We start from the raw sequence: 57671 nt of genomic DNA on the forward strand, positions 1-57671 counted from the left end.
CTTACGCCTCGACCCTTCCCTATTTGCATCGCCACTCGAAAAGAAAAAGGCGACCCTAAGGGCCGCCTTCCTCCTTTTCCTATTCCTTCCTGGCCTCATTGCTGAGGCTTTAGATCCAAAATGTAAGGAGCCTCCCTGGTCACGACGAACTCGCCTTTATTCCCGCAGGTCTCGAACGCGACCAGCTTCCTCGTTTCGGAATAGTCCGCGACCTCGAGAACGACGAAACGCGGGCCGCAGGACTTGGCGACCTGAAGCATCAGCTCGCAAGTTTCAGCCGAATCGCTTGCCAAAGAGGGCGCGATGGGGGCAGAGTCCCTGAATCTTTGACATCAAACCAAACAGGAGCGACCTAATAACTGTTGGTACGAAACGTCTGCTGTTCTCAGGCATCGCGACGCCGCTATTTCCATAGCTTCGTAAGAGGGCCGTCCTCTCCAAAAACGGGGTCGGCGCTGGGTAGCGGCACTTGCTTGATATTCTCGTCGGCTTGCGGACGATCGCCCTTTCGGCCACGAAGCACGTCGGCGTCCTGGCCTTTTGGATACCCGCCAACGACATGGAAATCCGGACTCGAACCGAGGTTTTGGTGGCCCACGCCGGCCGGGATAACCACCACGTCCCCAGCTTGCACTTCGACGGTTTTCCCCTCCGTGTGCCCGAGTCGGATTGACGCCCGCCCTGCGTAGATGCCAAGGACTTCGTGCGCCGTGCTGTGGTAGTGGGGAAACTCGTACACTCCGTAGCGCCACGCTGCTCGCCAACCGTTGCGAACGTACATCGCCTCGACTTCCTCAGGATCCCGTGAACCGGCCCCTCGGTAAAGGAGTAGCGGCAAAGTCGGGTTGTTCGGGATAGCGCCTGAGTCGCCAAACAAGTGTGTTTCCGGCTCAATCACGCAACCCATCTTCCACGTTGCCCAATCGACGGCAAGAAGAGAACGAGAAGGGCTTTATCGGGACAGGTATTAGATCTTTCATCTTTGGTAGTCACTGAAGAGCGCAATGCAGACGACCACAACGCTTGAGGGCATCCTGATCAGGCCTACGCAGTGGAAATGGAGAAATGGAGGGGCTGCCTGAAGGCTCGTATCCAGTGGCTTTGCCGGAAGCGATTGGTTTGGCGTCGGGAAGCGGAACAGTGAAAGAGCTGGCGTGATCGAGCGGTATCGGTCACTGATTGAAGCCTTATGCTGCCCCATCACCGTGACGCGATTCAGGCTTTCCTCGCTCGCTACGAGGAAAAGGCTGAGTTCATCGGCATCTTGCTCGCTGGGTCATTGGCTCACGGATACGCCCAGGAACATTCGGATATTGATATCATTCTCATCGCCGACGAAGCCGCGTTCCGCAAACACGCCGTGGACAACAAGCTGGCGTTCAGCATCAAGGACGTTTGCCGGTATCCGCAGGGCTACGTCGACTGCAAGGTTGTTTCTCTCGCTTCCCTAAAGGATATCGCTGAACGGGGCAGCGACGCCGCTCGCTTTGCCTTCAAGGACGCCCGCATCCTTCGCTCGAGCGCCCCGTCGCTCCCCTCGCTGATCGAGGCCGTCTGTCGTTTCCCGATCGAAGCGATCGAGGAACGTCAGCACCGGTTTGCAAGCCAACTGCTCGCGTGGAAATGGTACCTCAGGCAAGCGGAGGAAAAAGGCAGCAGCTACTTGCGCCACCTCGCCTGTCAGAAGGTTGCGCTTTTTAGCTGCCGTCTCATTCTGAACCGAAACCAACGGCTGTTCCCGTATCACAAATGGCTGTTGCAGGAAACGAAACGAGCGGAGGCCCAGCCTCCCGGATTTCAGGATCAGCTCGCCGCATTTCTCGAAAACCCGACTTTCGATCAAGCCCAGGTCATCACTGACCAACTTCTGGCATTTCTCGGAAACACGGAGAGCGAAATCGACTGGCCCAATCAGTTCATGACCGATAGCGAGCTCAATTGGAAAGACGCTCCGCCTCCCATCGATGATCTATGAACCCGAGGTCGTGTCCTTCCTATCGGAGATGCCAACGACAAAAGTATCTACACATCTGATACATAATTGTAATAGCTCTCCTAGAATAATCTTTGCAATGGAGACCTATGCGGGAGCGGGTGTAGCGTCTACGGCGTTCTCGGTTCGATGCAGAGCGTGCCCGGAGGTCCCGCTCCACCGCCATGAAGACTAGAGAGCCAGTCTACAATGAGCAAAGCTCTGACACTTGTCTTTTGACCCGACCACCTGACTATGCTTGCTTGGTCAACGGATCCCGAAACCCTTGTGTGAAAAGAAAAGAGCAAAAGCCAAACCATGGAATCTGACGCCGCTTCGTTTACGAATCCCCAAATAAAAACCGGTGAGCTCCCTCGCTGGGAGGAGGTCATGATGGAACCGCTGGCAAAGGCCGCCCCCTGGGAGCTGTTTTGGCAAACGTGCATTGTTTATCTCGTTTTCGGGCTCGCGACGGTCGTGGCATTATTTACCCTGCCGCTCCCTTTTTTCATTCGGCTAATCGTTCTGCTGGCGGGGCTTTTTTCCTTTATTGCCATTCAGTGGTATCACTTTAGGGAGCACAGGCAGAGGGGCGTGGCCCTGCGCGACAAAGACGTTTTGTTCAAGAAAGGCTTGTGGTGGCGCGAGCGCGCCGCGCTTCCCCTCAACAGAGTCCAGCACATCGAAATCCACCGAGGTGTGATTGAGAGAAAACTCGGTCTAAGCACGTTGAAATTGTACACCGCTGGAGGATCTGGTGTGGACCTGCAGATCAGCGGCCTTGAGAGCGACCGCGCCGATCGCATGAAGCAGTATATCCTGGAGAAGACGAGAAGTGAAGTATTTGAGCAATGAATACGGAACGGATATCAACCCAAGAGGAAAGCGATTGGCTTAGGCTTTCGCCGGTTTCGATCATATTCTTCATTATTAAGTTCACTGTGCTTTTCGTGAAGCGTTGGCTGGTCAATGTCGTGCCAGCGCTGGCTGCGGTCGCTTTCTTCTCCGAAAACAAGCTATTGCTGCTCAGCATCGCCCTGCCCGTCATCGTGTTTCTGGTCACGGTCTATAGCATGGTATACTACTGGCATTTCACGTTCTGCGTTCGTGATGGCAACATTCGGATACACCAGGGGGTATTCGCCAAGCAGTACCTCAATCTTGAGTTCGCTCGCATGCAGAACGTGAACATCGTCAAGCCACTGTACTTTGCTCCCTTCAAGGTGGTGAACTGCGTCATCGAATCCGCAGGATCCAAGGCCACCGAAGTCGAGCTTCCAGGAGTCGACGAGGCATTTGCTCTGGAACTGCAAAGCGAGGTATTCGCATCCGATACCCCGGATGTGGAAAGGGAGCCCGTCAACGCCAAGGATGGCGCAGCCCCCTTTCTGAAGCTCTCAAACTGGGAAATCGCCAAATCCGGGCTGACCAGCTACTTCGCATTGGTCATATTCGCGGCGATCGCCCCGTTTCTCGGGAATATAGGAGAACGCTTATCCGACACGATCATTCCCAAGGTCCTAGGGGCTCTCGAACCCATCGTTGGGAACAAGATCATTGCGGGAGGTCTACTGATCGTCGCAGCCGTATCCCTTTATATAATACTCATCATAACAGCTTCAATGGTTGGCGCCTTGATCCGCTTCTACGGCTACGAGCTTCACAATCAAGACGACAAACTCGTGCGCGTGACGGGATTGTTCGAGAAAAGATCCACCACCTTGAAGAAGTCGAAAATACAGGCGATCACCATCTCGCAGAATGTCGCGGCGCGCCTTCTCGAACGGATACAGCTGCAATACAGCCAAGTGGGAGCGAGACAAACGAAGCAAAGCGACTCGAGCATCCTGATTCCAATCCTCCTTCCCAAAGAGGCGGAAAGGCTGACCTCCCTCGCATTCTCGGATTGTCCTGAACCGAAATTCGAGCCAATCCACCCCAGTTATCTCTACCGAGTGTTTCTCTACTTCTGGGCAATTCCTGCGGTGTGTATCGTATCCATTTTTTCGATTCTGCTGAGTGGATACTTTGTGATTTCCCTGATCGCTCTTGTCCCTGTTTTCGCCGTATTAGTCCTCCGCCGTCGCAGGTACGGCTTTTGGCACAATGACGAGTATGGAGCGATAAGGCAGGGAATGCTTGGGCAAACGGTCACGCTTTTTCCGCTGCATAAGTGCCAGCTAGCGAAGGTCAGCCAAAGCCGTGGGCAAAGAGTCCGCGGACTAGGAAATCTCACGGTTCAACTCGGATCGGGAATCGTATCCATCCCCTACCTTCCCATTCCCGTGATAAACCGATTTGTTGACCAAACCCTTTACAAAGTTGAGAGCAGCTCGAAGGCCTGGATGTAAAACGAGTGACCGGACCTTCGCTATCGAGCCCAGAAATCAGCCGCCAAAAGGCGCCAGGAATCTGGTCCTTAAAATCCTGCCTTATATGGCAGGAGCCCGTGGGGGAGTTTTTGCGCCTCTTGTGGCTAAATCTCAAAGCCCTCCTGGCGAGGGCAAGCGGTCAAACGTCAAATCTCCGAGAACGCCTTCCTTGTTTCGAAAAGGTAAAATAGGGGGGCGGACCCGCGTACGGTTATCGTGGAGAACAGGTACGTACCGAGTCTAAGAATTTGAATACAAAGATCGAGCGCCTTCGAACTGGAAGCTATGCCGTCTTTATATGCGCCAGCTAGTTCGAATCGGGTCCTCGGTTGTAGAACGGTACCAGCTGGTTGAGATGCCCTTCGATGATTTTCGCAATGTGCCCAGCATCCATGCTTCCCTTGTGGAGTTCGAAAACGGCAACGAGCAAGGCCAGCTCGATATCGGATGGCTTTGCGGAAACGCCCTTCATCTCCTTGAGGATCTCCAAGGCCTTGCGCTCTGCGCGTTTGTAATCTTCAAAATTCTTCTCTTGCGGCGTCGACATGACCGAGACAAGAACCGAGCAAGTCCAAGGAGGTCAACTTGTAATGCCCCGCCCTCGATCTGCCCTCCCTGCCTCAATTGGCTCCACGTAATCAACATCCCTGCCGCGAGCAGCGGGTATGCATTTGCGCATTCGAAACAAGCCCTTCTGTAGGGCGGGGCGCTGACCCGCCACCCTGGTTTGTCGCCTCAACGCGGCGACCTGCAGGACGCCGCAAGCGTCGGGGTGTGGGAACCAAAACGAATCAAGGGAATCAGGCGACGAGCGACCAGCCTTCCATGGTCTCCCACCCTACTTCCTCGCTTACCTGCGGTGCCAGGCTCGCACCCTGGCCGATGCCAGTCCTAGAGCCTTAGCATGGCACGAAAGAGGTGTACAACTTTCCAGCGAGATTGATGCTCGGAGTCTTTATGTAGGGCCTTGGAAATCCTCCTGCACTGTGGATGATCGCGTCCGGAGGCCACGATCCACCATCAGGTTTTCCGCCTTCGGCGGGTCGGAGGGAGCCTTTGAGCGCCGTTTCGCTAAGCCCGCTAGAATCCACGCGCCATGCGTCCACTGTGGCGAATTCGCTGCTGCTTCGGCGCGGGCGGAGTCTCGAGGTGAAGGCTGTACCATTCGTCCCCCAAGCCTGCGTTGGAGAAACTCTTTTCGCGATTGTTGGAGAGGTGTTCCCAGTTGCGAGTAAAGGTGTCCACTCCGGTGGCCTTTTTAGCCTTCAACAAGACCCGGCGGGCTTCATCCGGCTCGCCAACCTTGACGTAGATCCACGACATCAAGCCGTACAGCAACGTGCCGCGAGCGCCCCAGAACCACCTAATCTGGCGCTTGAAGACTTTTTTCGCCCCCGCCACATCGCCATTCTGATAACGGCGGGCCATCCTCATGGCCACCGTCATGGGGTCCATCATCAGCGGGCCTCTCAAGAAACCGCAGGTGGCAAGGATCTGATCAGCCTGGTCGAACTCCTTGAGCTGGTAGTGAAACTGCAAGCGCATGGTCGCGATCTGTCGACCCGTGAGCACTGACCACTTCTTGAAGGGTTCGAGTCGCTTGGTGAACGCTAGCCCCTCCTTTAACATGGCCCTCTGATCCGTTTCGAGCTGGCGTTGCAGCTGCTTAGCGTTTCCGCCGGGCTTGGTCTGGAACTGCTGCACCTTGTGCTTCATGCGCCTCTGAGCGACTTGCATGCTCGCCTGCAGCTCGCCCTGGACCTTGGACATCTTTTTCCGAACGAAAAATCCGACCAGAAAAAACGCGCCAAGAAATCCGAGGCTGCTAAGGAAGACCGTCATCCCGGTACTTGCCTGCGAGGCGATCAAGGCGCCGGCTATTGCGGCGGAGACCAGCGCTGAAATGAGAAGTGAAAGCATGTTCTGAGACCTTTTCGTCGAGTGAAGTTAATCCGTACTGCGGCTTTTCCAAAGATGAGAGTGACCAAGAGGTCAACCCGCAATGTCTTTGAAGCGAGCCGCCAACGGTTCACAGCGTACCCGTACATTGCATAGTCGCGAGACCGAGGCATGGCCCGCGCGAGCAGCAAGTTAGCAAGATTCCTTTTTCATCTTTCCTAGGTAAGCATAGGTCAGCGCCCTCCCCCCCAGATCGTCATGGCGAATGTGTCGACCGAACCTGCAACTTGGAAAAAATGGAAGGAAACGGGCCGCAGCATGGAATGAAAAGAAGATCAAAGCTCCCTTTGCCCGCAAGGGGTGGATACAGCGAGTTGCTTTTGAATCCACTGGAACAACTCCAACCTTACCTCATCCCCGCTCCCATCTGTGACAATCTGTGCAGATCCATGGATAAGAAGCCTATACAGGACGCAGAGAGAACTGCTTCTGTTTTGGCAGTTTCAGAACTGGGAAGCGAGCAGTCGAACACGCCTTAACGATTGCGCACCGATCAATCGTTGCCTATAGAACCATCCAGAATGGTAGCCTAGAAAATGCAAATATCATCCCATCGTCACTTTCCCAAGCGCCCCGCTGAAACCCTATCGGTTTCAGAACGACTCATCGAAAAGAAACACGAGGACTATACCAAGGCCTGCATTAGGTACCGCAACCTCTACTACTTCACTCGGCTGTGCGCTGGCTTGAGCGCGGGAATTTTGCCTTTCGTGGTTCACTCCAGCCCCAACATCGCCATTGGTCTTTCCATCGCAGTCGTTGTCGCCACCGTTCTCGATTCCGTTTTCAACCCGAAGGACAAGTGGAAGACCTTTTCGCGCGCCACCGATTTGCTGGCGATCGCCCGGCTCAAGGCTTCGGGAGAATACGACAAGTACGCGAACCAGTTGAGCATTCTCGCAGCGACCGAAAACGCCCATCTCGAGCAACTCGTAAATCTGGACGAAATCATCGAACAGAACAGAGGTCGCGAGCCGCAATCGCGAGACTAGATAACCAACGGGGTCGATGGATACCATGAGCACTGCCCTTGAGGACATCTTGGTAAACGCTTATTCAATCGAGATGGAAGCCTACTTGAAGGCCCATCCGGAAGACTTCCCGGAAGCGATTGAGCTAGCGTTGGGCGACCGTGAACGGTACTCATGGCGAGCGGCCTGGCTGATGGGCAACTGTATGGAGGTGGATGACGAGCGTGTGCGCGGCTCCGTGGACCGCATCGTCGCAGCCATGCCAGGAAAGCCCGACGGGCACTGGCGCGAGTTGATGAAGATCGTATCCAAAATGCGCTTAAACGACGAGCAGGAGGGACGCTTGTTCGAGATGGCGATGCAGCAGTGGCAGGACCCCGAGAAACAATCCTCAGTGCGATGGAAGGCCTTTCAGTTCATCGCGGCGATGGTGGACAAATACCCGGAGCTGGCAGCAGAGGTAAGACTCGTGCTCCGACCGGAATTGATCGACCAGTTGTCTCCGGGGGTCCGCAGATCCGTTTCACGTGAGGCCAGGAGAATGCTGGCGCTGAAGCCTGTGTGAGATGGTCATTTGTGTAGGGACTCATTTGTCAGAAGGTAAATCCCCGCGTCAGCCTTAGCCTAGCTCCAATGGCCCCAGTGGGGACGAATCATATTCCTGACGGTGCTGAGGATGGCAGTGGCTTCCAGGTACTTACTCCATTCCCTGAGCTTACGTGCTATTAGGTAGCTGTATTTGACAGCTTTTCTCTGAAAAGCACTCTCGATGGCGACTCATCTCCTCGAGTACGACGACCCTTCCCAGCAACATCCCATGCGTTTCCCTTTCCCCTTCTTCCTCCTCATTGCCCTTCTCGCCCCTCTTTGCTCGGCAGACCAATTGAGCGAAGCGATAGACATGCCGGAGTTGTCCACCACAACCGGGGGCAACGGCACGATCACCGCCCAATCGGCGACTACTCACGATGGTGTCGACGCGGTCGAGTTGAGCACCATCGCCAATCAGAACGAGTTCTGGTTTCAGACGACCATCGAGGGTCCTGCCACGGTCTCATTCTACTACAAGTTTTCTCCGGACCGCATCAGCAACTGGGCAGGATTCTACATCGACGGAAGCCAGCAGATGCAGGACCACTTTGGATACTATGTAGGAACCCGATATGGGTTCAACTGGACCCGACATGAATACGAAATCCTTTCTGAAGGCAGCCACACGCTAAAATGGTCGGTGAGACACGGCTACTATGTCGATGATGACACCAAGGCGTGGGTTGATGAGCTGGTCGTTAACCGAGCCCCTATCATCATGGAGCAGCCGAGCCCAGTGAACGTCGACGAGGGAGAGCCCATCGAACTGAGCATCGATGTGAACCTTCCGGAAAAAGTCACCTATCAATGGAGGCAAAACGGTGAGCCGATTTCGGGTGAAACCGCCTCGACGCTAACGATCGATTCCGATCAAGTTTCGAGCACCGGGGTCTACGATGTGGCGGTCAGCAACGCCTACGGAGTGACCTACTCTACCCCGGTCGACGTTTTCGTCTTCTCTCAATTCGGAGAAGCGATCGAGCAGCCTGACCTGGAATGGCACACCAGCGGCATCGGCTGGTCTCCTCAATCCGCGACCAGCCACGACAGCGTTGATTCGCTGGAATTGGATTCGCGTGAGACTCCGAAGGAAATCTGGTTTGAAACCTCTATAAACGGTCCTTTTGCGCTATCTTATTGGTGGAAGCTCGAGAAAGAAATCGATGGGGACAAGATCGAACTGGAGGTCAACGGAACTCCTGTCGAACTGTATTCAGGAAACGGAGACTGGACGGAAGCGAATTACGAAACCTCGCAAGTCGGGGCGCACGATGTGAGATGGACCTTCACCCCGGATCCGAGCACCGACAAGGACTACAACACCTTCGGATGGGTCGATGAATTGGATATCGAATACATTCCATCCATCGTCGCACCGCCCCAGGACGTCGCGGTCGATGAAGGCGATCCGGTGACGCTGGAAGTGACCGCTGTGGCGGAAACGGCCATCGCGTATCAATGGTATCACGACGGGCAGCTTATCGCTGGGGAAACGAGCTCGCAACTGAGCATAGCCGAATCGTCGTTGGGCGATGCCGGCAGCTACCACGTCGTGGCCTCGACGGGAAGCCGCTCGGTGGAGTCTGAGACGGCAACCGTCCAAGTCCTGCGCGGTTTTTCGGAAGCGGTTGAACTCTCGGGTATAGATTGGGTCAGAAGCGTGCCGAGCTGGTACGCGCAGACCGATGAAACGCACGATGGCGTCGACGCCCTGGAAACCGTTTTGAACAACGGTTCGGAGAAATCTTCTCTGGCGCTCAAAATTGAGGGGCCTTTCGAGTTCTCGTTTTGGTGGCGCCAAAGCATGGCAAACTCCGCCGAAGAAATACGCTTTTTCGTGGATGGCGAAGTGGTGGCTTCGAAACGCGGCGACTCGAGTTGGTCGCAGGAAACCTACACCGGGCTGGAGAGCCGCAGCTACACGCTCGCCTGGGAATACCAAAAACACTATGCCGGCTCCTCCTCTGCCGCCTACCTAGACGAGTTTCAGCTTTCCCAAGCCCCTATCATCACCGAGCAACCGGAGTCCTGGTATTTCGCTGAAGGCGAGGATGTGACTTTTTCAATACAGGCGGTGAGCCACTCTCCTGTTTCATACCAATGGAGAAAGGATGGAGTCGATATCGAGGGAGAAACCGCTTCGTCCCTAGCCTTTAGCAACGTCCAAGCCGAGGCGTTGGGAGAGTATGACGTCGTCTTAACCGCCACGGAAGGCGAAACCATTTCCGATTCGTTCGAAATCATGGATACGGAATCGTTTGGCAAATCTGTGGACCAGCCGAATCTGGTTTGGAAAACAAATGGCGACGAACAATGGCTGATCGGCTCCAATGCGACGGATGGGAGCAGATCATCGCTTAAGAGCGGCGACATTTCGGGGAACGGCACGACTTGGCTATCCACGGTTGTCGAAGGAGAAAGCGAGCTCAGCTTCAACTGGAAAGCCTCGACAGAAGCATGCTGCGACCGGCTAAAGCTGTATCTCGATGGAGCGCTGATCGGCGAGCTGCGCGGCGAGGAAGATTGGACTTCGTTTTCCTATTCGATTCCCGCGGGACTTCATGAGCTGAAATGGGAATATTCAAAAGACGAGAAAGACGACGCCGGGCAGGATTCCGTCTGGATCGATAGCGTTCAGCTCGCCCCGATCGTGACCGGCTTGACTTCCGACCTCTCGCTCTTCGAAGGACAGGACCTGCATCTGTCAGTATCCGTGGCGGGCGATTTCGATTTGAGCTTCGCCTGGAGTAGAAATGGCGAAGCGATCGAGGGAGCGAACGCGGCGGAGTTCGACAAGACAGGAATCCTGCGAGATGAAGCAGGAGACTACCGCGTGCTCGTTACTTCGGATTTCGGTCACGCTCTGTCGGCCCCTGTTTCAGTGGAGGTGGTCGATTTCGGAGCGGCGATCGGTCAGCCTGATCAAAACTGGGATTTCTCGGCGCCGACTTGGACGATTAGCGAAGACTTCGAGGGGCGAACCGTCGCCCTAGCCGAAAGCCTGAGCGCAAACGAGCAGCGATGGTTCGAGCATAAGATCGAAGGCTCGGCAACCGTCGAGTTCGATTGGTATCTGTCCACCGACGACGGTGACGAACTACAGGTATTCGTCGACGGAATACAGCAGTCCCTTTCAGCTCCCTCGGAGAGCTGGACAAAAGCTCAATTCGAAGTGCCTGGCGACGGGGAGCACAGTCTTCGTTGGGGTTTTGCAGGAAGCGCCGCAGAAACTGGCTCGGCTGACTTCGCTGCAATCGATTCCATCGAAATCGATCAAACGCCAAGCATTCTCTCTCAGCCGCATCAAATCGTGGTAGAGGAGAGCCACACGCTGGAATTCGAAGTGGTCTCAGAAGCGAGGGGCACCCTCTCCTACCAATGGTTTCAGGATGAAGTAGCGATTCCCAGCGCTACGACCGCCACCTTTACCATAGACAATGCGTCCGCTGATCACGCTGGAACTTATCAATTGTCGCTGAGCACCAAGCATGACACCGTGCTGTCCGCTCCGATCGATGTCATCGTGTCCGAGCCCCTCGCCTCAGGACTCGATGTGGAGGATCTGGAAATCATATCAGGGACACCGCAACGCTGGTATACCGACAAGGCATTCGGTTCAGATGGAGAAGATTCCGTTTCAGTGGTCGCGTTGGAGGTAAACGAGACAGCTGAATTTTCCTTCGAGCGCACGGGGCCCTTTTCCCTCTCGTTTGACTATTGGATGGGATCAGTTGAAGGGGAAGATCATGAGCTCCTTGTGCGCATCGATGGAGAAAACGAACTACGATTCTCCGAATCAGACAACTGGAAGAACGTCGAGATCACGTTCCCCTATAGCGGAGCCCATGAGCTAAGCTTTTTGACGACGCGGCAGTCTGAGTCAGCGACAGCTCCCGAAGTCTGGATCGACAACCTTCGGGTCGCGCCACTAAGCGCAGTGGAAACGGACTCAGCTCTTTGGGTGCTCGAATCCGGTGGCAGCGCCGCAGGCTATGAAAACATCGGCAGTATCCAAGATCCGGATTTCGATGGACTCGCCAACCTGCTAGAGTTTTGGCTCCAATCGGCCCCATTCGATTTCGATGATCTGATTCGCTTCGAGATTTCAAACTCGGAAGATGCCACCAGAGCGCGTGTCGGTATCGAGATCGCCGATACGATGCTTGAGCGCTTCGAAATAGAGGTTGAAGCCTCTTCGGAGCTGGGCACCTGGGAGAGAATCCAATCCACCAAAACGTATGAGGAAGGAACGTTGTGGCTCGCTATAGACTCTGAGATCACCGAAGGCAGCCGGTTTTTCCGGCTGCTCGTTCGAGACGTCGCTCCCTAAATCGAACAGCCCGAAGCTTACCTCGGTACCGAAGGACGCTGCCGCTCCTCAGCGAAGCAAGCTGGCCCATGCCAAATTGGCGAAAGGCCGAGGAGAGCGTACCGGAATCGGCGTCTGGTTTGTTAGATGTGATTTCGAATCGAAAGTCGCTATCTCCCGATCACCTTTCAGATAGATTGAATTCCCTGTCTTTCTCTTTCCCGAGGAGATTGCTGAGGCCGTCGAACAGCTTGCTGAGATCGACCGACCCGACCTCTGGAACGTCAGCGTCACGACCTCCATCGTATTCTCCTGACCAGAATCGTTGATCTGCTCGTTCGATGTAGAGCTTCTCCAGCCTTAAGCGCCGCCGCGTTTCCGATTCATTTCGCAGGGAGTCGTTGGCTTCAGTTCGAAGGGCCAAATCGAAACGCTGGTAGAGGTCGAAGTCCAGAGGGCTTACCTCGACCGCCCTGAGAGTGAAAACCTGGAGATCCGGGTCCTCATCTCGGTCTGCTTCCTCAAGCTCCTGATTCTGCCTTTCCGCTTCGAGCTTCGTAAACAAACGATCGAGCTCAGCTTCGCTGTAGACGAGGCTGCCACCGGTATTCAAGCGTTCGCTGTTCGCTGGCAAACTTGTATCAGAATCCACTTCTTTCAGCGGCGAAACGACCTCGTTGGCAGAGACAGAGGGCGAAGCGGCAGCAAAGACCGCTAAGCAAACTACCAGACATGTACCTGGTAGGCATTGGAGCTGGGGATACGGGCAAGGCATTGAAGAACAAGAGGAAGACTCGCTTTAGTATCCCAGCAACGGTTTTTGTTTCATGCTCTGTTCGATGAGGTCGAATCTTTTGCCGAAACCACAGATGCCTAAGATCGATCAAAGGTCGGTGAGTCCGTCGCTCGACTGCTAGTCACTTCCTGCTTTCCGAGGTCAAATAGCGTCAGCCGAGAAAAGACTTCGTCGCAACTCTCCACACGTATCGCCACCGTGTTCCTTCGTAGTGGTTAAAAGAATACGTCTCCGAAATCGACTCTGGTCGCGAATAGATTCGCCCCAGCGCTTTGTGCCGCTCTTTGCGTTCTTTGCTCCCGATGTGGCTGAACTGGAAAATTCTCTGCCCAATTTGCAGTATTTCCGTTATCGGAAAGCGTATACTTGACGAAGCTAATGCTTTCGAAAGAGCGAACGCTTGCTTCGAAGCCCGATACGCCAAAAGCTAATCACTTCGTTAACCTCATGACGACGGCCTCAAGAAAACGAAGGCCTAGTCCCTAGCCAACCACCTATCTTGTATGAAAAACCGATTCCTGTTTCTTCCTCTCAGCCTCGCCCTCGTTCTATCCGTTTTCGCTGAGCATCATGAGCATAGCGGCGCAGGTCACGCAGAAAACTCTAACTCCTTGTTCCAAGCGACATTCCTAGGTGGATACGATTACGCTATCGGCCACCTGATGCAGCTCGCGGAAGCGATTCCGGCAGACACGTACGATTGGGCCCCAGCTGAAGGCGTGCGCACAGTTGAGAAAACGCTGCTACACGTCGCAGCGGCAAACTACATGCTCGCCGCTAAGCTCGGTGCCACCCTTCCAAGCGGCGTCGAACCAATGTCTATCGAAAGCAAAGACCACGACAAGGAATCAGCGATCGAAACTCTCAAGGCATCCATCGACTTAGCAAAGAAAACAATCGCTGAGCTCGAAGAAGAAGACCTCGCAACCAAAGTTGAGTTTTTCGGTATGCAGCAAAACAAGATGTTCATCGTGTTGACGATTGGCGCGCACGCCAACGAGCATCTGGGTCAACTCATAGCCTACGCACGTTCCAACGATATTACTCCTCCTTGGAGTAAATAAGGACGCTTGTTCGACTCCTCATGGTGTCTGCGTCCTCTGGGTTAAACTAACTTGCGCCTCGGGCTGCCGTGCTAGTGGGACGGTGCGAATGTCGCTCACTCCTCGACCATGCTCAGATCTCCGCTCGTTTTCGGGAAGTCGATTTCTGTTTCGGCTCCTGATGGCCAGCGTATCCAGATTTTCGCTTCAGAAGATTTCTCAAAGGGAGCGGAGAGAAAAACGGCCGAGGTCGATTGACTGGCATAGCCGCCACCGGCCTGGACTTCCGAAACCTGCCATACCTCGTCGCCACTGCCTACGACTATTCGTGCGCCAATGGCGTTCGGATTGCCTTTGCTGCCTCGAAGTCGCAACGAAACGAAAATCTGGCCCTCGGGCTTGATCGCGGCGAAAGCTAGCGTCGATTGATTGTTGCGAGTGACGATGGCATCGGGTTGATGATCTCGGTTCAGATCGAGCAACGATAGCGCTTTAGCGTTTCCGGGTACCTTCCAACCACTTTCTGTCAGGGGCACGGGCTCGAAGTCGCCCTTGCCGTCGCCCCGAAGCAGCCAGCCCAACCCGCCGTCGAAACGACCTTGGGCTGGGATGGGAGAATAGTCGTTGTGGGCGACTAAAAGGTCGCAATGACCGTCTCGGTCGAAATCCGCCGCGACCAATCCCTGCGCTGGAGAAATCTGAGCGAGACGCGGCAATGGTACGAAGGCGTAGCCACCGGAGGGCTGACTGAGCAATACGCCACTTCGCAGCTCGCTTGCCTCGTAGAGCGTCGCTGCAGCGAGTGCGTCTTCTCCCAAAATCTCCTCGAGTGTCGCTGCCGCGAAAGCGTCATTCGAGGGAAAGCGCTTGAGCACTTCGGGAATCTTCGAGGCCAGTTCCCCGCGACTGGCGACGGGATATAGTGTTCGCTCGTCGTTGTAAGCCAATACCAATTGAGGCTCTCCTCCTTGAGAGAAGTGGTCGACGAAGAGCTTCATGGGGAACTCACGTGTGGCGGAGTACAACGTATTCAGACCTTGATTACCCAGGGCATAGTCAAGTCTTCCATCGTGATTGAAATCCGCCGAAGCGAGCGAATTCCAGAGACCAGTGCCAGCTGAGTCAAATCCCCACTCCGTGGATACGTCTTCCATCGACTGGCCTTGCAGATTGCGGAAGAAACGAATGCCTCCCCATTCCAAGGCAACCACCAAATCGATCCATCCATCGCCGTCGACGTCGCTAGCCAGGGCCGAAGTGACCAGACCAAGCTCGCCGAGCTCCGGGGCGAAACGATCTGTCTCATCCGCGAGACGACTGTCCCGTTGAAAAAGCAGGGCGCTATAGGCAGGTTCCGGATAGTAGCCAGGGAACAGTCTGCCACCTAGGAAGAGGTCCAGTTTCCCGTCCCGATCGAAGTCCGCTGAGACCGCTGCGCCCACGCTGATCGGGAGTGATGGGAGATAGCCATCCGGAGCCGGGCTGAACGAGCCTTGTCCATCGTTGAGCCACAGTCGCGGTTCGTATTCAGGCTCCTCGGCAGGAAGGGCCGCGCCACCCGCTGTAAAGAGCAGGTCGTTGGCTCCGTCGCCATTGGCGTCGAAAATCAGCGGCGGTCCATCGTTGATAAACGGCGCGTTGCCGAGCGAACCTGTATCCAAATTTTCGTAGTGGCCGTTGGCGCGTCGCAATACCTTCGCTCCATCGCGAGCCGTCGCTCCAATGACGATTTCGTCGATGCCATCTCCGTCGAGGTCGCCAACCGCCAGTCCAGGGCCACGTCGATTGAATCGGCGCGGTAGAAGGGGCTGGGAAACGGTGCCCTCCCTCTCCTCCTCGCGCTGCACGATATCGAGTCCTAAGGAAGTGGATACCTCTTCAAACTGGGTCGTATCCGGTGCTGTCGATTGAAGCTCCTCGATCGGCCCTTCCTCAGGTTCGGCGATGGTATAGCGCTGGCCGGTGGCTAGGTCCTCGAAGGTCTGTATGCGACCACTGGGCCAGACGATTTTGAGGCGGTCGATACTTTCTTCTTCGCCGAATCCGAAATGGGCGATCGGCTCGCTGGTGGAGAGATAACCACGAGCCGAGATGAGCTGTCTGACCTGCGTTCCCGATTTGGTGGTGGCCTCTAGCCGAGCTCCCAATCCGTAGCGGTTCGAAGCAGTCCCGCGCAGGGCAATGGTCACGGTGTTCCCACCCTGACTGTCGTTTCTCAGAATCGTCGGACCTTCCTTGAAATTGGTGAAAACGATATCGAGATCGCCATCGCCATCGAAATCTCCCATGGCCGAGCCAAAACTCACGCCGAACTTGTCGAGGCCCCACTCTTCGCCAACCTCCTCGAAGCGCAGCCCGCCTCGATTGGCGTAAGCGAGGTTCTTGTTTTTCCAGACCGGGGCCGATTTGGCGACTGCCCGGCGGGCGTTTACGCTCGTAGCCGATAGCCGCTTCGTCATGAGGTCGACGTTGTTTTGCTCGTTATCCATCCCATTGGTCACGAACAGGTCCAGCCGCCCGTCATTGTCGAAGTCCTCGAAACGTGGAGACCAAGTCCAATCCGTACCTTTGAGTCCTGCCATGATGGCGGCTTCAAGACTGCGGTCCGATCCAGTATTCAAATACAAGGCGTTATCGAGAATCTGTATGGCTGTATCCAGTTTCTCATTCTTCCCGTCGTGACCGATGGCTCGCGACTCCGCTTGGCCGCGTTGTTCGAGCTCGTGAGTGCTGCCAGCCATATCCGCAACAAAGAAATCGATATCGCCATCGTTATCGACATCCCCCAAGTCCGACCCCATGGAGGAATAGGTAGTGTGCGGCAGCGCTTGGTCGATGACGTTGGTGAAGGTTCCATCACCATTGTTTCGATACAGGAAATCCGGTGGGGAGAAATCGTTGGCGACATAGAGGTCGAGCCAGCCATCACCGTTTTGATCCCACCAAGTCGCGGAATGACATCGGGTTGGCTGAGAACTAATGCCGGCCTCTTGGCTTACATCGCGAAAAACGCCGTTTCCCTCGTTGTGGAACAGATAGTCAGGCCGCCCGTCGCTATGGTGATCATCCATGAGATTGGTCTGGATGTAGACGTCCAACCAACCGTCGCGATCGTAGTCGGCGAAACAGGCCATGCCGGAACCGTCGACCAAAGCCAATCCGCGCTCTTCCGCTTCGTCGCGAAAGGTGCCGTCTCCTTGGTTGATAAAGAGCTGGTTAGCGGCGGCGAGGCGGCAGACGTAGAGATCGAGCAAGCCATCGTTGTTCACATCGACAAAGGCGGCGCCCTGCTTCCACTCCCCGCTCTCGTCCAAGACGCCCGCAGCATCCGTCACGTCTTCGAAACGCCAGTCGCCAAGGTTGCGGAAGAGGCGTCCGGACTCGATTTTGCTTACAATGAAGATATCCGAACGACCATCTTCGTCGTAGTCGCCTACAGCCACTCCCGTGCCTATACTGCCAAGTTGATAGACCCGATAGCGCTCGCCCCACATTCGCGGATCGTCGTATCGATTTGTAGTTGAGATCCCAGTACTCTCATGAGGGAGCTCGGTGAAAAGCGTCTCACCACTTGCGTGGGAACGAGGAGCAAACGGCGCTGCGCTGAGCGATTCCGCTATTTGCCCGCGAACAGGCAAGATGCACAGGATCAGCAGGATCGGGAGACACAATTTGAAATGGCGGAGAGCATTCTTGCTCGCATTTCCTGCGGCGAGGGGCAGTCTCGTGATTTCCATTTTTGAAATAGCCTATGAGTGACCCCTTGCTCACCGACTAGTCAAGTGGATTGCGCGTCGCCCCTTATCACTACCAAATCACCTGAACGCACGCCGCGCCAATGTCTTCTTCTGTCCCAGATCCCGCTCGCCCTAACTCTTCACTCGTCTCCCATCTTTGGTGGATCCTGCTACTTGCCGCTCTGGCCCTGTTGTGGCTGGCTACCGAACGCCGCATCGATCGCGTCAACGCCATCACCGAATCGCCCACTTGGTCGGTCGATGCGCCAGAACGCGACGCCAGCAGCCCCACTGGCTACGCGCTGGGACAGCGTAGGCTCATCACACCGGGCCATCACAGCCCGAGCTTCGCTTGGATCATGGAAGCCCAGAAATCCGTGGAGCAAGGCGCTTGGCGTATCCGCCACATCGACTACGACGCGGCGCCCGATGGACGCGATATCAAGCGGACCGCGCCTTATCGCTGGTGGCTAATCTCAGTTGGTTGGCTATACGGGACCATTCAGGGGGAACCGCTCGGCTACTCCATCGAGCGCGGTACCCTCATCGCCGATCCCATTCTTCTGGCCTTGATGCTCGTGCTCGGGGCCGTCTACAGCGCTCGGTACATCGGCACGTTCGCAGCCATCGGCTTCATTCTAGGAGGCATCTGCCTTTTTCCGCTCTCGGCCAACTTTCAGCCCGGAGCTCCGGATCCGCATTCGCTCGCTTGGCTGCTCGCTCTAGGCAGCGTTTTGCCGTTGCTCAATTCGGCAGAGAAAACCGGAGACCGGAGGCGCGTGCATTTCGTAGCGGCCGGCGTGATCGGCGGGCTCGGGTTTTGGAACAACGCTACCAGCCAAGCCCCTCTTTTGCTCGCCGTTTTTCTTGGGGCGGTCGGCTATGAATTCGTGCGCAGCCGCGGGAATGATCCAGCGCCAGCAGCTTCGTCTCACTGGAGAGCTTGGGCCTTGGCTGGGGCGGCGACCACGCTCGCGGCAAGTCTATTCGAGTTCGCTCCCGACCACCTAAGCTGGTCGCTCGATGCGGTCAATCCCTTGCATGCGGTGATCTGGTGGGGAATGGGCGAAATGGCGCGGGCCGCGGGAACTTGGTTTCGACAGGGAAACCAAAGCTTCAATTGGCGATCGGCGGTTCTGCTCGGCTTAGCTGGAGTAGCGATCGCATGTTGGCCCGTGGTCGGAGTGTTGAGCGAGTCTGGTTCATTGCTCGCCAGCGATTCCTATGCCCGCGAATTGGCCAACCATCACAGCGGCGGCTCTGAGCTGAGCCTTGGCGTTTGGCTCAGCAACGCCGACATCGGGCCGAAGCTGGCTCTGCTGCTGCCCTGCGGGCTCTTGTTTGCCCTAGCAGTACGCTTTTTCTTGGGAAATCGCGCCTCAGAGGGACGCGGCCGCCTCGTATTCATCGCCATCCCAGCGATCGTCGCGCTGGCTCTGGCCTGCCTGCAGCTCCGCTGGTGGAATCTCTTCGACGTGTTGGCGTTGCTCGCTTTGACCATGCTGTTTGCGGAAAGCGACGCCCGCGACTTCGCCACCCGAGCAAAGGCCTTCGGATTGCTCCTGCTCCTCCTGCCTGGACTCTTCGTGGGCTTTCCTGCGGCGATCAAATCCGGAGTAGCGGCCGACATTTCCGAAATGGAAACCCGCGCTTTGATCGCCCGCGACTTTTCGTATTGGCTCAACAAACGGGCAGGCACGGAGCCAAACGTCCTCTTTTCCGCTCCGCTTTTCTCAGGCGCCGCGGCCTACTACGGAGGATTCGATGTGGTCATTTCGAACGATGGAGAGAACAAAGCCGGTTTTTCGACCGCGGTTCGCCTCGCCAGCTCGAGTTCCGCCAGAGAACTTCCCATCCTTATCGAATCGACCGGAATCACCCACATCGCACTGCCGCTTTGGGATTCCATCATGGATCACTTCGCCCGCCTTGGAAGAGGCGTGCCCGGAAACCAGCCACCGCCGCCAGAAGCCTTTTCCGTTTCCCTCAAAAACTACAGTCTTCCCAATTGGATGCGCCCGATGAACTACGCGGTTTCGTCGGAGGAGCAATTTAGAGGGTATGCGCTCAACGCCTACGAAGTGGCGAAGGAAGAAGAGACCGATGTGGCGATGAGCCGACTGGCGGATTTCTTCGTAGAACGCAGGCAACTGGGGGCGATGCGGTCCATACGGGAGGCGCTTCTGAAATTTCCCCGCAGCGTGCACGCGAAGGCGGCGATCGCCAATATCGACTTAAATCTCGGCGATCAGGCTGCGTTCGAGCAATCGCTCCAAGACCTGATTCCAACCCTTTCGCGGCGCTCGGCCCGCGATCTGCCTGCCTACCGGCGTATCAGCCTCGGTTTTCTATTGATTCAAGCCAAGCAGATCGAGTTGGCTCGCGAGCAGATCAGTCGCTGCTTGGAGACGCTCGACGTCGAAACGCTGCGCAGTCTTACCCCGATCGCTACCGCGCGACTCATCGCCCTTAGCAGAGCCCTTGAGATCCCGTTTCCGAATCAGGAATTGGAAGCGACCGCGTTGGAGCTCATCCCGCCAAAGATCCGCGCGAGCCTGTAGGGTGGATTGCCAGTCGACGCTGAAAGTGATTCAACCCAAACAGGTCACCGACCCGACGAGGCATCAGCAAGGCCGCTTGGTTCGCTCCCCTCGACTGCTGATTACCCTCGACTCTGTTCCCCGATGAATCGACTCATCCGTCTTCGCTTCGAATAGCGTGCCTTAGGCTTTCAGGCCTGGCACTTCTCTTTCCGCTCCTACTACAAACCTGATGTCAAAACTCCCAACATGGGGTCCATGTCGAAATGGGAAACAAAGCCGATCCTATTCGTCTGCCTCCCGGTACCCTCGCGATACTGTCGCTCACTAGCCATCGTCTCGACTATAGCGTGTCGACCCCGTGCACGCGAACTCGGTCCGATCACATCGCGAATCATGCAATTGTATCCAGTTCTGAAATACCCCTTGTATTCAGTGACTGATTGTTTTTCCGATTCCTGGAATGTTCCATGATTTGGATACGAATTAGCCGGCAAACCTTCATCGCTCCGACCTGCAGCCTCCTCTAGCCGTTCAGCCTAGATCGGTTTCAAGCGCAGTCGCACGTCGTATCGCGCTAGCTCGGCCATGTCCAGTGCCAGAGCGCGTTCTCTGCGCTATGACGAAAATTCATCATCTTTTTCTTAACCGCCGGTGCGGCCTTTCGGGTAACTCCCCTTGACAATCTACACAAAGAAGGTTTCTGGTTTTATGCAGCCTTCCCTAGATATTCTACATGAAGGACTGTTTCAGCATTCGCTCCCCCTATCTCGTAAAACCGATGGCTAAAGAAAAAGCAGATTTACTTCAGGGCACGCTCGACTTGCTCATTCTCAAAGCGCTTCAGCTCGAATCCATGCACGGGTTCGGCGTGAGCAACCGCATCCGACAGATTTCCGCTGACGTGCTACGCGTTGACCAAGGGTCGCTCTACCCGGCGCTTTATCGTCTGGAGGAGCGCGGTTGGGTTAAAGCGAAATGGGGCGTTTCGGAGAACAACCGCAAGGCTCGCTTCTACAGTTTGACCCGGCTCGGTCGCAAGCAGCTGGAAAGCGAGACCGAGAAATGGGAGCGCCTTTCCTTTGCCGTTGACCAAGTGCTGGCGGCTCAACCGAAAGAGACTTAGCGAAGTCGAACCGGGATTTTCCCCTTTACTCCATATCCACTCACCAACTCTTAACAACTTACTATCCCCATTCCCATGAGCAGAGTATTAGGCTTTCTCACGCGCATCCGCCGAGCGTTTCGACTGGGCGACTTTAGTCAGCAGATGAACGAGGAGATGCAGCATCATATCGAAGCGGAAACCTCGCGTCGCATCGCGGCTGGAGAGGATCCGGTCACAGCGCGAAAAAACGCGAACCTAGCGTTCGGACATGCTGAATCCATCAAAGAGGCGGAACGCCGGCGACGCCTTGGGCAGTCCGTCGAGCTTTTTTGGAGAGATCTGGCATTTGCTGCCCGTAACCTCCGTAAATCACCGGGATTCGCATTTGTCGCCATCTTCACGCTCGCGATTGGCATCGGTGGCAATACCGCCATCTTCAGCGTGCTCAATGGGCTCCTACTCAATCCCCTTCCGTATCCAGATTCTCAAAGAATCGTTCAAGTCAACGAATCACCCGGTCCCAATGCATTCGGAGCTGCCGGTGGCGGATCGTTTCTCCTTTGGGAGCGGCAGAACGAGCACTTCGACAAGATAGCCGGTAGCCACACCATGAGTCACAATTTTTCTGGGCGAGGAGATCCGGAAGTGGTGCGTGGTCTCGAGGTCACTCCCCAATACCTCTCTGTATTCGGTTTGCGCCCACAACTCGGAAGGGACTTCCGTCCCGAGGATGATCAAGCTGGTTCAAACGAACATGTGACCATCATCAGCCATCGATTCTGGCAGCAGCAGTTCGACGGCGACCCAAATGTCATCGGCAAATACGCTGTTTTCGACGACCAGGGCTACGAAATAATCGGCGTATTGGAACCGGAAGCGCTTCTCGATCCGGAAATCGATTTTCTCTCCCCAACCGGAATCCTCAACGATGAAATGAAACAATCCTTCGGGTACCACTATGTGACCTTCGTGGTGGCTCGATTGAAACCTGGGGCGACTAGCGAGGCGGCCGCCGCTCAGCTGACGGCGTTGAAGCTTCAAAACAATGACCTTTATCCACCACGAAAAAAGGAATGGGTCGTATCCGTAGATCTCCTACAGGAACGGTTGTTTGGTGGGGCGAGACAATCTCTCAATCTTCTAATAGGCGCCGTGGGGGCTGTGCTTTTGATCGCTTGCGTCAATGTCGCCAATCTCCTGCTTTCGAAAACCGCTTCGCGCCGCAGCGAACTGGCACTACGCCTCGCCGTGGGAGCGACCAAAGGACGCATCATTCGCCAGCTTCTCACGGAGAGTCTCCTGCTTAGTTGTCTAGGCGGCTTGGTCGGGATTGGCATCGCTGCCATCACGATCGATCCGTTGGTGACTTTCGCCGGGATATCCGACATCCAACGACTAACCATAGGTCTCGACCTCAGAGTCCTTGGCTTCGCCCTCGGTGCAGCGCTGTTGACAGGCTTTCTATTCGGTCTGATCCCTGCTCTGAAAGCTGCCCGACCGGACGTGAACGAACACCTGAAGGACGGGGCCCGAAGCGGCACCTCGGGAGGTCGCCGCAAGCTGCAATCCATTCTGGTGATCTCCGAAACAGCGCTCACCGCAATTCTGCTGGTCGTAGCCGGATTGTTGATACAAAGTTTCGTGAACGCGGCCAACGAGGACGTCGGATTCAATCGCGACGGCCTACTGGTTTTCCGCATCAATCCATCCGGCGACAATGCGAGTTCCATAGAAAAACGCGTGCGATACGCCGACCGACTCCTCGCTGAATTCAGGGCTATTCCCGGAGCTACCGAAGTCGCTCTGATAACCAACATGCCCATGAACGGTCGCACGTTTTATGGAGACAGTTTGCAACGCGCTGACAAGATCGAGGAGGACAATAACATCACGGCTGGATTCGACGCCATTTCTCCGGGATTTTTCAACACCTTGGATATCCCAATTCTGGCAGGACGCGACCTGAGCGAGGCGGACAATCGAGAGGATGCCCACAAGGTGATGCTGATCAATCAATCGATGGTCGAGCGCTTCTTCCCTGATGGTGAGGATCCGCTTGGAAAGCATATGATCTTCAAGGGCGACCCATACGAGGTGGTAGGAGTGGTAGGAGATATCAATCGGTTTGGCGTCGATACCCAATCGCCCAGGCAGGTCTACATTCCCCTCGCTCAATTTCCGTGGAGCACGCACTTCGCAATCCGCACCGATCTACCTCCTCTATCGCTCATTCCCCAGGTCCGCAAAGCGGTGCAAAACGTGCAGCCGGGACAACCGATCTTCGAAGTGGACACCATGGAAAATCTGGCCAACCAGACCCTGAGTTTCCGCACCATGATGCTGAGCCTGTTGAGCATCTTCGCGGGAGCCTCGCTGGTGCTAGCCTGCGTCGGCATCTACGGCGTCATGGCGTATAGCGTAACTCAACGCACACGGGAGATGGGAATTCGACTCGCTTTGGGAGCCAAGACCCAAGGCGTGACCAACATGGTCGTCAAGGACGGTCTACTGGTCATCGGAATAGGTCTTGTCGTGGGAATCTTAGGCGCGGTATTTGCCGGACGACTCCTTCAAAATCAGCTCTACGAAGTCGATTCGTTCGATCCCTTCACCTACATCGGCGTGGCGATCGTACTGCTAGCGGTAGGCGCAGCAGCTTGCTTCCTGCCCGCTCGTCGCGCTTCGAGAGTCGACCCCATGACCTCTCTGCGGTGCGAGTAGCTCCGCCGATTCGCAGTCCTCATGATCAGATCTAACGCATCAGCTCGGCGGTTTACGGGTTTGGCAGAGACAGCTTCAGCTCAAATTCGAAGCCTGTCGCCAATTCGAAATAAACGAACGGAGTCCTTGTCATTGTAGTATGGGTACAAAAAACGCGGTCACCTCATTGGGTGGCCGCGTGGTTTCTGAAAGAGATTTGAGCTCTACTACTCTTCCGGTTTCACCCGCGGTTTTGTAGCGGCAGCGCCCTGCGTTGTCATTCTTTCTTGGGCAATAGTCGTGGCGTTTGCCGGTGGTGACTTTTTCGGATCAGCGGCGGCGGTTTCGATGAGTTTTGAAATGCCTTCGGCGGAGCTGGGGTCAATACCAAGCTCCTTCATGAGGTTGTCGATGACGGGCAGTTGCATGCGGTAGTTGAGCATGGCATCCGTAAGCTGGTTGGGCAGCGAGCTGCTGCTCGTCGCCCCGTTGCTGCCATTGGAACCGTTCGATCCATTACCACCTGTTCCGAATCCAGTGGCTTGCAGGATCTTGATGCTGTCGATGCTCTTCATCGGCTCGGTGTAGGCCTTCACGATCTCTGGGGCGATCTTGGCGATGAGCGAACGTAGCTCGAATTCCACGATCTTGCTGTCGAGAATGTTCTTGGCTGCGTTGATGGCTTGCAAGCCGTGCGCCTCCACTTCGAGACGCTTGTTGTCCGCCTCGGCCACGATTTTGATCTTTTCCGCTTGGGCTTTGGCTTCGGTGAGAACGGCCTCCGCCTTGTCCGCTGCGGCTTTCTTGTCGGCATCCGCGGCGATGGTGATTCCCAAAGCGCTTTTCTCCGCTTCTTCCTGAGCTTTGATCAGCTCGATCTGCTTCTTGCGCTCCGCAATGGTGGTTTCCTTGACCGTGAGCACGTTTTCCTCCTCGCGCACGAAGCCTGAGCGAGCCTTCGCCGCTTCGGCTTCCGCTTTCGATTTCTCTTCGGACTTCTTGGCGACGATGATGGACGCTTCCTGATTCTTGATCTCCACGGAGCGTTTGGACTCGATGTCACGTTCATCGATGGCTCGTTTGGATTCGATTTCCGCTTCGCGAACCGCTCTCTCGGATTCGATACGGGCCTGCTCCGCCTCCCGCTTGCGCTCGGCCTCTTCGGTCTTGATCTTGGCGCCTTGCTGGGCTCGGGCCATATCGATGTCCCGCTGCTGGTCGAGGCGGGCGAATTCCTCAGCTCGCTTGATTTCCAGACTACGCTTTTCCGCTTCGAGGTTCTGGGTCTCGATTTTGATGCGCGTCTCCTGCTCGATGCGGTTTCGCTCCTCTCGCTTGGACTCGGTGATGTCGGTCAGCTTGGCGAGACCCTGGGCGTCGAAGGCGTTGGTTTCCTTGAAATATTCCTTTCCGGTCTGGTCGAGCGCGGTGAGGGAAACCGTTTCCAGCTCCAAACCATTTTTGAGTAAGTCCTCGCTGAGGGCGTTTTGAACGGTCTGGATAAAGTCGGCCCGCTGTTCATGCAAGTCCTGCATGGAGAGTCCGGCCGCCACAGCGCGCAGGGCATCGACGAACTTGCCTTGCAGCAGCTCCTTGAGCAGGTCTGGGTTCATGGTGCGTTCGCCCAAGGTCTGAGCTGCTTTGGCGATGGTCTCCGACTCCGGCTTCACGCGCAGGTAGAACTCCGCGGTCACATCGACGCGCATGCGATCCAAAGTGATCAGGCCCTCCTCATTCTTGCGGTCTACCTGCAAGCGCAAGGTGCGCATGTTGACAGGGATGATTTCATGGAAGACCGGCCATTTGAGGCAGCCGCCGTCGAGGATGACTTTCTCGCCGCCGAGCCCGGTCCGAACGAAGGCGACCTCCTTGGTGGCGCGTTTATAGAAGCGCGATAGGATGAAGAGAAAGGTGAGGAGAAGGCAGAATCCTAAGACCGCCGGGAACAATATTTCCGATTGCATAACAGGTTTTTGGGTTAAAGGAGAAAGTCGTCCGGCTGGATCACCGTGAAGAGACCTTCAGAACGTTTGCTGACGATGAGGGCTTGGTCGCCCTGGGAAAACGAAGTCCCCTCCTCGTCCGCAACAACTCGAACATAATAGGTCTTTTTGTCCGGCCCTTGGAGCTTGGCCTCCGCCGGGATTTCGTGCGTGGCGGTGCCAATGGTGATGGTCGACATGCGGCCCACGAAGGTGTCAGAGGAAATTGAATACGTTTCATCCTTGGGCAGAACCTTCGCCATCAAGGCATTGCCAACTCGCAAGCAAGGAATCGTCGCCAGAAACGCCACCGGCGAGGCGACAAACCATGGCAGCAGCGGCAATCCCAGCTTGTCCAGGACCAATTGTCCATAGATGCCGATAAGCGAAAAGCAGAATAGGAAGATGATGAAGGTGAAGATGAACGGCACCTTGCCGAGCTTCAGCATGGACATGATAGCATCCATAAACCCCACTGGATGGACATCCGGCACGTCGAGATCAATCGGGGCGTCCGGCAGGAGGCCATCGAGAAAACTGAACGGTTCCATGCCAACGATGAAGCTGATCGCCTGCACCAGAAAAATCAGCAGAAAGAAGCCGAGAGCGAAGGCGAACAGCGCGTTCTCCGGAGCCAGAATATGGTCGATCATCAGAGGAGTTGTTTAGGAACGGACCGCTGGATAAACGAGAGGCGGAACGCAGAATAAAGAACGACCAACGGACGGCTACGTCAATAGTTTTCACGATGTTGAAACCGTAGTTTTTCGTAGACCTATTCCTCCCGATTGCAGCTCGTCGTCAGAGGGCTGCTGCAAACGGATGCGTCGGGTCAAGGCCCCGGCCTGCAAAGATTCCGCCGTCGCAACAGTTGCAGCTCCTTGCCCTGTTTGTAGGCCGTCTCGCTGAGACAGCAAGGTCGCTGCCTCTCAACTACCTACTTCACGTAATCGAGCAACCAGTCGGAGACGCCGCCGGAGCTCGGCTTGTCGAGCAGTTCGCGCAGTTCGGCCGCCCAGTTGCGGGTCTGCTTGATGCGATCCACATTTTCAATACAGTCGAGCACTTCTTTGGCCAGAGTCTTTCGATTGGCGGCCCCTTGGATGAACTCGGGATAGAGCGGCTTGTCCAGCAGAAGGTTAGCGATGCCGATGTATTTGATTTTCACTAACATGCGTCCCATAACGTAAGTGATGGGATGCGTCTTGTACGCGACGGCGCCCGGAATATTGGCTAAGGCGCAGTTGAGCGACATGGTCCCGGAGCTGGTCAGCACCGCTCGCGCCCCGACGTTGCTGGTGTTTGGCACGAGTTGAATCTGATTGGCGATCTTGGGAAATTTGGCGAGTATCGCTTCCAACTGCCCCTTCAATTCGTCCGACGCATAAATGCAAACCGCTTCCAGTTTGCTGCGGTGTTTGAGGCATTCCTGGAAGCTGGCGAACAGCAATGGAGCGATCCGGCCAATGGCCGCTTTACGGCTCCCGGGAAGCAGCAAGATGGGACCGCTAGGATCGTAACTCACTGGCAGGTCGTAGTCGGTGGAAAGAAATGGATGACCCACGAAACGCGTTTCCAGCTGGGTGCCCTCGAAGACGTCGACTTCGAAGGGGAAAATCACCGCTAGCGAGTCGAGAATCTTGGCCATCTTGAACTTGCGCTTCTCCTTCCACGCCCAGACCTGTGGGCTGATGTAGTAGAGCAGTCGAATCTCTCCCCCCGCTCGAGCGGAAAGCCCCTCCTCCGCAAGTCTCTGGGCGATGCGCAGATTCATGCCTGGATAGTCGACGAAGCAGACCGCTTTGGGCTTGTATTCACGAATCCAGCGCAGGATTTCGTCGAAGAGCGATTTCAATTCCCCGTAGTGCTTCAGCACTTCGAAGAATCCAACAACTGAATACTGTGTCAGGTCGAAAAGCAGCTGAGCTCCGACCGATTCGGTGTGGCGTCCTCCGACAGTGCAGACCTTTAGGTCAGGACGTTTCGCCAGAGCGCCTCGGACCATGCGAGCAGCATGCTCGTCGCCGGAATGCTCGCCGGAAATGACCAAAACATCGACCGAACCATCGCGTGGAGCGGGAAAGGAAAACTGCAGCTGCGGTTGCGACATGAGATAGCAGTGGAAAAGCGAAAGAAAGCGAGGGCCTACATCGCCGCGCGTTCGCGAATCTGCTTGGTGATGGTAATGGCCAGCTCCAGCGCGGTACGCCCTAGTTCGCCACCCACTTTAGGCTGCTTGCGTTGTTTGACGCTTTCCACGAAGCTCGCCAGCTCCAGCTTGAGCGGCTCTCCCTTCTCGATCGGCACCTCTTCCTTCTTCATTTCGCCGCCGTTGATCTTCACCACATGGCCAGCTTGGTTCATGAAATCGAGCGAGAGGTAGCCGGAGGGCTGAAAGACGCGAATCTCGCGCAGTTTCTTGCTGCTGACGCGGCTTGTATTCAAATTCGCAACACAACCGTTTTCGAACTCGATGCGAGCGTTCGCGATATCCTCGGTCGGCGACAAGGCGCTCACACCGACGCTCTGAACAAGCTTCACTGGAGACTTCACGAGTTGAAGCACGATGCCGATGTCGTGGATCATGAGGTCCAGCGTTACGCCGACTTCGGTGCCGCGCGGTTGAAAAGGAGCCAAACGGTCCGCGGTGATAAACTTTGGATTCGATACGGAATCCTCCAAAAAGCTCATCACTGGATTGAAGTGTTCGATGTGACCGACCTGCACCAACAGATCCGCTGCCTTGGCCTTTTCCAGTATGTCCGCCGCTTCCTCAAGCGACTGGCAAATCGGCTTCTCGATGAGCAAGTGGCATCCGCCTGCGAGCAAGGGCAAGGCCACAGCGTGATGCTTGTCGGTGGGAACGACAACACTCACTGCCTCGCACGCTTCGGCCAAGGCTTCCACCGTGTCGAAAACGGGACAGTTGAACTTTTCTGAGATTTCCTTCGCGCGCTCTGTATTCGTTTCGAAAATACCGGCGAGTTCGACGGTTTTCAACTCGCTATAGATGCGAGCATGGTGTTGGCCCAGGTAGCCGACGCCGGCTACTCCGCATTTCAGTTTTCCATCATTCATCGAATACGCCTTTCGTTAAGGTAAGCTGTCGATTCGCGCGGGCGGCATGCTCCGCGTTGTGAGTCACCAGCAGCAAGCTCGCGCCCGTTTCGTTGCAAAGCGTCTGAAGCAGCGCCATCACGGAATCGCCCGTTCGCTCGTCGAGATTCCCCGTCGGTTCATCCGCCAAGACGAGTTTCGGCTGCGTAATCAAAGAGCGAGCGATCGCCACTCGCTGGCGTTCGCCTCCAGAGAGCGTGCTAGGCATTTGAGAGAATCGATCGGCCAGTCCGACGCGCTGCAGCATGCTCTTGCCTCGCTCCACCTCGCTCGGTCCCACCGAGCCTTTTGCGATGCGAAGGCTCATGAGCACGTTCTGCAAAGCATCGATCTCTGGCACCAAGTAGTATGACTGGAAAACGATGCCCAAAAACGCGCAGCGCTTCCGTGCGAGCTCGTTTCGCCCGAGGCGATCGATTTCCTTGCCATTCCATGAAATCGTTCCTGTATCCGCTTGTTCGATACCGGCGAGAATATTCAGCAGCGTGGTTTTGCCGCAACCGCTCTCCCCTTGGATGCTGACGAACTCGCCGGGGCACAAGCTTAGGTCAACGCCCTTGAGCACCTCAAGTGTCGACGTGCCAGCGGGATAGGTTTTGCGAATGGAGCTCGCATTCAGGATAGCGGACTCATTCATTGCGCAGGGCCTCCACGGGTTTTAAGCGACCGGCTTTGATCGCTGGGATCAAACCCGCCAGGGTGGCGATCACCACTGCGAAAACGGCGATTACGATCATATCGCTAGCTTCGATGTGAACCGGGAGGCGGGAAAAGAAATAGAACTCCAGCGTCTGCTCGCGTCCTCCGATCAGCCAGAACAGGCCATTGGTGATGGAGTCGCGCAGGCTGAGGATGATAAAGCCGATGACGAAACCCAGCGCCGTGCCAACGACCCCCACCGCGAATCCCTGCAGACAGAAGCAAGCGGCGAGCTGCTGGCTGGTCGCCCCCATGGCCGCGAAAAGCCCGATCTCGCGCGTCTTGCGCACCACGGAAGTGAGCAAAGAGGTGGCAATGGAGAAGGAGCCCACAATCACGATGAAAAGCAGCAGGAAGAACATCATGCGCTTTTCGAACTCGATGATCTGCAGGAAATCTGCGTTGGACTCTATCCAAGTGGAAACGCGAAACGGCGGTTCGAAGAGGGCTTGCAACTCTCCGGCTGCCTGATCGGGATCGGCGCCGTCCTTGAGCTTCACTTTTATCGCGTGCACACCCTCGCCCATACCGTAGAGGTCCTGCATGGTTCTCAGCGTGGTGATGATGAGGTTTTCATCGATCTTGTTGAAACCCGTTTCGAAAACGCCCGCGATGCGCATCATGCGCGGCAGCAGGATCTCGTCCTGCTTCAGCTTTTGCAGCATGAGCGGAGTGTAGATCTCGACCTCTTCCCCCACTCTCAGACCTAGCGTGCCCGCAACGCCAGAGCTGATGAGAATCGAGTCATCGTCGAGATCCTCCATCGAGCCGCGATAGAGGTAGCTGTCGATGGGCACTACGTTTCGTTCCTGCTCCAGTTCGATGCCCTGCACCGCGGGAAATAGAGGACGATCTCGGCTTTGCAGCATCACCATGCCAAAAGCGGACGGTGAGGCGGCTTCTACTTGTGGTTGCTGGCTTAGTAGCTCGATCTTCTCTTCGTAATCCTCGAAAATGCGCCCGTTGAGCACTTTCAGGTCGCCGGAAGTCTCGGAGATGATGCGTCGCAACTCGTGTCCGAATCCGTTGAATACGCTGATCACGATCACCAGCAGCATGGTTCCCAGAGCTACCCCCGTCACCGACATGATGGTGAAAAACGGCCACCGCTTCCCCTTTGGAAACAAGTGGCGGATAGCGATATAGAGATACCAGGGCATTCGGGTGCTAGAAATAGCAAGCTATGGATATAGGCAAGCTAGATAAGAAAACAGGCGGAATGAAGGGCGGTTCCCGATTGGGAATCCACCCTTATGGAAATGTGGTTCCACAGTCGCCTCGATGCGGCGACCTACAGGGAGTAGATGTAGGTCGGGGCGCCGACCCGACTTTCTTCGTATCCACTCCCCGCCTACGAGCGCAGTTGCGGATAGAGGATGACGTCGCGAATGTTTTCCGCTTCGGTGAGCAGGATGACCAGACGGTCGATACCCATGCCCATGCCACCTGCGGGCGGCATACCGTACTCGAGCGTTTCCAGAAAGTCCTCGTCGATGTTCTGCGTTTCCTCGCCTGCCTGCTTGGAGAACATTTCGCGCTGCACGCCGGGATCGTTTTGCTCCGAATACGCCGGGGCGATTTCCATGCCGCCGATGCAAAGCTCGAACACATCGATGGTGGAGTCGTCGTCGCGCGTTATCTTGGCCAGCGGGCAAAGCTCCTTGGGCAGGTGGGTGACGAAGGTAGGCTGAATGAGGAACGGCTCGATGAGCTTTCCAAAGACTTCGTTGGTCACTTCGTAGTCTTCCCAATCCGCTTGGCAGTCGAGTCCCAGCTCCTTGGTGCGGGCCAGCTTTTCCTCCTTGGTTTTGGAGAACCAGTCCGGGTCTTCCAGCTTGTCGCAGATGAGGTCCTTGTACTTGGCCTCACGCCACTCTCCCATGAAGTCGATCACCTCGCCGTCCGGCATTTTGATTTCTTCCGCCTTGAGCACGTCTTTGACCAGATAGCGGATGAGTCCCTGCACCAGCTCCATCATGCCCCGATAGTCGGAGTAGGCCTGGTAGGCCTCGAGCATCGTGAACTCAGGATTGTGGCGACGGGAAATGCCTTCGTTGCGGAAGTTGCGACCGATTTCGAAAACGCGATCGAATCCCCCGACCAGCAAGCGCTTCAGATAAAGCTCCAACGAGATGCGCATGAAGAAGTCGCGATCCAGCGTGTTGTGGTGAGTCACGAAGGGCTTGGCCGCAGCTCCACCAGCGATGTTTTGGAACACTGGCGTTTCCACTTCGAGAAACTTGCGCTCTTCGAGGTAGCGACGGATCCCGCTCACGATGCGGCTGCGATTGAAGAAGCGAGCCCGCGACTCCTTGTTCATGATCAGGTCCAAGTGGCGCTGACGGTACTTCTGCTCCGGATCGGTGAGGCCGTGGAACTTTTCCGGCAACGGGCGCAGCGACTTGGAAACCAGGGCGTAGCGGGTGGCGCGAATGCTGATTTCACCAGTCTTGGTCTGAAAGAGCTGACCTTCCACGCCGATGATGTCGCCCAGATCGAGCTTCTTGAAATCCGCATACTCGTCGGCGCCGATGCCATCGAGGCGCACGTAGACCTGGATAATGCCTTCCTGGTCCTGGATCTTCACGAACTGAGCTTTGCCCATTTTGCGGATGACAACCAGACGACCGGCCACGCTGACGGTCGGCTGAGCTTCCGGCTCGGCCCCATCGACGAAGGCCGCTACTGCTTCCGCCGAGAAATGGCTGGGTTGGAATTCCGTGCGGAACGGATCGACGCCTTTTTCTCGCAGGTCAGCAAGCTTCTGGCGGCGCACAGCCAATTGGTCGTGAGAAATATCGGACAGTTTTGAGCTCATAATCAGAAGGGGCAGAGAATTAGGCGACTCGCCCGAGAAAGATCAAAGCCTTTCTCCGCGCGCGAGCAATTAGGAGGGGTAATTTCCCCGATTTGAGAAATTGAGGGTTGAGTTTTGGCAGAGCCGCTTACTCTCCTCAGGGCTTATGACTATGCGAAAGCCGGATTGGCTCAGAGCGAAACTTCCCAGTGGAAAAGACTACGGCAGCGTGCGCTCCCTCGTAGATGGGGCGAATTTGCACACCGTTTGCCAAAGCGCCCAATGCCCCAACATGGGCGAATGCTGGTCGCGCGGCACCGCGACCCTGATGATTCTGGGCAACATCTGCACCCGCTCCTGCAACTTCTGCGCGATCCAGACCGGTCGCCCCACCGAGCTCGACATCGGCGAGCCAGCTCGCGTGGCCGAAGCGGTGGCCACCATGAAGCTCAAGCACTGCGTCATCACCTCCGTCACCCGTGACGAGCTCAAGGACGGAGGGGCCAGCGTCTGGGCCGCCACCATCCGCGCCATCCGCCACCGGTCCCCCAACACCGCGGTGGAAGTGCTGACTCCAGACTTCCGCGGCAAGACCGACCAGCTGGACATCGTGCTCGATGCGGAGCCGGACATTTTCAATCACAACATCGAGACCGTCGAGCGCCTGCAGAAGCCAGTGCGCGTACAGGCCAAATACGACCGCTCCTTCAAGGTGCTGCGCCACGCGGCCTCGCGCGGCTTCACTACCAAGTCCGGCATGATGCTCGGTCTGGGCGAAGAGAAGGAAGAGATCGCTCGATCCCTGCGGGACCTGCGTGACGCCGACGTGAAAATCGTCACCCTCGGACAATACCTCCAACCCACCTCCAAACACCTGCCGGTCGCTCGTTGGGTCACTCCGGAGGAGTTCAACGAGTGGCGTGAGTACGGCGAATCCATCGGCTTTACCAAGGTCGAGTCCGGACCATTGGTTCGTTCCTCCTATCACGCCGACGAGCAGTCCGCCCACTTCACCGGTCACAAGAGCCTCAAAGCAGAGGCCAGCTGATAGACTCTCGAGTCGAGCCGACCGGGCTCTTTTCTCCATCGATCGTCCCCACTCATCCTGTTCCTTATGCTCCAAAGCATCACTGAAAAACTCGCCGCCCTCGGACTAAACCTTCCGGCCGCGGCCGAGGCCAAAGGCAACTACCTCCCCTACACCATCAGCGGAAACCTGCTCTCCCTCTCCGGAACCTTGCCGATCAAGCAGGGAGCGTTGATCGCCGGACGCATTGGCGGCGACCTAAGCGTCGAGCAAGGCTACGAAGCAGCGCGTTGGTGCTTTCTCAACGCCCTCGCTCACATCCGCGTGGCTACCGACGATTTCAGGCGCTTCGGCCGCGTCTTGCACATCGATGGATTCGTCAATGGCGTGGACGGCTTCGCGGACGCTCCCAAGGTTGTCAACGGGGCGTCCGACTTGTCGGTGGAGCTCTTCGGCGATGCCGGAAAACACTCCCGCGTGGCCCTCTCCTCCAACGGGCTTCCCCTCAATGCAGCGGTCGAGACCCGCGTCCTGGTGGAACTTGACGCCTAGTCGCCGCTCTCAACCTCTGAGCGCTCGACCCTCGATCGACTGGAGGTTTCCACCCTCAACCGCCCGTCCCCTGGCGGCTATTAGAAATGAATACTTCTAAACTACGTATAACTTTTAATCGCTAATATTGACAAAGCCGCGCAATTCCTACAATTGAAGGAATTAAGGCGGCGCTAAAGACTTGCAGTCCCCCCTGAGCATCGCCTTTTTCTTCAGCTTTCTTCAACCCCCACATAACCCAAAATCGTTTGAGTCTCTCCAAGACAACCTCCCCAAGAGCCCCAAGAGCCATACGTCACAACGCTGCGAGCTCCTGCAGTTCACCATCGACAGACCAGACGATCCGCTGCGAACGGGTGGCTAGCCGCCTTCCGATCTCCAGATTCCCCTGCTCCTCCCACGCTCGTTGTTAGCCCGCGCCATCGCGGCTTCCGAGCGCCCCACCTCCCCAGAACCCACCGTTGCCCTATACCCCTTCCCCTTTCCCAATTTTACGAAATTCGCTATCGAAACCTTACGAGAAAAGCAGAACGTACAATGACTAAGAACAAAGTAGTAATGTTAATCGCCGCAGGAATCGCTCTTGCTGGCCCTGCTGCGCTTAGCGCTGCCCCAGAACTCGCTGAAACGCGCTCAGCCCTAAAGGAATGGGTGGAAATCAAGAAACTGATTTCCGAAGAGAGCAGCAAGTGGGTTGTAGAAAAGGAGACCCTCAACGAGTCCATAGACCTCCTGCAGAAAGAGATCGACAAGCTGCAAGCCGCGATCGAACGACAGGAAGAGGAGCAGACCGACGCGGAACGCGTTCGCGCCGAGCTCACCAGGGAGGAAGAGGCTCTCAAACAAGCGTCCGCCATCGTTAAGAACAACATTGGCGACCTCGAAGCTCAGGCCTTGGAACTGGTCAAGTACCTGCCGAAGGCTCTCCAGTCCAAGCTGACCATCATCACTCAGCGCATCCCCAAGAACAAGCGCGAGATCGATGCCAGCACGCTTTCCAATCGTGTCATGAGCATCATCGGTATCCTGACCGAAATCGAGAAGTTCAACAGCCAGATCACCGTCGAAAACGAGATCCAGGACATCAACGGAGAAAAGGTTCGCGTCGACACCATCTACATCGGTCTCGCGGTCGCATACTACGTCGACGGCACCCAGACCGAAGCTGGCTACATGCTGCCCGCTAAGGATGGATGGACCAAGGTCCCCAACAACGCCCTTGCTCCGAAGATCGCCAACGCGGTGGCCATGCAGAAGAAGGAAATGACGGTCAACTTCGTCAATCTGCCGATCGAAATCACCGACATCCAGTAAGGCGCGCCTGAAACACTTCGAAAGGATTTACTTCAATGAAAGCTTTTAAGATTACATCATTCGTAGCCGCTGCCGTGATCGTGGCAGGCTCCGCCTTTGCTCAAAAGACCTTCGATCAGGTGACTGCCGAAGCGAAAGCCGACCTAAAGGCGGCCGAGCGCGAACTCGCAGATCTCCGCAACCAGATCGCGAACGAAAAGGTGCCTATCTCCCGCCGTCTGACTCAGCTCGAGACCGAAGTTCAGGCCGCTCGCAAGGAATACGACGAAACGGTACTGGTCACTGAAAACAAGGACCTCAGCCTCGAATCCCTGCGCAACGCGGTCAAGGCTCACAACGACCAGAACGTCTACCTCAAGAACTCCATGGCCGCGTACGTGAAGCAGTTCTCCACTCGCATTCACGCTTCCGAGCTGCAGGAGTACAAGGAACTGGCGGACACTGCGGAGCTGCTCGCGGAAAACGACAACGCGACGGATTCCGAAAAGCTCTCCGCCCAGTTGGAAGTGCTCAAGGCCTCCCTCGGCCGCGTGAAGAAGATCATGGGCGGCACCATGATCCAAGGCGAAGCGCTCGGCAAAAACGGCGTGCAGGTTAACGGCACCTTCGTTTTGGCAGGACCATTCGCTTACTTCGGCGACGGAGGAGAAAACGTCGGCTTCGCCATCGGCGACCTCACCAACATCGGTTATCCCCTGGTCGAAAACCGCGGCGTGCCCGAGCCCGTGATGGCGGCCATCAGAGGCCTCACCGAAAACGGCAAGGGAGACATTCCCGTCGACCCGACCGAAGGCGACGCCCTGAAGATCGTTCAGGTCCAGGAATCCTTGGTCGAGCACATCATCAAGGGAGGTATCACCATGGTTCCTCTTCTCGGCATGGCCTTCTTCGCTCTGCTCATCTCCATTCTCAAGCTCTTCGAAATCAAGTCCGTCAAGAGCCCCAAGCCAGGCACGCTGCAGCGCATTCTCGACAGCCTCAACTCCGGCAACAAGCAGCAGGCGCTCGAAGCCGCCAACTCCGTTGACGGTCCCTTCGGCGATCTTCTCGTAGCCGGCGTCGAACACGCCGACCAGGAGAAGGAACTGCTCGAGGAAGTTCTCTACGAACGCCTCCTCGCAGCGCAGCCGAAGCTCGAACGCTTCATCGCCTTCATCGCCCTCACCGCCGCGGCCGCTCCACTACTCGGACTGCTCGGTACGGTTACGGGTATGATCACCACCTTCAAGGCCATCACCGTGTTCGGTACTGGCGATCCCGCGACGCTCTCCGATGGTATCTCCGTGGCTCTGATCACCACCGAGTACGGTCTGATCGTGGCGATCCCATGTCTGCTCTCCCAAGCGCTGCTCTCTCGCATCGCGAAGGGCAAGCTTGGCGAAATGGAACAGGCCGCAGTCGCATTCGTGAATGGACTGAGAAACAAGTAGGAAGATCCTTTGATCTACGGGAACGAAACAGGGGAACCGAAATGAGCGACTTTGCAAGACCGACGTCACCGATTCGATCTCCCCGCGCTCCCCTTCCAGGGCCCACCGGCCGCTGGAGCCAAGCGATCAATTCAAAAGGAAGATAAACGACCATGATGAAAAACAAGAAAGCTCTTTCAGCAGGCGAAGCCGTCGGAGATATCAACATCTCCCCGCTGATCGATATGGTGTTCATTCTTCTGATCTTCTTCATTGTAACTACTGTTTTCGTTAAGGAGCCGGGCGTGGAAATCACCCGTCCAGCCGCTGTGAACACTGTCAATCTGCCAAAGAACGTTATCCTCATCGCCGTTACGGACCAGGATAACATCTTCTACGGCGGTCGAGACTACGGGCTTGGAGGCATCCGCTCCCAGGTTCGTCGAGTGCTCGCGGGCAACGAAGATTACCCAGTTATCATTCAAGCTGATCAGAACGCTCGTTCTGGGACGGTCATTCGTCTCATCGATGAGTGCAAGCTGGCCCAGGCCAGACGCATTCACCTTTCAACCGTGAAGAACTAATAAGAAGATGAGAAACAGAGGAAATCTAAGATCCAGCGATGATACCACGGACATCAACATCTCCCCGTTGATCGACATGGTGTTCATCCTCCTGATCTTCTTCATCGTCACCACGGTCTTCGTCGAAGAAGCCGGCCTGCAGGCCAATACGCCTGACCCGACCAGCAACCCGAATCAGGACAACGAGAAGGAACGCGTGAGCTTCCTCGTCCGGGCCAACGGTCAGGTGATCTACGACGATAAGGACGTCGGCGTTAGCGCCGTAGCGGGCATTGTCGCCCCCGAGATGAGAATGGAAGAATATCCAATCACCGTAAACGTCGAGCCGGACGTCCCCATGCACTTGGTGGTCGCAGTCGTCGACGCGTGCGAAAGCGGTGGCGCTCCACAAGTCACCATGAAAGCCGTTGCCACGAAATAGCTACACATAACCGAAAACTTTTAGAAATTTAGTCACAATGATTAGCAGCAAATCCTTAAAACTGGCCGCAACCGGCCTAATCTGCTTTGCCGGATGCCTGACCGCATCGGCGCAGTATAAAACGGATCAGGAATTTTGGAATCAGCCACACATTGCTAAGTCCTTCGCCAATTCCTACGAAATCAAGACCCAGACCGAACCTGACCTCACCGAAGAGGAACAGATCGCGGTCAAGCAGGTGCTGGACATGCTCAAGGCCGATCCGCAAGGCAGCAAGGACGCAGCCCTGGCAGCCATCCTGAAGGTCATCACCCCCGACTCCAGCGCCGCCCTCGATTTCATCGCCGGCAACTTCTACGCTGAGAAAGGCGATCTCAAGACCGCCATCAAATACTACGACCAGGCCGCCAAGAAGTTTCCCAGCTTCCTTCGCGCAATCCGCAACGCCGCCATCATGCGCGTCCAGCAAGGACAGTATTCCGCGGCGTTGAAGGGCTTGACCAGAGCGATCGAGCTTGGAGCCAAGGACACCACCACCATGGGTCTGCTTGGTCTATGCTATGTCAATACCGAGCAATACTTCTCCGCAGAGACGGCCTATCGCGAAGCCATCGTGCTCGACCCGACGGTCAAGGACTGGCAGCTTGGTCTCGCCAAGTCCCTGCTGCAGCAGGCCAAGTACAAGGAGTCCATCGCGGTCCTCAACCAGATGCTGGTGAACGATCCCGAAAGCGACATCCTTTGGTCCAGCGTCGCGAATGCCTACCTCGGTATCGACGATCCAGAAACCGCTGTCGCAGTGCAGGAAATCGTGGATCGACTCGGCAAGGCGACCCCTGATTCCCTCGTCTTCATGGGCAACATCTACATGTCTCGCGGCCTGAACGATTTGGCGCTCACCTACTTCAAGCGCTCGATCGCCATGGATTCAAACCAGGATCCTCAGGTTCACGTGAACATCGCCGAAGTGATGACCGCCCGTGGCGCCTACGATCAGGCTACCCAAGTCATTTCTGACATTCGCTCGTCCTTCGAGCCAAAGCTGACTCCGGAAAACAAGCTTTCTCTGCTCCGTCTCGAAGCGCAGATCGCTCTTGCGACCCAGCAAGGCGAAAAGGTCATCCCGATCTTGGAAGAGCTCATCGAACGCGATCCGCTGGACGGCCAAGCTCTCCTGCTCCTCGCGGACTACTACTCCAACAAGCAGGACATCGATGGATACGCTCGCGCCGATCTCTACTACGAACGCGCCACCAAGGTACGCGAGTGGGAAGTCCGCGCTCTGATCTCCTGGGCGCGCTCCTTCGTGGCTCGCGAGAAGTTCGGCAAAGCGATTCCTTTGCTGGAAAGAGCTCAAGTCCTCCAGTCTCAGGAGCACATCGGGCGCTATCTCGAGCAGGTTCGCAAGGTTCACCTGGCCCAGCTCGGCAGCAAGTAGCCCTCGATCACCCAATTTGTTCTAAGTCATATTTCAAAGGCGGAAGCTTCTCAGCTTCCGCCTTTTTGTGTCTGCATCAGAGCTGATCGCGAAGGCTAAACGCTTTCGTGCCGATTTGAGGACACGACTCCCCTTGCTTCCACAAGCTCTGAACCGGGGATGCGCGGACGCACCCGGCGCGTTTTCCTCCTCCTCTGCAATCACGCTGAGGCGCTGACTTCGCTCTAGCGGGATCGCTTGGATTTCGATTTTCCGCCCCGATAGCTTTTCCTGCCCGAGCCGGAGCCGCCTGACTTGAACTCTCCGCTTTTGAGAGCGTCGATCTGGTCCCGCAGCAGCGCTGCCTTCTCGAATTCAAGCTTCGCCGCGGCGTCATCCATCTCACGGGTCAACTCGTCGATCACAGCCTGTACGTCATCGTCTTCGGACACCATAGGCATGGGCGATTCCTCATCTTCCATCAGCTCGTGCAAACTTGCCTGATCACCCCGTATCACGCTTCTGGGCACGATGCCATGCGACTCGTTGTATTCGATCTGCTTTGCGCGGCGATAGTCGGTGATCTCCAAGGTCCTACGAATCGAATCCGTAATGACATCAGCATAGAAAAGAACGCGTCCTTTTTCGTGGCGAGCCGCCCGGCCCGCGGTCTGCACCAGACTGGTCTCGCTGCGCAAAAAGCCTTCCTTATCCGCATCCAAAATCGCCACCAACGCCACCTCGGGCAGGTCCAAGCCCTCTCGGAGCAGATTGATGCCGACCAGAACGTCGAAGCGCCCCGCACGCAGTCGACGTAGGATTTCCACTCGCTCCAGAGCATCAATATCGGAATGCAGGTATTCCACGCTGATGTCCTTCTCTCTCAAGTAGGACGTGATGTCCTCGCTGAGACGTTTGGTCAACGTCGTGACCAGCACGCGTTCCCCCGCGGAAATGGCTTTCTTGATTTCCGAAATCAAGTCCTCCACTTGTCCCTTGGTGGGACGTATCGAGATTACCGGGTCAAGCAATCCGGTTGGTCGTATCACTTGTTCGGCCACCAAAGCGCTCTTTTCCTGCTCGAACTTCGCCGGCGTCGCCGTGACGAAAACGGTTTGGTTCGTCACTTGGGCGAACTCTTCGAAGTTCATTGGACGGTTCTCCAACGCTGACGGGAGGCGAAACCCGTGCTCGACCAAGGTGGATTTACGCGAACGGTCGCCAGCGTACATGGCCCCGATCTGGGGCATGGTCACATGACTCTCGTCGACGAACAGCAAAAGGTCCTTGGGGAAGAAGTCGATCAAGCAGAACGGACGCTCTCCGGGCTTTCGACCCGACAGATGCATGGAATAGTTTTCGATGCCATTGCAGAATCCGACTTCTTGCAGCATCTCCAGGTCGTAGTTGGTCCGCATGCTGATTCGCTGAGCTTCCAGCAGCTTGCCTTGCGACTCGAACGCCTTCACCCTATCCTTCAGCTCCGCTTTGATGAAGCCGACCGCCCGCTCCATTTTTTCCCGCGTAGTGACGAATTGATTCGCTGGATACAAATCGAATTGCTGCAAGGACTGAAGGGCATTGCCGCTGACCGGATCGAACTCGGAGAGTCGCTCGATCTCATCGCCCCAAAACTCCACTCTGAGCCCTTTTTCCAGATAGGCCGGCATGATGTCCACCACATCGCCGCGCACGCGAAAGCGACCGCGTTCCAGGCTGATGTCGTTTCGTTCGTAGAGGATCTCCACCAATCCATTGAGCAACGCGTCGCGACCGTACTGCTCGCCGACTCTCAGGGGAATCATCAGCTCCTGAAAGTCCTCCGGCGAACCAAGTCCATAGATGCACGAGACACTGGCTACTACGATCACATCCCTTCTGCTGATCAAGCTGCTCGTAGTTGAAATCCTTAGACGATCGATCTCGTCATTGATGGAGGAGTCCTTCTCGATGTAGGTATCGGTCGAAGGCACGTACGCCTCGGGCTGGTAGTAGTCGTAGTAGCTGACGAAATACTCTACCGCGTTTTCCGGAAAGAAGCGCTTGAATTCCGAATACAGCTGGGCTGCCAAAGTCTTGTTGTGCGAGATGACGAGGGCCGGACGGTCGAGACGAGCGATGATATTGGCCATGGAAAAGGTTTTGCCCGAACCTGTGACTCCGAGAAGCGTCTGATAGCGATTTCCCTGCTCGATCGATCGCACGATCGACTCGATCGCCTCCGGCTGGTCGCCCATCGGTTCGTAGTCAGCGTTGAGCTTGAATAGTCCCATTGCAAATCCCTCGCCAGCGAAAGCCTAAGACCTCGCCACTTCTTCCTGAGTATCCGAATTGTAAATCGATTCGTCCAGCTGCCCCTCTCCCTTCGCGACGATGCAGGTCACGGCGGCGTCGCCCGTCACGTTGACCGCTGTACGAATCATGTCGAGGATGCGATCTATGCCAATGATCAAGCTGATCTTCTCGATCGGAAGCCCTACTTGATTCAAGACCATGGTGAGCATGACCAGGCCCACGCCCGGCACGCCCGCGGTCCCAATGGACGCCAACGTGGCCGTCACGATCACCATCAGCAGTTGGCCGATCGTCAGATCCACTCCGGAAATCTGCGCTATGAAAATCGTGGCCACCCCTTGCATGATCGCGGTGCCGTCCATGTTGATGGTGGCGCCGAGAGGAATGGTGAAGGATGCTGTCGAGTTGTTTACGCCCAGCTTCTTCTCCGCCGTTTCCAGAGTGACCGGTAGCGTGGCGTTGCTGCTCGCGGTGCTGAAGGCGAAAATCTGGACCTTGTAGAAGTTCTTGAGAAACCGAATCGGACTGAGCCCGCTGAGAAGCTTGAGCAAGCTTGGATAGACGATGACCGCGTGCAGCACGAGGGCGAGAATGACCAAGAAGAAATACCGGCCTAGCTGCCAAATGGCGTCCACCCCTTCGACCGCGAACACCACCGTGATCTTCGCGAAAACGCCATACGGAGCGATCAGCATCAGGATCATCACCAGTTTGAGCACGATCTCGTTGAGATCAGTGAAGATCGACAAGATCCGCTGTCCTGGCTTTCCGGATACGACGATGGCCAAGCCGAAAAGGATGGAGAAAACGATCACCTGAAGCATGCTTCCTTCCGCCATGGCTTGAACTGGATTGGTGGGAAACATGTTTGTAATGACTTCCCAAATACTCGGCGCTTCAGTGATCGATATCGAATCGGTCGTTTCCGCTACCGCGACACCTTGGCCGGGCTTGAAGATAAACGCCAATCCCATGGCCAGGCTAATGGCGATGCAGGTGGTCAGCAGGTAGAGCCCCATGGTCTTGATCCCGATCTTGCCCAGCTTTCTCACGTCGTCCATGGCGGCCGTTCCGCATACGAGCGAGACGAACACGAGGGGCACGACCAGCAGCTTTAGCGAGCGCACGAAGATATTTCCGACCAGATCGAAGACTCCTTCGATAAAAAGAGAGGAAATCCACTCGTTCTTTTGCAGGCCGCTGAAATTCAGGGCGAGGCCGAGGATCAGACCAAGGCCCATTCCGATTAGGATATTGCGAGTGAGCTTAGCGTTGGAAATCTTCATTGCAGGCGTAGAAGGGATCTTGGGTGCGAAGCCTGATCAGGCAAACAAATCGTGTACCACTTGCAGGTTCAGTTCTTCGAAGCTGCTTGCAGCAAGGCTCACGCCATGCTCGCGCAGGCTTTCGATCGGGTTGGTCGTCGCTAAGCCGACCACTTTCATCCCGGCTCGCTGCCCTGCTTCGATGCCCGAAAAGGAGTCCTCGAAAACCACGCAACGACTCGGTTCGACACCAATCTTGGCAGCCGCCTTGAGAAATACCTCCGGATCGGGCTTTCCGTTCCCCACGTCGTCGGCAGAGACCACATCGTCGAAGCGCCCTTCCAATCCGATCAATGACGTCACCGCGTCGATGTTCCTGCGTGGCGTCGAGGATCCAACGCAGGCCCGAAATCCCGCCGCCTTCAGCTCCTTGAGAAAAGACGCCACGCCCGGCAGCGGACTCAGACCTGTCTCGGCTACGATTTCGCGGTAGAACTCTTCCTTTCGCAGGCTGAGTCGCTCGATTTCCTGAGGGTCATCGGTCCACTTCAGCAGATTGGGAATGATGAAGCTGTTCTTCTTGCCGAATCCGTCCTTGAAGTGCCCAGGATAGAGGGCGAGCTCTTCCACCTCAGCCAGCCGGTCCCAGCTCAATTCATGCTGTCGAGACGAATCTACGACTACGCCATCCCAATCGAAGATGAACCCAAATTCAGTTCCCATATCCTTAGCACCGCGCTTCACGATGGATTTGGCCAGACCAAAGGAGGCGTATTCACACGCCAAGCACCTTCAGCAGCGATCCCCAAAGACCGGACCAGAAGCGGCCGGCTTTCGTTTCGGTTTCTTTGGAGATCTCTTCGCAGACGAACATTCCCCTCCCGCGAAAGACGTCGTCAAACAGCGGATTGAATCCCCGGAAATAGCTCCAGAAGGTCTCCGCCCGAACCGCTCCATAGGTCAGATCCGGAGTGAAGCCCAGCGTGGAAATCTGGTTGGTTCGTCGCCCTTTGCCCTCCGGTGTATCCAGGACCTCGAAGCGCACACCGCGGACGCCTTTGACCAGCAAGGCGCAGGGACCTTTGAAAATGAAGTAGCGAAACTGAAGCGTCAGCCAAGATTGAGGGTGAAACAAACGCCACCTGCGATCGATGGACACCGGCTCGCCATGGTAGGAAACCACTGCTACGATGCTGCTGGGACGCAACACCAAGCGGCCTCCTTCGGGCAGCTCCACGCTGGCCAGCTCGAAGTCCGATTCGCTCTGCGACGAGACGGTGAGCTGCCCGCTCGTTTCTCCGGAAGAGAACTCCACGAGCTCTACCAAGCCTGCGGCGAGGCAGGTGGCCGGTATCGACCAGTTCAATACGAAACGCGTTTTCTTAGGCAGTCCTTCGTCCGAAGCTTGCAGAAACGACTCGCGCACCCACGCCTTTTGGCCGGGCTGCAGCGCGATCTGCGTCGACACTCTGCTTTCCGAGATTCGAGGCGTAGGGCTTGCTTGCGTTTGCAGGCGAATAGGACCGCCGAGAGAAAGCAGCGGAGCCCAAAGATAAAAGGCGAAAAGCTTCCAAGCCACCGGCAAAGCGATGGCGCTGGCAACGCCTACGATCAGGTAAGGTTTCAGCGAAGACCACGATTCCTGCAGCGTATTCACAAAACCTGACTCGGCCCCTTCCAAGCTGGCTATCTCTCGCTCGAGCTCCTTGGCCCTTTCGGTCAGGCTGACGCGGCGGATTCTGAGGCCGGACTGTTCCTCCACGAGCTTCGCCTGCTCTTCCAACAGGCGCTGCCGTTCCGCTTTTTCCTGAGCCAGCCGACGCTCGTTCTCCGTGCGTTCCTTGCTGTTTTGAGTGAAAAGTCTGGTGATGCGTTCCAGTATTCCGTCCAGGTACTCGATCGCCCGGTTCGCCGCCTCGAGTTTCCGGCGGTTATCCTCGATGTCCTGGCCGAGAGCGATCAATCGCTGGTGAGCCGATTCGAGCTCGCCATAGACTTCCGTGGCATGCTGACGCAGTGTCACGAGTTCTCCGATACGCTGACCTTCCGCTTCGTAGCTGCGCGTCGCGAAGATCCATAAGGCGAAAGCTCCGACCGCGATGGCGATAGCGATTCCAAATACCAGACCTTTTCCGACGAGCCACTTGGCAATCTTGAGGAGAAAAAGGGGCATGGCAGTCGTTCGAACTCGGACGCGTACCCTAGGAGAGCTCGAGTTGCTTAGACACGAAATCCAAGAGGGTCTGCAGCGACTCCTCCACGCTCTGGGCCTCCGTATCGATCACGAGGTCGGAGTCCTCAGGCTCCTCGAAACCGGAGTCCTTGCCAGTGAAATCGGGCACCAAGCCCTGTTCCACCTTGGCGTACAGGCCCTTCACATCGCGCTGCTTGCAGGTTTCGAAGGAGGCTCGGACGTAGATCTCAATCAGGTTCTCCTTGCCGATGACATCCCGGGCCAATGCCCGCAAATTTGCGGTCGGGGTGATGAAGGAGTTTATCGCGATCAGTCCGGCATCCTGGAAAAGCTTCGAAACCTCGGCGATGCGTCGGATGTTCTCCTGACGATCGTCGTCGCTGAAGCCCAGACCCTTGTTGAGCCCGGTACGGATATTGTCGCCGTCGAGCACGTAGACGTGTTTCCCCGCCGAGTACAGCGCCTTCTCCAAGGCGATCGCCAAGGTGCTCTTGCCTGAGCCGGATAGACCGCAAAGCCAAACCACTTTTCCCCGCTGCCCCAGCGAACGCTCACGGTCCTCTTTTTTCAGCAGACGATCGGATATTGGATGAATATTCTCACTCATAAGCTTGCCTCGACTATTTCATTCTCACGCCCCTTCGCAAGTAAAGACTCCCCGTGGAAAACGCTCATCGCCCCTCGGATCGATTGGTTTCCAGCATTTCCCTAAGCTGCAAAAGGCGCTGTCGCACCACGGGCTTCATGGCGGAAAGCTCGTCATCCGGCAAAGAGTCGTAGTGATCGCTCAAATACCGATAGGCCTCCGCGATCTGCCCGTCCTTGACCAATAGCTCAGCGTACACGCGACAGACGAAATAGGGCACGCCTTCGGTGTCGACCGCCTCGGCGAAACTCATGATCGCCGCATCGAGATCGTCGAGCTTCCTCCAGTATATCGTCCCCTTCTCCACCCAGTACTGCGGTGTTTGCGCGATGTGTCTCGGAGCCTTTTCCAGAAATGCGAGCGCCTTGCGAGCGTAGCGGCGTCGGATCGCTATGCCCTGCTCGGTCTCGAACAGGCTCTCCGCAAAGTCGTCGCCCACTTCCCAGACCGGCATGTCATTGGCTAGAATGCGCGCCCCATCGATCCAAAAGAACTCCGAGTGCGGGTTCAAAGCCACCGCCAACTCGAGCTTTCGCAACACGTCTTCCGTCCTTCTGTATTGCCAATCCGAGTACATGCTAACCCATACCATATTGGCCGCGATGACGCTGTATCCGCCAAGAGCGGCGATTGAGACCCCTTCGCCGAGTCCCGCAGACAGCGTGGAAAGATCCCTCGCCCTGGTCTCTTGCAGTCGATGGTCTTCGACCACCGGAGCCGTGGCCCAGCCCAGAAAGAGCGAGCCGACTGCCCAAACCAGAGTTAGCTTAACCTTATAATTCACGATTCTTGAGGGCCGCAACGGCGAGAACGCTATAGAAAACTGAATACAGGAGGCCATAGCCTGCAAGCTGGAGGATCTGTCCCGCGCTCGCCGCGTTTCCTTCGATAAGCTGCGACCCAAGCTCGAAGGCGCGTAGATCCGGTACCAGGTAGGCCGCGAGTTTCAGAATGATGGAACCCACGGCGCTGCCTCGGGCGGCTTGCTCGATGAAAACGTCGTGGAGCTGCCCCAGGATCCAGAAGAAGCCGCCCATGAAAACTGCGAACAGTTGCGAACTGGCGTAGCTGGCGAAAAACGCCGTGACGCTTGCCAGCACCATCAAGCGAATGCACTGGAGCCCGGCAAACAGGGCGATGTCGCCTGCCCCGACAGCTTCACCCACCGCGTAGGCTTGCGCTGCCGTTTCGCCGATCTGCGCGGCCCGAATCCATACCGCCAAAACGGTGGACAGGGCGAGAATGCCAACGAAGCAGCAGATGGTGGCCCAGGCCCCCAGCAGTTTGCCGCATAGAAACTCGCCTCTACTCACCGGCTTGGCCAAAAGCGGCATTAGCGTGCGCTGCTCGATCTCGCCGTACACCAGCTGGGCTGTCACCACCACGGTCATGATGGAACCGAGCAAGGTCATGCTGCCAAAGCCGAAGTCCGCGATGAATTCCAGCTCCGATGCGCCAAGGTTGAACTCCTGGAAGAAAAGACCGGCTCCGAGGGAAGCGACACCGGCGAAGGCAAGAAGCAGAAACAGCCTCATGCGAATCGCCTCGCGAAAGGTGTTAGCGAAAATCGCGGAAACTCGGATTGCTCGCGACCCGTTCACGCCTCGCTCTCCCTCTCCTCGTCGTTCTCCACAAGATCCCGGAACAAGGCGTCGAGACTGATTCCCTGAGGGGTGACCTTTCCTCCCGCGGCCGTGGCCCTTCTCTCCAGTTCCTTGCTGGTCTCCGCATCGATTCCCTCGATGCGAAGGCTGGTCCGATCGCCCGTGGCCAGCAGCTCGTCCAGGGAGCCCTCCGCAAGCAAACGCCCCTTGTTCATGATGCCGACTCGATCGCACACGTCTTGGACCTGGGCCAGAAGGTGCGAGCAGAGCAGGATCGATTTCCCTTCCGCTTTGAGACGTCGAATGAAGTCGCCAACCTCCGCGGCGCCGACCGGATCGACCCCCGCAGTGGGTTCGTCCAGGATCAGAATCTCAGGGTCGCCAATGAGCGACTGGGCGAATCCCAGCCGCTGCAGCATCCCTTTGGAGTAGGCCCCGACCTTGCGTGACGCGGCGTCGGAAAGGCCAAAATCCCGCAAAAGCTCGCGGCATCGCGACTCCCTCCGGCACCGCGGCACTCCGAGCAGTTTCGCATAAAAAAGCATCAGCTCCAATCCGCTAAGAAAACGATAGTAGTACGGGGCGTCCGGCAAGTATCCGACCTTTGATCGCGTCAAGCGATCGGAAGGAGCGTTGCCCAGAATCCGGCAGCTGCCGCTGGTAGGCTGCGAGAGCCCTAGCAGAATCTTGATCGTCGTGCTCTTTCCGGAGCCGTTCGGTCCGAGGAGGCCGAAGACCGAATTTCTTTCGATGGTCAGGTCGAGATGGTCAACCGCCCTCAAGTACCGACCCTTTTCCGATAGCGAAAAGTCCTTGGTGAGGCCCTTGATTTCAATGACGGCAGACACTCAGCGAATAGTTTTAGGCGATGCGAAAATCCCTGAACTGACGCTCGCGGCGCCCCACGTTCAACTCCGTTTTCCTCACGTAGGCGTCCAGCTCGTCCTCCACGTTGGCTACCAGCTGTCGGCACTCGTCCTCCTCGCCTTCCACCTGCAGCTCCACGCGTCCGTCCGCTAGATTCCGCACGAAACCAGTGACCTCGTACCCCTTCGCAAGTTGCGTCGTCGAGTAGCGAAACCCTACCCCTTGCACATGGCCCGAAAAATGGGCCACCAGGAAGAACGTTGAATCGATATCGCTCATAAGCCCCTAAGCTACAGGAATAAGCGAATGTTACCAGCGTAAACGCTCCATCTCGGGGTATTCCCTTTTGCTTGGTTAAGGGTCTCTACTTGCGCCCAATTCTATGCGAATAATTACTGTCACAATTCGGTTGCATTGGCGGTTGGGGGGTCGTAACTTCCGCCGTCTTTGTTAAAAAGCCTGTTAAGAAGATATGGGAAATTACGAGCACGACAGTGACCCGAACTCCGACTGGGATGACAGCTGCGAATCCGACTGGACCGAGTTCAACTGGGAGCACTATCTCCAGCGCGAGGACAAGGAAATCGCGAAGTACCAATCTCTCTACAACAAACTGATCCGCAGCCCGAACCGGCTCGACGAAGTGGCCCTCTACATGGGCTGGCAGCAACGGGCCCCCGAGATCGAGGATGAGGAAACGGTTGATCAGGAGGATGTCGCCTATGAGGCGGACCAGCAGCCGTACACCATCCACAAGCACCCGCTTTTCGTATCGAGCAAGGCCCTGCATGGATGGCTGCTCGAGCAGTGGAGCAGGCACATCGCCCTCGCTGGCGAACAGTTGCCCGCCCAGCACGCGCTTTCCCTACAAACCGCCCTTATGGAGTCAGATCAATACGGTCTCTTGGCTGTCACAGCCCTAGATCTGAATGACTTCGCCCTCGCCATCGCTTACTTCAAGCGAGGCATGGTATCCATCAACAAGGCCTTCGCCTTGTTAGCCAAATTCGAAAGTCTCGAGATCGAGCCGCTGAACCGCTACGTCAGCAACGCGCGCATCCGTCTCTTCGACATTCGTGAAATTTGGCTGAGAGTCTCTTCCGATTGTCGAACGACGATCGCAAGAGGTTCGGACGAAGATTGAGCGCGCCCCCACCTCGCTCTGCTTCGATCCTCGTCGTCTCTTGATCCTCCTTAGCGCCAACAATGACTCTTCGAAAACTTAAGACTGCTCGCAGAGAGCCGTCGGCATTTTCTCCCGAGCGGAGTAAGATTCGCTCGCTGCTGAGAAAGGCCTCGCGTGGAAACGCGCTTTCTTTCGTCCTCGCTACCGCCTCGTATTCGAACCTAGTTTCCGAATACCTGTACGTCGCCGGCATCACCAGCCACTCGCGGCGCATGTTCGAGGTGCAACGCGTCCTCTCCGACTGCTGGAGGTATCTCCCCTACACTCGGCGCGTCTCCGACTTCGAGCGCTTCCTTCAAGTTCGCCTGGAGCGCTACCCGCTCGAGCGCGAATGCTCCTTCGCCGGAGAACACCTGCCGCTGAACGAGCTCACCCACGAGGAACGCTTCCTTCTCGTGGCGCGCATTTTTGGCGGATGGAGCCACAAGTCGCTACGCCTCGCCTTGCGCCTGTCGAAACGCGAACTCTCCGAGGCCCTGATGAGCCTCAAGTGCAAGCTGGTCGGATTCCGCCTGGACACGCTCAAGGCCTCCGAGCTGGCTCAAGTCCTGCGCGTGAGCGAGTTGCTGGAAGGCGAGCTCACCGACAAGCAGGCACGCCATACGGAAAAGGAGCTCCGCGAATGCTACCACGCCCACCAATTCAAAGCGGATTGGCTCTCCTACCGCTGCGAGTTGGCCGATCTACGCCTTTCGATGTGCATGACCGAGGCCGATCAGAACGAGCTGAGCGAACGCATCTCGCAGCTTATCCGCCAGCAGCCAATGGAAAAACCTGGATTCACCGACAGCGTGATAAACCAGTTTTCCTTCGTGCGCGTCCCCACTCCCTAGTTGTCTTATCAACACCTTCAAACGATGAAAGCGCGTCCCTATGCGGACGCGCTTTTTCGCTTGTGTAAACAGTCCTTGGCTCGCCTCAGCGATCGGTGGAGCGAAATCGACTAGCTGCTCAACCGCCTTAGCGGAAGAGCAAGGTCGGCAAGCGACAGTCGCGCAGGATCTCCGTTGTGGTGCTTCCGATGATCAGGTGTCGGATCCGAGAGTGTCCGTAGGCTCCCATGATCAGCATATCGATCCCGCTTTCCTGAGCATAGCGAGCGAGGGCCTGCGGCACGATTCCGTGCAGCATCTGGCAAACCACTTCGATTCCAGCCGACTTCAGCTCGGCCTCGGCCTTCTTGAGGTCAGCAAGCGTGTCGGACTCGTCGTCGTTTCTCGCCACGCTCGCCAGATGCAGCTCAACATTAGCGAAGAGTCGCGTATCCTTCAGGTAAGCGATCGCCGCATGGCAGCTCTCCACATTCTGATAGGCGAACAACACCTTTTCCACCTTCTGGAAACTTCGTGAACTCACTAGGCAAGGACGCTCCGCGGCCCGCACCACTCGCTCCATGGTGGAGCCAAGATGCTCGGCCGCGAAATTCGCGTTTTCGCCCCGCTTCCCCACCACGATCAATTCCGAGTCCTGCTCCAGCTCGCTGAGCGAATCCACGAGGAAGCCCGTCTTATGGCTCGTCGAGATTTCGCCCTCGAAGCCGCTCTTGCGGATGGAGCCGACGCCCTGTTCGAGGATGATTTTCGCCTTGCGATCCTCCAGTGACTGAAGCTCCCCCATGATGGACTGGTACGGCTGCAGCCCGAGGCTGCCGCTCAAGTCGGCGATGAAGGGAACTTCGAACTGGCGAAGATCCGTAACGTAGACCACTTCGATCGCGGCCCCCAATTCGCTCGCCGCCCAGCCTGCGTATTCGCAGCAGCTTTGCGAGTACTGGGAACCATCGATGCAGACGAGGACCTTGTTCATATCGCCTTCCTACAAAACGGTGTTGTTGGGCACGACCGTGTTCTTGCTCACGATCACGATCCCGTCGCGCACGAACACGCCGTTTTTCTCGTACATGTCGGGCTTGCCTTCCGGGTTCAGTTTCACGTTGTCGCCGATGCGAGCTCCCTTGTCGATGATGGCGTTCTTGATCTCGCAATTGAGGCCGACGCCGACATCCGGAACGCCGTTTTCGCGATTGCGGCGACGTTCCTCCGAGCTTTCGAACTCGTCCGCCCCCATCATGATCACATTTTCCAATCGGGTGCCTTCGCGCAGCACGGAGCGAATGCCGATCACGCAACGCTTAAGGTAGGAATCGGTGATGATGCAGCCGTCGCCAACGATCACGTGATTGATGGAGCAGCGGTTGATCTTGCTAGCAGGCAGGTATCGAGCTCTCGAGTAGACCGGTCTGCCGCGGGAGAAGAAGTTGAACAGCGGCATCGGATCCGCTAGCTGGAGATTCGCATCGAAAAACGCTCGTACCGTTCCGATGTCTTCCCAGTACCCTTCGAAAATATGGGCCGCCAGCTTGCCTTTGCCTAGCAGCGACGGGATGACTTCCTTGCCGAAATCCGTCATCGAATTGTTGAGGGCATCGATCATGGTCTCGCGGTTGAAGACGTAGATGCCCATGGAAGCGAGGCAGCACTTCTTGCTTTGCGTCGACTTCAGATTCGCCCCTAGGCTATCCGGAATCTCCAGACTCTTGATAACCGCAGGATCCTTCGGCTTTTCGACGAATTCTATGATGTTGAGCTTCTCGTCCACGCGCATCAGCCCCAGGCCTTCCACCGAATCGGAGGGGAACGGGATCGCGGCCACCGTCACATCGGAGCCGCTCTGGATATGCTCCTCGAGGATCTTCTGGTAATCCATGCGGTACAGCTGGTCGCCTGAGAGAATCACCACATAGTCGTAGTCGCTGCCCGTGAAGTGGTGGATGTTCTGCCTCACCGCATCCGCCGTGCCCTGATACCAACTGTCGCCTTTCTCCGTCTGCTCAGCGGAGAGGATGTCCACCGTGCCGCCCCCGAACGGGTCGAATCGGTAGGTCTCCTGTATGTGTCGGTGCAAGGATGCCGTGTTGAACTGCGTCAGCAGATAGATGTTGTTGATGCCGGAATTCAGGCAATTGCTGATGGGAATATCGACCAGTCGATATTTTCCTGCAAGCGGCACTGCTGGCTTGCAACGTTCTTTAGTCAATGGGTAGAGCCGAGTTCCTCGTCCACCACCCATAATTACGGCAATAGCTTTTTTCTGCATCTGAGATCCTTAGCAAGTTCGGTATCAGTAACTTCCGACTGGTAACCTAATCGACTTGCGGCAATCCACAACTCCAAAACCGAATTGCTAAGGTGAAAATACCGCGACGCCTGTCTCCGCCCGAGGCCAGCGGTCCATATCCAAATTGGCGTTTCCGAGACGGAACGCCTCAGATTTCGTTCAAAGCGTTGATGCGATCGTAGACCAGTTTCGCGGCGGTCTTGACCGCGCTGCGGGTGGACTTCACCTGCAGCCACTCCAACTGAGTGGAAAGGATCGCCTTCACGTTGGGCCTGAGGTCCTCCGAGCTGCCCTTGGTCTGCATGGGCGGCAATCCCGCCAGCTCCCGAATCCGATGTATGTTGGTGAGCTGGAAAAGCATGAAATCCCGAATGCTGACCTTGCTCTCGGAATCCACTGGGCATCCCGCGTCAATCGAAAGCTGCACCCAACCGCGGGAACACTTCAGGCGCGTGGCGATTTCATCGATAGTCAGAGGTGATTCATCGGCCTTCTGCATGGGTACCAAATGTCCCACAGGGCGCCTAAAGTGTAAAGACTTTGTAAACAAGAATGCAGCCTAAGGCGATCCCTGATGGCGCAAAACGAAAACGCCGCCTCCTGGGGGGGGAGGCGGCGAAAGAGAATTCGTAATTCGAAAGACGCTTGGCGAGTCTAGCGAATCATGCCCGCGGCGACGGTCTCGTTGGTGAAGGCGTCGACGAGGATGAAGGAGCCCGTCACGCGATTCGCCTTGTAGCTGTCGTAGCAAAGCGGAGACGCGGTACGCAGCGTGATGCGGCCGATGTCGTTGAGCGTGAATTGCGTGTCGTCCTCGATCTTGCGCAGGGTGTTGATGTCGACCTTGTACTTCACGTCGCGAATCAGGGCCTTGGCCTCCTTGGCGCAGTGACGGATGAGGAACTTGCCGCGCGGGTTCATCGGTTTCTCCGAAAACCAGCAGATCATGGCATCGATGTCCTGATCCACCTTCGGCGGGTTGTTCGGCTTGGCAATCATGTCGCCCCGGCTGATGTCGATCTCGCGGTCCAAGGTGATCGTCACGCTCAAGGGCGAAAACGCCTCCTCGAGCTCGCCGTCAGCGGTGTGCACCCCTTTGATCTTGGCTTCGAAGCCGGAGGGATAGACCACCACGTCGTCGCCGGGCTTGAACACGCCTCCTGCCACACGTCCCGCGTAACCTCGGAAATCGTGATACTCGTCGCTGTGCGGACGGACGACCCACTGCACTGGCAGGCGCGAATCGACGTGGTTGGCGTCTGGACCGACGTAGACCGTTTCCAAATGGTACAACAAGGTCGGTCCCTTGTACCAAGGCATGTTGGCAGAGGTATCGACCACGTTGTCGCCCTTCAAGGCGCTAATCGGAATGAAGGAGACTTCCACGATGTTTCCAAGGCGGGAGGCGAACTGCTTGAAGTCCTCCCGGATCTTGTTGAAGACCTTCTCGTCCCAGTCCACCAAGTCCATCTTGTTGACCGCGATCACCACGTGCTGGATGCGCAACAGGTTGGCGATAAAGGAGTGGCGGCAGGTCTGCTCGATCACGCCCTTGCGGGCATCCACCAGGATGATGGCGAGGTTCGCCGTGGAGGCGCCGGTCACCATGTTGCGGGTGTACTGAATGTGGCCCGGAGTATCCGCGATGATAAACTTGCGGCGTGGCGTCGCGAAGTAGCGATAGGCCACGTCGATGGTTATTCCCTGCTCTCGCTCCGCCCGAAGGCCATCGGTCAGAAGGGCGAGATTCACGTTCTCGTCGCCGCGTTGCTTGCTGGTGCGTTCGATCGACTCAAGCTGGTCCTCGAAGATCGCCTTCGAGTCGTACATGAGTCGACCGATCAAAGTCGATTTTCCGTCATCGACGGATCCGGCGGTGGTGAACCGGAGCAAATCCATATCGAGATATCCGTTGGAGTCGGAGCTGTTTTCTGCGCTCATAGTCGTGCTGTGTCAGTTTGCTGTTTCGCTCGTATTCTTGCTTCGATGGGCACGGATCAGAAATACCCCGCCTTCTTGCGGTCCTCCATGGCGCTCTCGCTGCGCTTGTCGTCGGCTCGGTTGCCACGCTCGGTTTGGCGGGCGGCGGCGACTTCCTCGATGATCTTGTCCATGGTGTCCGCGTCGGACTCCACCGCCCCGGTGATCGTGGCGTCGCCCATGGTGCGGAAACGGATGCGGCGCGTCTCGACCTTTTCGCCGTCGCGCGGCTGCACGAACTGAGATACCGCCAAAATCGTGCCGTTGCGGATCACGATCTCGCGATCGTGAGCGTAGTAGAGACTGGGCAGCTCGATGTTCTCATGCTTCATGTACTGCCAGACGTCCATTTCGGTCCAGTTGCTCAAAGGGAAGATCCGGAAATGCTCCCCCGGGCTCATGCGGCCGTTGAAGATGTTCCAGAGCTCCGGACGCTGGTTTTTCGGGTCCCATTGGCCGAACTCGTCTCGGTGCGAAAAGAAGCGCTCCTTGGCCCGAGCCTTCTCTTCATCGCGACGAGCGCCGCCCAGCGCTGCGTCGTACTGCCCCTCTTCAAGGCAGTCCAGCAGCGTTTGGATCTGCAGCATGTTGCGGCTGGCGTTCGGCCCCTTCTCCTCGATCACCCGACCTTCCTTCAAGGCCTTCTCCACCGAAGCCACCACCAGATTGGCCCCCAGCTCCTTCACCAGGTCGTCCCGGTACTGGATGGTCTCCGGAAAGTTGTGTCCCGTATCCACGTGCAGCAGAGGGAACGGGATCTTGGCAGGCCAAAAAGCCTTCTTCGCCAAGTGGGTCATTACGATCGAGTCCTTGCCTCCCGAAAACAGAAGGACAGGTCGCTCGAATTGAGCCGCAGTCTCGCGAAGGATGTAGATCGCTTCGCTCTCGAGCTGCTTGAGATGAGTGACGGTATAGTCGTGCATGATTTCTTGCCTAGAGTTCGATTCCAGTTGGTTCTCTACAGATTAAATCTTTAGTCAAGTACCTAGTTTATATAAGTTTTAGACTTGAGGGCACGTTGAGTCGCTTCCGCCGCACGGATGAATCGGCGGGCAGCCTCCTCCAGATCCGCTTTCTGCAGCACCCCGAAGCTGAGTCGTATCTTGTTGCTTCTCTTGCGGTTAGCATCGCATAAGTCACCTGGCACATACATCACGCCAGCTTGGGTGGCATGCGCGTGAAACACCGAATCGAAATCAGTTTCTATGCCACTCGGAGCGTTCACCCAAATATAGAGCCCTCCCCTAGGCTCCTCCCAGGCCCAACCATGAGGCCCGAGCCCCTGAAGCAAGGTTTGGTGCAAACAGAGCATTTTTTCGTGGTACGATTGGCGCAGCGTTTCGAGGCGTTGATCAAACAAGCCCTTCTCGAACACCCTGCACAGGATCGCCTGCGCATAATTGACCGTTCCGAAGTCCTGCTGCCCTTTCACGGCCAGCATGCGATTGAGCCAGTCGCGATGGGTGCAGATGGCGTAGCCCACCTTCAAGCCGGAGGCGAAGGGCTTGGTCAGCGTCGAGGTGTAGAGCAACGGCACTTGCTCCGCATTGGCTTTTTGAATACAGCTTTCAGCCTCGAAGGGTTGCTTGTAGTAAAGCTCTCGATACGCGGCGTCCTCGAAGATGGCGATGGAGCCGCCATGCTCCGCCAGCAACGAAACGATCGCGTCCTTGCAGTCGGAGCTCACGCTATGTCCGCTCGGATTCGCGAAATAGCTGACCAGGTAGACCGCCTTCACTCGGGCCAGCTCTCCCTTATCGGCGAAGCCCGCGAGCTGCTGGCGCAGTCCCTCGACATCTACATCTCCATCCGAGCCCATGGGCATAGGAACCGCCTCGACCCCTAGTCCACGCAGCATTTCCAAAAACACGAAGTAGGTCGGCTGCTCGACCAGCACCACGTCTCCAGGATCGCAAAGCGTCTGCACGGCGAGGTAGAGAGATTGCTGCGAACCGTTCGTGACGAGGCAATTCTCGGCCGAATAGGCGCCTGGCATACGCCCATCCTGACGTTCCAAGCGCGACACGATCTGCTGTCGAAGCTCCAGGCGGCCTTGATTGGCTCCGTATTGCAGCACGGATCGATTTCCCTCCTCGCCGAGTTCGACCGCGACCTTGGTCACTTCTTCCAGCGGCAAGGTGTCGTTGTCGGTGAATCCGGCAGCTAGGCTGAGGAGTTCCGGTCGCTCAATCGCCATGGTCATCAATCGAGCGATATCCGACTCGACCTGACGGGAACCTAATTGGGAAAATGCAAGAGACATTTCGAGGAGGGAATGCCAGCCGAGCGGCTGGTTGCGAAAACAAAAAAAAGACAGCGGCGACTTTCTCGCCACTGTCTTTCAAACTCAATGAAAGAATTGCTTGCGCCGATCCTAGGCCATCGAAGTCGCCCCATCCACTGCGGGAGGAGGCGTATCCTTGGCGGAGTTCTTGGAAGCCTTCTTTTCCTTTTCCGCAGCTTTCGCCTCAGCAGCGATTGCTTCGTCGAGCTCGGTCTTGGAGGAGATCACCTCCGATCGGATCTCTCCATGCTCTAGGATTTCGTCCACGTGCTTGCCTTCGATCGTCTCGTACTTGAGCAGCGCTTCGGCCAGCACCTCTAGCTCCTTGCGCTTCTCCTCGATCAGCTTCTTGGCCCGTTCGAACTCCTTGTGAATGATGTGGCTCACTTCCTCGTCAATGCGCTCAGCCGTCTTCTCGCTGAAGTGCTGGGTGCGGTTGATCTCGCGACCGAGGAAGATCTGGTCCTGGTTTTCGCCGAAGGCGATTGGTCCCAGGTCGCTCATGCCATAGTGGCAAACCATGTCTCGGGCGATCTTGGTCGACTGGGAAATGTCCGCCTGGGCTCCAGTGCTGTAGTCCCCGGTCACGATTTCCTCGGCGATGCGACCGGCGAGTCCGACCGCGATCATGTCGTGCATCTGGTTGCGTGACTTTCCGAGAACGTCCTTGGTCGGGGCGAACATGGCCATGCCCAGGGCCCGCCCGCGCGGCAGGATGGTCACCTTGTGCAAGCGCACGTCCTTGTCCTTCAGAATGGCCCGCACCAGGGCGTGGCCCGCTTCATGGTACGCGGTGGAGCGCAAATCCTCTTCGTC

The 57671-nt window shown here is 56.5% G+C and carries 47 protein-coding genes (1 of these 47 running past the window's edge); 19 read left to right on the top strand and 28 right to left on the bottom strand.

Annotated features, from left to right (window positions below):
• Positions 1-403: 403 nt before the first annotated feature.
• A complete protein-coding gene (locus QEH54_RS20350) occupies positions 404-781 on the bottom strand; it encodes a cupin domain-containing protein (RefSeq protein WP_309020557.1) in 378 nt (125 codons plus the stop codon).
• 408 nt (positions 782-1189) lie between these two features.
• Between QEH54_RS20350 and QEH54_RS20355 the strand changes: the two genes are divergently transcribed.
• The 3 genes from QEH54_RS20355 to QEH54_RS20365 all read left to right on the top strand — a co-directional run bounded on the left by QEH54_RS20355 (position 1190) and on the right by QEH54_RS20365 (position 4323).
• A complete protein-coding gene (locus QEH54_RS20355; protein WP_309020558.1) occupies positions 1190-1975 on the top strand; it encodes a nucleotidyltransferase domain-containing protein in 786 nt (261 codons plus the stop codon).
• 315 nt (positions 1976-2290) lie between these two features.
• Entirely contained in the window at positions 2291-2827 is a 537-nt protein-coding gene (locus QEH54_RS20360; protein WP_309020559.1) for a PH domain-containing protein, read from the top strand.
• Entirely contained in the window at positions 2824-4323 is a 1500-nt protein-coding gene (locus QEH54_RS20365; RefSeq protein WP_309020560.1) for a PH domain-containing protein, read from the top strand. Before QEH54_RS20360 ends, QEH54_RS20365 begins: the two co-directional genes overlap by 4 nt.
• Positions 4324-4651: 328 nt before the next feature.
• On the opposite strand, the gene QEH54_RS20370 is transcribed toward QEH54_RS20365, so the two are convergent.
• Both QEH54_RS20370 and QEH54_RS20375 read right to left on the bottom strand, forming a co-directional pair.
• Complete coding sequence (locus QEH54_RS20370; protein ID WP_309020561.1) at positions 4652-4891, bottom strand: hypothetical protein; 240 nt, start codon at positions 4889-4891, stop codon at positions 4652-4654.
• Positions 4892-5424: 533 nt separating this feature from the next.
• A complete protein-coding gene (locus tag QEH54_RS20375) occupies positions 5425-6264 on the bottom strand; it encodes a hypothetical protein (RefSeq protein ID WP_309020562.1) in 840 nt (279 codons plus the stop codon).
• Between the two features lie 575 nt (positions 6265-6839).
• Here QEH54_RS20375 and QEH54_RS20380 point away from each other — a divergent pair.
• From QEH54_RS20380 to QEH54_RS20390, 3 genes are all read left to right on the top strand, one after another.
• Positions 6840-7295 (top strand): DUF4231 domain-containing protein, encoded by a 456-nt coding sequence (locus QEH54_RS20380; protein WP_309020563.1) that lies wholly within the window; start codon positions 6840-6842, stop codon positions 7293-7295.
• A 25-nt stretch (positions 7296-7320) separates the two neighbouring features.
• Entirely contained in the window at positions 7321-7839 is a 519-nt protein-coding gene (locus QEH54_RS20385; RefSeq protein ID WP_309020564.1) for a hypothetical protein, read from the top strand.
• A gap of 204 nt (positions 7840-8043) precedes the next feature.
• Positions 8044-12195: an immunoglobulin domain-containing protein gene (locus QEH54_RS20390; RefSeq protein WP_309020565.1), complete on the top strand. Its 4152-nt coding sequence runs from the start codon at positions 8044-8046 to the stop codon at positions 12193-12195.
• A gap of 160 nt (positions 12196-12355) precedes the next feature.
• On the opposite strand, the gene QEH54_RS20395 is transcribed toward QEH54_RS20390, so the two are convergent.
• The gene (locus QEH54_RS20395; protein ID WP_309020566.1) at positions 12356-12826 is read right to left on the bottom strand and encodes a hypothetical protein; all 471 of its coding nucleotides are present in this window, start codon (positions 12824-12826) and stop codon (positions 12356-12358) included.
• Between the two features lie 647 nt (positions 12827-13473).
• On the opposite strand from QEH54_RS20395, the gene QEH54_RS20400 reads away from it, so the two are divergent.
• Positions 13474-14034 carry a DinB family protein gene (locus QEH54_RS20400; protein WP_309020567.1) on the top strand — a complete coding sequence of 187 codons (561 nt, stop codon included), beginning with the start codon at positions 13474-13476 and terminating at the stop codon, positions 14032-14034.
• Between the two features lie 95 nt (positions 14035-14129).
• Here QEH54_RS20400 and QEH54_RS20405 read toward each other — a convergent pair whose 3' ends face one another.
• On the bottom strand, positions 14130-17750 hold the full coding sequence (locus QEH54_RS20405; RefSeq protein ID WP_309020568.1) for an FG-GAP-like repeat-containing protein: 3621 nt from the start codon (positions 17748-17750) through the stop codon (positions 14130-14132).
• Positions 17751-17851: 101 nt separating this feature from the next.
• Between QEH54_RS20405 and QEH54_RS20410 the strand changes: the two genes are divergently transcribed.
• The 3 genes from QEH54_RS20410 (at position 17852) to QEH54_RS20420 (ending at position 24119) form a co-directional block, all read left to right on the top strand.
• The gene (locus QEH54_RS20410; protein WP_309020569.1) at positions 17852-20311 is read left to right on the top strand and encodes a hypothetical protein; all 2460 of its coding nucleotides are present in this window, start codon (positions 17852-17854) and stop codon (positions 20309-20311) included.
• A gap of 760 nt (positions 20312-21071) precedes the next feature.
• On the top strand, positions 21072-21416 hold the full coding sequence (locus tag QEH54_RS20415) for a PadR family transcriptional regulator (protein ID WP_309020570.1): 345 nt from the start codon (positions 21072-21074) through the stop codon (positions 21414-21416).
• A gap of 75 nt (positions 21417-21491) precedes the next feature.
• Positions 21492-24119 (top strand): ABC transporter permease, encoded by a 2628-nt coding sequence (locus QEH54_RS20420; protein ID WP_309020571.1) that lies wholly within the window; start codon positions 21492-21494, stop codon positions 24117-24119.
• Positions 24120-24325: 206 nt separating this feature from the next.
• Here the strand turns inward: QEH54_RS20420 and QEH54_RS20425 are convergent, their stop codons facing one another.
• The 7 genes from QEH54_RS20425 to lysS all read right to left on the bottom strand — a co-directional run bounded on the left by QEH54_RS20425 (position 24326) and on the right by lysS (position 32714).
• Positions 24326-26062, bottom strand: a complete 1737-nt coding sequence (locus QEH54_RS20425) for a flotillin domain-containing protein (protein WP_309020572.1) — start codon at positions 26060-26062, stop codon at positions 24326-24328.
• Positions 26063-26076: 14 nt separating this feature from the next.
• Positions 26077-26733, bottom strand: a complete 657-nt coding sequence (locus QEH54_RS20430) for an OB-fold-containig protein (protein ID WP_309020573.1) — start codon at positions 26731-26733, stop codon at positions 26077-26079.
• A 284-nt stretch (positions 26734-27017) separates the two neighbouring features.
• On the bottom strand, positions 27018-28190 hold the full coding sequence (gene lpxB / locus QEH54_RS20435) for a lipid-A-disaccharide synthase (protein WP_309020574.1): 1173 nt from the start codon (positions 28188-28190) through the stop codon (positions 27018-27020).
• A gap of 35 nt (positions 28191-28225) precedes the next feature.
• Entirely contained in the window at positions 28226-29158 is a 933-nt protein-coding gene (locus QEH54_RS20440; protein WP_309020575.1) for a Gfo/Idh/MocA family oxidoreductase, read from the bottom strand.
• The gene (locus tag QEH54_RS20445) at positions 29151-29834 is read right to left on the bottom strand and encodes an ABC transporter ATP-binding protein (protein ID WP_309020576.1); all 684 of its coding nucleotides are present in this window, start codon (positions 29832-29834) and stop codon (positions 29151-29153) included. Before QEH54_RS20445 ends, QEH54_RS20440 begins: the two co-directional genes overlap by 8 nt.
• On the bottom strand, positions 29827-31056 hold the full coding sequence (locus QEH54_RS20450; RefSeq protein ID WP_309020577.1) for an ABC transporter permease: 1230 nt from the start codon (positions 31054-31056) through the stop codon (positions 29827-29829). The genes QEH54_RS20445 and QEH54_RS20450 overlap by 8 nt, the downstream gene beginning before the upstream one ends.
• Before the next feature lie 191 nt (positions 31057-31247).
• Positions 31248-32714, bottom strand: a complete 1467-nt coding sequence (gene lysS / locus QEH54_RS20455) for a lysine--tRNA ligase (protein ID WP_309020578.1) — start codon at positions 32712-32714, stop codon at positions 31248-31250.
• 151 nt (positions 32715-32865) lie between these two features.
• Here lysS and lipA point away from each other — a divergent pair, with 151 nt between their 5' ends.
• The 7 genes from lipA to QEH54_RS20490 all read left to right on the top strand — a co-directional run bounded on the left by lipA (position 32866) and on the right by QEH54_RS20490 (position 39438).
• Entirely contained in the window at positions 32866-33741 is an 876-nt protein-coding gene (gene lipA / locus QEH54_RS20460) for a lipoyl synthase (protein WP_345785681.1), read from the top strand.
• 66 nt (positions 33742-33807) lie between these two features.
• Positions 33808-34272 (top strand): RidA family protein, encoded by a 465-nt coding sequence (locus QEH54_RS20465; protein WP_309020580.1) that lies wholly within the window; start codon positions 33808-33810, stop codon positions 34270-34272.
• Between the two features lie 558 nt (positions 34273-34830).
• The gene (locus QEH54_RS20470; protein WP_309020581.1) at positions 34831-35586 is read left to right on the top strand and encodes a DUF3450 family protein; all 756 of its coding nucleotides are present in this window, start codon (positions 34831-34833) and stop codon (positions 35584-35586) included.
• A 35-nt stretch (positions 35587-35621) separates the two neighbouring features.
• Positions 35622-37016, top strand: a complete 1395-nt coding sequence (locus QEH54_RS20475) for a MotA/TolQ/ExbB proton channel family protein (protein WP_309020582.1) — start codon at positions 35622-35624, stop codon at positions 37014-37016.
• 152 nt (positions 37017-37168) lie between these two features.
• On the top strand, positions 37169-37579 hold the full coding sequence (locus QEH54_RS20480; RefSeq protein WP_309020583.1) for a biopolymer transporter ExbD: 411 nt from the start codon (positions 37169-37171) through the stop codon (positions 37577-37579).
• A gap of 7 nt (positions 37580-37586) precedes the next feature.
• Positions 37587-38000: a biopolymer transporter ExbD gene (locus QEH54_RS20485; RefSeq protein WP_309020584.1), complete on the top strand. Its 414-nt coding sequence runs from the start codon at positions 37587-37589 to the stop codon at positions 37998-38000.
• A gap of 37 nt (positions 38001-38037) precedes the next feature.
• Entirely contained in the window at positions 38038-39438 is a 1401-nt protein-coding gene (locus tag QEH54_RS20490; RefSeq protein WP_309020585.1) for a tetratricopeptide repeat protein, read from the top strand.
• A 224-nt stretch (positions 39439-39662) separates the two neighbouring features.
• Here QEH54_RS20490 and uvrB read toward each other — a convergent pair whose 3' ends face one another.
• From uvrB to QEH54_RS20535, 9 genes are all read right to left on the bottom strand, one after another.
• Positions 39663-41690 carry an excinuclease ABC subunit UvrB gene (gene uvrB / locus QEH54_RS20495; RefSeq protein WP_309020586.1) on the bottom strand — a complete coding sequence of 676 codons (2028 nt, stop codon included), beginning with the start codon at positions 41688-41690 and terminating at the stop codon, positions 39663-39665.
• 24 nt (positions 41691-41714) lie between these two features.
• Positions 41715-42998 carry a dicarboxylate/amino acid:cation symporter gene (locus QEH54_RS20500; RefSeq protein WP_309020587.1) on the bottom strand — a complete coding sequence of 428 codons (1284 nt, stop codon included), beginning with the start codon at positions 42996-42998 and terminating at the stop codon, positions 41715-41717.
• A 36-nt stretch (positions 42999-43034) separates the two neighbouring features.
• A complete protein-coding gene (locus tag QEH54_RS20505; protein ID WP_309020588.1) occupies positions 43035-43700 on the bottom strand; it encodes an HAD family phosphatase in 666 nt (221 codons plus the stop codon).
• Between the two features lie 52 nt (positions 43701-43752).
• Complete coding sequence (locus QEH54_RS20510) at positions 43753-45150, bottom strand: hypothetical protein (RefSeq protein ID WP_309020589.1); 1398 nt, start codon at positions 45148-45150, stop codon at positions 43753-43755.
• Between the two features lie 28 nt (positions 45151-45178).
• Positions 45179-45778, bottom strand: a complete 600-nt coding sequence (gene cysC / locus QEH54_RS20515) for an adenylyl-sulfate kinase (protein WP_309020590.1) — start codon at positions 45776-45778, stop codon at positions 45179-45181.
• A gap of 64 nt (positions 45779-45842) precedes the next feature.
• A complete protein-coding gene (locus tag QEH54_RS20520) occupies positions 45843-46601 on the bottom strand; it encodes a hypothetical protein (protein ID WP_309020591.1) in 759 nt (252 codons plus the stop codon).
• Positions 46591-47352, bottom strand: a complete 762-nt coding sequence (locus QEH54_RS20525; RefSeq protein WP_309020592.1) for an ABC transporter permease — start codon at positions 47350-47352, stop codon at positions 46591-46593. Before QEH54_RS20525 ends, QEH54_RS20520 begins: the two co-directional genes overlap by 11 nt.
• A gap of 62 nt (positions 47353-47414) precedes the next feature.
• Complete coding sequence (locus QEH54_RS20530) at positions 47415-48269, bottom strand: ABC transporter ATP-binding protein (protein ID WP_309020593.1); 855 nt, start codon at positions 48267-48269, stop codon at positions 47415-47417.
• Positions 48270-48282: 13 nt separating this feature from the next.
• Positions 48283-48567, bottom strand: a complete 285-nt coding sequence (locus QEH54_RS20535) for an acylphosphatase (RefSeq protein WP_309020594.1) — start codon at positions 48565-48567, stop codon at positions 48283-48285.
• Between the two features lie 193 nt (positions 48568-48760).
• On the opposite strand from QEH54_RS20535, the gene QEH54_RS20540 reads away from it, so the two are divergent.
• On the top strand, positions 48761-49432 hold the full coding sequence (locus tag QEH54_RS20540) for a hypothetical protein (protein ID WP_309020595.1): 672 nt from the start codon (positions 48761-48763) through the stop codon (positions 49430-49432).
• Between the two features lie 62 nt (positions 49433-49494).
• Positions 49495-50307: a hypothetical protein gene (locus QEH54_RS20545; protein WP_309020596.1), complete on the top strand. Its 813-nt coding sequence runs from the start codon at positions 49495-49497 to the stop codon at positions 50305-50307.
• 127 nt (positions 50308-50434) lie between these two features.
• On the opposite strand, the gene QEH54_RS20550 is transcribed toward QEH54_RS20545, so the two are convergent.
• The 7 genes from QEH54_RS20550 to ftsH form a co-directional block, all read right to left on the bottom strand.
• On the bottom strand, positions 50435-51280 hold the full coding sequence (locus QEH54_RS20550) for a universal stress protein (protein ID WP_309020597.1): 846 nt from the start codon (positions 51278-51280) through the stop codon (positions 50435-50437).
• Between the two features lie 9 nt (positions 51281-51289).
• Positions 51290-52570, bottom strand: coding sequence for a glucose-1-phosphate adenylyltransferase (locus QEH54_RS20555; RefSeq protein ID WP_309020598.1), 1281 nt, complete (start codon positions 52568-52570; stop codon positions 51290-51292).
• 169 nt (positions 52571-52739) lie between these two features.
• Positions 52740-53090 carry a hypothetical protein gene (locus QEH54_RS20560; protein ID WP_309020599.1) on the bottom strand — a complete coding sequence of 117 codons (351 nt, stop codon included), beginning with the start codon at positions 53088-53090 and terminating at the stop codon, positions 52740-52742.
• Between the two features lie 155 nt (positions 53091-53245).
• A complete protein-coding gene (cysN, locus tag QEH54_RS20565; protein WP_309020600.1) occupies positions 53246-54532 on the bottom strand; it encodes a sulfate adenylyltransferase subunit CysN in 1287 nt (428 codons plus the stop codon).
• A 56-nt stretch (positions 54533-54588) separates the two neighbouring features.
• Entirely contained in the window at positions 54589-55494 is a 906-nt protein-coding gene (gene cysD / locus QEH54_RS20570) for a sulfate adenylyltransferase subunit CysD (RefSeq protein ID WP_345785682.1), read from the bottom strand.
• Between the two features lie 62 nt (positions 55495-55556).
• Entirely contained in the window at positions 55557-56834 is a 1278-nt protein-coding gene (locus tag QEH54_RS20575) for a PLP-dependent aminotransferase family protein (protein WP_309020601.1), read from the bottom strand.
• Between the two features lie 111 nt (positions 56835-56945).
• A protein-coding gene (gene ftsH, locus QEH54_RS20580; protein ID WP_309020602.1) for an ATP-dependent zinc metalloprotease FtsH crosses the window boundary here: on the bottom strand, positions 56946-57671 show its end. Its footprint extends 1242 nt past the window's final position; 726 of the gene's 1968 nt are visible here — the last part of the coding sequence; its start codon lies off the right edge, out of view; its stop codon occupies positions 56946-56948.

The sequence above is a fragment of the Pelagicoccus sp. SDUM812003 genome (assembly GCF_031127815.1).
Taxonomy (GTDB): domain Bacteria; phylum Verrucomicrobiota; class Verrucomicrobiia; order Opitutales; family Opitutaceae; genus Pelagicoccus.

Coding starts and splice junctions, on each gene's coding strand:
- QEH54_RS20375 (WP_309020562.1), bottom strand. CDS start 6,264: ATGCTTTCACTTCTCATTTCAGCGCTGGTCTCCGCCGCAATAGCCGGC.
- uvrB (WP_309020586.1), bottom strand. CDS start 41,690: ATGGGACTATTCAAGCTCAACGCTGACTACGAACCGATGGGCGACCAG.
- QEH54_RS20510 (WP_309020589.1), bottom strand. CDS start 45,150: ATGCCCCTTTTTCTCCTCAAGATTGCCAAGTGGCTCGTCGGAAAAGGT.
- QEH54_RS20405 (WP_309020568.1), bottom strand. CDS start 17,750: ATGGAAATCACGAGACTGCCCCTCGCCGCAGGAAATGCGAGCAAGAAT.
- QEH54_RS20560 (WP_309020599.1), bottom strand. CDS start 53,090: ATGCAGAAGGCCGATGAATCACCTCTGACTATCGATGAAATCGCCACG.
- QEH54_RS20355 (WP_309020558.1), top strand. CDS start 1,190: ATGCTGCCCCATCACCGTGACGCGATTCAGGCTTTCCTCGCTCGCTAC.
- QEH54_RS20545 (WP_309020596.1), top strand. CDS start 49,495: ATGACTCTTCGAAAACTTAAGACTGCTCGCAGAGAGCCGTCGGCATTT.
- QEH54_RS20370 (WP_309020561.1), bottom strand. CDS start 4,891: ATGTCGACGCCGCAAGAGAAGAATTTTGAAGATTACAAACGCGCAGAG.
- lipA (WP_345785681.1), top strand. CDS start 32,866: ATGCGAAAGCCGGATTGGCTCAGAGCGAAACTTCCCAGTGGAAAAGAC.
- QEH54_RS20360 (WP_309020559.1), top strand. CDS start 2,291: ATGGAATCTGACGCCGCTTCGTTTACGAATCCCCAAATAAAAACCGGT.
- QEH54_RS20415 (WP_309020570.1), top strand. CDS start 21,072: ATGGCTAAAGAAAAAGCAGATTTACTTCAGGGCACGCTCGACTTGCTC.
- lysS (WP_309020578.1), bottom strand. CDS start 32,714: ATGAGCTCAAAACTGTCCGATATTTCTCACGACCAATTGGCTGTGCGC.
- QEH54_RS20535 (WP_309020594.1), bottom strand. CDS start 48,567: ATGAGCGATATCGATTCAACGTTCTTCCTGGTGGCCCATTTTTCGGGC.
- QEH54_RS20540 (WP_309020595.1), top strand. CDS start 48,761: ATGGGAAATTACGAGCACGACAGTGACCCGAACTCCGACTGGGATGAC.
- QEH54_RS20465 (WP_309020580.1), top strand. CDS start 33,808: ATGCTCCAAAGCATCACTGAAAAACTCGCCGCCCTCGGACTAAACCTT.
- cysN (WP_309020600.1), bottom strand. CDS start 54,532: ATGAGCGCAGAAAACAGCTCCGACTCCAACGGATATCTCGATATGGAT.
- QEH54_RS20385 (WP_309020564.1), top strand. CDS start 7,321: ATGAGCACTGCCCTTGAGGACATCTTGGTAAACGCTTATTCAATCGAG.
- QEH54_RS20420 (WP_309020571.1), top strand. CDS start 21,492: ATGAGCAGAGTATTAGGCTTTCTCACGCGCATCCGCCGAGCGTTTCGA.
- QEH54_RS20410 (WP_309020569.1), top strand. CDS start 17,852: ATGTCTTCTTCTGTCCCAGATCCCGCTCGCCCTAACTCTTCACTCGTC.
- QEH54_RS20475 (WP_309020582.1), top strand. CDS start 35,622: ATGAAAGCTTTTAAGATTACATCATTCGTAGCCGCTGCCGTGATCGTG.
- QEH54_RS20505 (WP_309020588.1), bottom strand. CDS start 43,700: ATGGGAACTGAATTTGGGTTCATCTTCGATTGGGATGGCGTAGTCGTA.
- QEH54_RS20490 (WP_309020585.1), top strand. CDS start 38,038: ATGATTAGCAGCAAATCCTTAAAACTGGCCGCAACCGGCCTAATCTGC.
- QEH54_RS20445 (WP_309020576.1), bottom strand. CDS start 29,834: ATGAATGAGTCCGCTATCCTGAATGCGAGCTCCATTCGCAAAACCTAT.
- QEH54_RS20450 (WP_309020577.1), bottom strand. CDS start 31,056: ATGCCCTGGTATCTCTATATCGCTATCCGCCACTTGTTTCCAAAGGGG.
- QEH54_RS20400 (WP_309020567.1), top strand. CDS start 13,474: ATGAAAAACCGATTCCTGTTTCTTCCTCTCAGCCTCGCCCTCGTTCTA.
- QEH54_RS20390 (WP_309020565.1), top strand. CDS start 8,044: ATGGCGACTCATCTCCTCGAGTACGACGACCCTTCCCAGCAACATCCC.
- lpxB (WP_309020574.1), bottom strand. CDS start 28,190: ATGTCGCAACCGCAGCTGCAGTTTTCCTTTCCCGCTCCACGCGATGGT.
- QEH54_RS20485 (WP_309020584.1), top strand. CDS start 37,587: ATGAGAAACAGAGGAAATCTAAGATCCAGCGATGATACCACGGACATC.
- QEH54_RS20525 (WP_309020592.1), bottom strand. CDS start 47,352: ATGAGGCTGTTTCTGCTTCTTGCCTTCGCCGGTGTCGCTTCCCTCGGA.
- cysC (WP_309020590.1), bottom strand. CDS start 45,778: ATGAGTGAGAATATTCATCCAATATCCGATCGTCTGCTGAAAAAAGAG.
- QEH54_RS20480 (WP_309020583.1), top strand. CDS start 37,169: ATGATGAAAAACAAGAAAGCTCTTTCAGCAGGCGAAGCCGTCGGAGAT.
- QEH54_RS20500 (WP_309020587.1), bottom strand. CDS start 42,998: ATGAAGATTTCCAACGCTAAGCTCACTCGCAATATCCTAATCGGAATG.
- QEH54_RS20425 (WP_309020572.1), bottom strand. CDS start 26,062: ATGCAATCGGAAATATTGTTCCCGGCGGTCTTAGGATTCTGCCTTCTC.
- QEH54_RS20350 (WP_309020557.1), bottom strand. CDS start 781: ATGTACGTTCGCAACGGTTGGCGAGCAGCGTGGCGCTACGGAGTGTAC.
- cysD (WP_345785682.1), bottom strand. CDS start 55,494: ATGCACGACTATACCGTCACTCATCTCAAGCAGCTCGAGAGCGAAGCG.
- QEH54_RS20550 (WP_309020597.1), bottom strand. CDS start 51,280: ATGAACAAGGTCCTCGTCTGCATCGATGGTTCCCAGTACTCGCAAAGC.
- QEH54_RS20430 (WP_309020573.1), bottom strand. CDS start 26,733: ATGATCGACCATATTCTGGCTCCGGAGAACGCGCTGTTCGCCTTCGCT.
- QEH54_RS20470 (WP_309020581.1), top strand. CDS start 34,831: ATGTTAATCGCCGCAGGAATCGCTCTTGCTGGCCCTGCTGCGCTTAGC.
- QEH54_RS20440 (WP_309020575.1), bottom strand. CDS start 29,158: ATGAATGATGGAAAACTGAAATGCGGAGTAGCCGGCGTCGGCTACCTG.
- QEH54_RS20365 (WP_309020560.1), top strand. CDS start 2,824: ATGAATACGGAACGGATATCAACCCAAGAGGAAAGCGATTGGCTTAGG.
- QEH54_RS20555 (WP_309020598.1), bottom strand. CDS start 52,570: ATGCAGAAAAAAGCTATTGCCGTAATTATGGGTGGTGGACGAGGAACT.
- QEH54_RS20575 (WP_309020601.1), bottom strand. CDS start 56,834: ATGTCTCTTGCATTTTCCCAATTAGGTTCCCGTCAGGTCGAGTCGGAT.
- QEH54_RS20380 (WP_309020563.1), top strand. CDS start 6,840: ATGCAAATATCATCCCATCGTCACTTTCCCAAGCGCCCCGCTGAAACC.